This is a genomic window from Ruegeria arenilitoris (assembly GCF_013030265.1).
Lineage (GTDB): Bacteria > Pseudomonadota > Alphaproteobacteria > Rhodobacterales > Rhodobacteraceae > Ruegeria > Ruegeria arenilitoris_E.
Map to the genome: position 1 here is coordinate 1 of NZ_WPZQ01000013.1, position 54,840 is coordinate 54,840.

Consider the following 54,840-nt stretch of genomic DNA (forward strand, 5'->3'; position numbering starts at 1 on the left):
TCTTTGCGCTCACACCATCGCCGTTGCAAGCACTGTGGAAGGAATAAAGAATGCAAATGCCATCACAAATACGACCAAGTCTCATATATTAGTTGCGACACCAAGGCGCTTGGACGAAGTTCAGCCCAGAATTGATTTTAATACCTCAAATACAGGCTTAGGGTTCAGGACTATTGGTATCAAAGTGTTTAGTCTTGTCAGGCGTTCTGTGTGCTTTAGCCGTAACCGTGAAGGCGCAGTACCTACTTGAGGATGGCTCCGAAGTTTCCGATCTCGAGATGTTTCAGGAGTGCGATGTTTGTCCTGAAATGATTGTTCTCCCGCTGGGTGAGTTCACCATGGGAGGTCCGCCGGGTGAGTCGCGGGAGAATGTGCATTGGGGGGAAGGCGAGATTCGCTACGTCACTCCCGAAGATCCATATATTGCATATCATGAGGGTCCCTTACATCGGGTAGAGATCAATATCCCGGTAGCTATGGGGAAGAATGAAGTCACCTACGATCAGTGGATGGCTTGCGTTCAAGATGGTGGATGTGGTGGTTACATCCCCCAAGATTATGTACTTCAAGAAAATGCACCGCGAGCAATAATCAGGGGCAAACACCCTGTTATAACCGTTTCGTACGAGGATGCACTGACCTACACCGAATGGCTGAACAAAAAGGTTGGAGCAGATGTATATCGCTTACCAACCGAGGCAGAATGGGAATATGCGGCACGGTCTGGGACCCAAACACCCTTTGCGCAAGGTGAGGAAGTCACGACGGACCAGGTGAATTTTCTGGGCAGTGCGACAGAGATCATGCTGAACGAAAAACGCCCGGACCTCATATCACGAGGCAAGCCAGTGCCCGTAGACGAAATGGATGCAGCAAATGGGTGGGGTTTGAGACACATGTCGGGGAATGTTGTCGAACAGACAATGTCATGTTGGACCGAGCGGCATGAAGGTTGGCGAACGTCCAGTGAGCATCTTAAACACGCGCTCAACCCATTTTGTGAACGGCGTGTGGCGAAGGGCGGCGCGTATCCAGCAGGTATGGACTATTCGAGATTGGGCGCCCGAGCGGGCCCTGATCCAAGTAGCAGGTCGTCTGTAGCTGGTTTTCGAGTTTTGAGAGAACTGTCATCTGAGGAATAAAAGGAATAATCGACGCCTTATCATAGCTACCCAATACCTAGTTACTTGTAGTGCCCTTATCGTAAATTCATGACGATCAGAACCAGCCAGAAAATGGTAGGTGAGTAGCCGAAGCCGTCACTCAGGTCTGTGTATATTCTGCATGCTCCTGAGAAGGACTGCTATTGCAGCGTAACGATTCTTGAGATTAAAGCTGAAAAATTGTGTTGGAGTTCCAATAGTATACGATATTTATCAGAGTTTCCTACCGGCCTTATGCTGAAACGGCTCCCAACGTTCGTTGGAAGCCGCGCATCTTTAGGAGAGAGGCTGTTTATACGACTAAGCGTGCCCACCACCGATCAGGCCGATACCCGAGGTCAGACCGAACCAGGCTTTAACCCGAAGACCGACCGCCTTGATGATGCCCATTGCCTGGATCCCGTGAGCGACAATTGTTCCTTCCATGTCACCTTCGAAATTGGTGGTGTAGGATTGGACGATGCAACCACTACCTGGCACCAAAAGATCGCGATGCTCTGGGTGTACAAGGTCAAGATGTACAACGATCTGTCCCCGCTTTGCCTTTTCACTGGGTTCGATCAGGCGACCGCTGGGCGCAAGCTGACCGGAGGAAATCGAGTCTTGAATGCGTACAATCCTGGCCGGAAGAACGGTGTTGCGCATTGAGATGTTGAAATTGCTTTCACACGCCACTTCTGCCGCCATTCCTTCGTACAATTCCGTACGCGAAACCTGCGAGAAGCCAGCAACGATACGTCCCCGCTCGGCATCTTTCCGGTCGGGTACGATCAGCATAGCAGGGCTCATTGCGGCTTGTGCTGCGCGCGATCCGACATTCAGGGTGACTTGTTCAACTACACCATCGACCGAGCTGAGCGTCAGAGTTTTTGACAGCTCCACTTGAGCCTGCTTCAACGACGCGCGCGCCGATGCAAGTTGAGCAGGAAGAACAGCAGTCGCCTGGACTTGCGCTACGCCAAGTTGCGTTTCGGCAGCCTCAACCTCTGCTTCCCGAGTGCTCAAGGTTGCCTGCGCGCGCTCCAGCTGACTCACCTGAAATGCTGCAGAGCCCTTTGCTTGAAGCGACTTGTGATCCATAAGCACCAGCTCGGCCTGCTCTCTGGCAGTAGTTGCGGCATCCAGCACGGCTTGGGCAGTCTGGACTTGCAACTCAGCTGCGAGTTTTGCGCTTTCGATCTCCTCAACTTTGCGTGTCGCAAAATCTACAGCGGCCTGTTCAGACGCGTTCTCGACGGCAAACAGCGGATCGCCGGGTGCGACGTGATCACCGCCCTTTACATAGATATCTGTGACCGTTCCGCCATTTTCGGCGACGACCGGAACGGTTCTGAAGGGCACAAGGCCGGTGTAGGATTTGGGGTAATAGTAGAACACGGCAAAGAACACGATCAGGGCCAGGACGAACCACATGAAGAGCGCCCGGTGAACATTGTAGAGGGTGACCGGCAGCCCACGCCATTTCAGGTAGATCACGCGCAGGACAAACGGAAAAGATGTGACGAGCAGCTCAATCATTTTACCAATTCCTCTTTCGAAGGACGCCACCACAACATGAAGTCGCGGGCGATCGCGGTCAGGATCAACGCGCCTGGTAACAGAATGCTGAAGTGGCTGAGTGCGGGCATCAATTCGTACGCCAAGGCTATGGTAAGCATCACCGGAACAGTTGTGCGCAGCGGAGTGCCGATTGATTTGCGCTCGGTGTAGCGCTCAAAGCGCGCATAAAGGTGTACGACCAGTAGGATCGCCAGGAAGAGAACGATCAGGCCGACCCAGGCATAGGTGTCGGTTTGATTGGGTGAGACCCACCATCTGGGGTCGCCGCCAGCGGCGAGGGCAGGAGTTGAGATGACGCCGATTATGGGCGCCATCAGGAACGCGGGTGGTTTCATGATTCAGGTCCTTTTGTTCGCAGTCGGGCTGCGGAAGTTGATTTTGGATTTAGGAAACGTCAGTTCCCGGTAGGTTGTTGTGATGGTTCTGAAGGCTGTTCCGCTGGAGCGTAGGGGGGATCCCAGCGACGCCCGTTCGGTGTTTTCTCGCCAAGCGTCGAAGCCCGCAGGCCTTGACCTTTGCCGCCGGACCATTCCTGTCTGGCGCAGTCGTGGATTGTTTTGAAAACGCGGTAGTACCTTGCGAAGTAGATCATTGCCTTGTCCTTTCTGATGACCCGGACCTAACCGTCGTCGCGCCTCCGATCCTTAGGGTTCTGGACATTTGTTGTTGTCTTCTGGACAATTGCAGTGACTGCAAGGGGTTGCGTGCCAGTCAGGGGAGGATGCAAAAGTGCCACGCATCAGCGCTTACAGATTGCAAAGTGTTGGGCTGCGCTATGCGCAAGAACCCGGCGCACGCATTCCGTTTACAGAAATTCTGGAAATGGCAGGTGCACCTTCAGATGTCGTCGACGGCCCGGATGCCACTGTCGAACTGCTGCATGAAGCGGGCACCGTTGAAACTGTGTGCCGTGTTCTCGAAGACAAAACCTTTGCTGCGCGGGTAGGGCTTTCTGCGCAAGGCCCGGGAACGCTTTTGGCGTACATTGTACGGGCAGCTGAAACGGTCGAAGATGCGCTGGCATTGACACAGCGCTTTTATGCTATGCAAGACCCCGACCTGCGTCTGGACGTCGTAGGAGCGCCCGATGAGCCCAAGATTACGCTGGAAAGCAATGTGATCCCGGCACATCAATATCCTCGCCATCGCGAGATGCTGATATTTGGTCTTTATAAGCGCGTTCAACAGATCACCTCGGGCGGGCTTGCTCCGATCTCAATCGAGTTGGAAACGGACGACAGCGAGCATTGCAAAAAGCTCTCTGAATTGGCGGGATGCGAAGTCGTAGGGTTCAAAGCCGGATACGCGTTGGGCTTACCCACAAATGGCATGAGCTTTCGGATCCCGACCGCAGACCCAACTTTGCTGGGGCACTTGCGTCGGCATGGCGAAGAGCAACTGAAGGCGCAGCCAGATGCGGTCCGAAGCCTGTCCGACCGAATTGTGGATATGCTTGGAGAGCGTCTTCCCGGACCGATACCTAACGGCGACGATATAGCCGCAGAGCTGGGCCTGACGCGACGCACCATGACCCGGCACCTGTCGGCGGAAGGAACTAGCTATAAAGCACTCTTGGAAGGTGTGCTGTGCGACCTGTCCAAACGGATGCTTCGTAGTGGTGAGGGTGTGGCTCGTGTTGCCTTCATGCTTGGATTTGCGGATCAGGCCGCCTTTTCGGTGGCGTTCAAGCGGTGGACAGGTGAAACGCCTGCCAGGTTCCGTAGAACTGGCCGCTAGGCTTGAACCCTGCAGCGCGCGGGGTCGGAAGATGTCCAAGATCCACAAAACCTTGTCCCGTCTCCAAAAGAAAGCCGGCCATCGGGTCACCTAGTTCAATGGCACACAGCAGCCGAGGTGGTTGCTGACCCAGAACAAGGATGAACCCTATGAAGACCTCGAAGAAATTCTTTATCGCCCCGATCTCAGGCGCGCTTCTGATCACCATGGCGGCCACAGCTCACGCTGATTACGTCACCGATAAAGCCATCAAAGGCGCAGTTGTCGGCGCAACGGTCGCCGGTATTGCTGGCGAAAGCATCGTGGGCGGCGCTGCCGCTGGCGCCGCAGTCGGTGCCGTGGGCGGTGCGATCCAGAAGGACAATTTCGAAGACGCGCAGGACGAAGCACAAGAACGTCGCGACGATTTCAAAGAAGACCACAAGCACTGGAATGAAGACTGAGCTGTGCCTAGGGCACTACAGAAAAAGGAGGAAACACAGCCGAACACACTTAGATGGTCAGTATGAGGTCCGCGCTGTTAGCATCCAGATGCAGCCTGACTGACCACCCAACACAGAACTCGCACAGTTTCTGATAGGTTGCCACCCAGGTCCGATGGGACCGGGTGGCAATTTTGTTTTGGGCAAAGAACACCAAGAGTATCCAAAAGTCGCTGTCTAAATTTCCGGCACTCTATCCCCGATGGCGAGATTGGTGTTATGCACCTTGCTTGCCGCATGTGAGCTGAGTCTGTTTGGACGTAACAGCCACTCATCAATCCACGAGATTTCAGACTTGCGGGACAACTGGCGAATGTCTAAACACTGCTGCTGTTATTGCCTCAATAGCTCAGCTGGTAGAGCAGGTCCTTCGTAAGGACAAGGTCGGGGGTTCGAGTCCCTCTTGAGGCACCATATTTGACGGACAAGCAGCCAGTATCGCTGGTCTGGTCTACTGCAATCCCGTTTTACGCCCGCTTTTCGCCAATGGATGCAACGCCAAGAGTCGATAGCACTTTGGCCTCGATCTGTTCAGCGTTCATGCCTGCAACAGCGTACATATCTGCCGGGCTGGATTGGTCGATGAAGATATCCGGCAATACCATTGAGCGGTATTTCAGACCGTGATCAAAGACGCCCTCTTCCGCTAACAGCTGTGCGACATGACTGCCAAAGCCTCCCACGGCACCTTCTTCAATGGTGATCAGGGCTTCGTGGTTCTCGGCTAGTTCAAGGATCAAATCGCGATCCAAAGGTTTGGCGAACCGGGCATCCGCGATTGTTGGCGTGATGCCCTTGGCCGATAGCATTTCAGCTGCTGACTGGACCTCAGCCAGACGCGTGCCGAAGGACAGCAGGGCAACGCGAGAACCGGATTGAATCAACCGACCCTTGCCGATTTCAAGAACCTCACCTCGTTCAGGCAGATCCACTCCAACACCCTCACCACGCGGATAACGGAACGCGATGGGGCCATCGTTATGTGCGGCCGCCGTGGCCACCATATGCATCAGCTCGGCTTCATCTGCTGCGGCCATGACAACCATGCCCGGCAAATTCGCAAGGTACGCGATGTCAAACGATCCGGCGTGGGTAGCACCGTCGGCACCGACCAGACCGGCACGATCGATAGCAAATCGAACGGGCAGGCGCTGAATGGCCACGTCATGCACGACCTGGTCGTACCCGCGCTGCAGGAAAGTGGAATACATCGCGCAGAAAGGCTTCATTCCTCCGGCAGCCAATGCAGCTGAGAAGGTGACCCCATGCTGTTCGGCGATTGCCACATCAAAGCAACGTGACGGGTAGCGTTCCGCAAACAGGTTCAGCCCGGTGCCATCCGGCATGGCGGCGGTGACAGCTACGATTTTGTCGTCGCGTGCGGCTTCTTCAACCAGCGTTTTTCCAAAAACCGACGTGTAAGAGGGCGCATTCGAAGGGGTCTTTTTCTGCTTGCCGGTAACAACATCGAATTTTGCTGTTGCATGGCCTTTATCGCGTGCCTGCTCTGCCGGAGCGTAGCCTTTGCCCTTTTTCGTCAGCACATGGATCAAGATTGGACCGGTTGCCCGTGCTTTGACCGTACGCAGGACGGGCAGAAGCTGATCCAGATCGTGCCCGTCGATCGGACCGAGGTATGAGAAGCCCAGTTCTTCAAACAGGGTTCCGCCGACTGCCATACCCTTCAACATTTCCTTGGCGCGTTTTGCACCCTCGCGGAATGGTTCAGGCAACAAGGACACGGCACCTTTGGCCGCAGCCTTCAGGTCGTGGAACGGCTCTTCGGCATAGATGCGGGACAGATAGTTCGACAGTGCCCCAACCGGTGGAGCGATGCTCATCTCATTGTCGTTCAGAATGACGAACAGGCGCTTCTTCAAATGGCCGGCATTGTTCATGGCCTCAAATGCCATGCCCGCAGACAGCGATCCGTCGCCAATCACCGCAATTGCATCACCCAGCCCTTCGGGAGTGACACCACCAAGATCCCGCGCGACGGCAAATCCAAGCGCTGCGCTGATCGAAGTAGAACTATGCGCCGCGCCAAACGGGTCATAGGGGCTTTCGCTGCGTTTGGTGAAACCGCTTAACCCGTCCTTTTGGCGCAGCGTTCGAATCCGGTCGCGCCGTTCGGTCAGAATTTTATGCGGGTAGCACTGGTGGCCTACGTCCCAGATGATCTTGTCCCGGGGTGTGTCAAAAACAGCGTGCAGCGCAGTTGTTAGCTCCACAACACCCAGACCTGCGCCCAGATGTCCACCTGTAACAGATACGGCAGAAATCGTCTCGGCCCGCAATTCGCTGGCCAGTTGGTGCAGCTGCGCATCCGAGAACTGCTTGAGATCCGCCGGGCGGTTCACAAGGTCCAGCAGGGGCGTATTCGGGCGGTCAGACATTTGGCGCGTTCCTGGCTTAGCTGTCCCGGGCAATAACGAAGCGTGCGGCTTCCTTCAAGGTTTCGGCTTTGGGTCCGTAACCATCCAATGCCGCGCAGGCCTGATCAATCAGATCGGTTGCACGGGTCTTGGCTGCCTCCAGTCCCAACAGCGAAACAAAGGTTGCCTTGCCTGCATCGGCATCCTTTTGCAGACGTTTTCCGGCTTTCTTGGCATCGCCCTCTACATCAAGGATGTCATCGGCGATCTGAAAGGCAAGCCCCAATGCTTGGGCATATCGGCGCAATGGCGCAGGATCGGCCTGTGCCATCCGGGCCCCGGCGCAGGCGGACCACTCGATCAGGGCCCCGGTCTTTCCTGACTGCAGTTGCGTGATTTCCTCCAGCGTCAGAGGATCAGGGGCTGTTTCAGCGGCAATGTCCAGCGCTTGCCCCAGCACCATACCTTGTGCCCCGCTCGCCTTGGCCAGTGTCAGAGCCAATTCGGCGCGCACGTCAGCGCTTCCTATTTCCGCCCGGGTACAGAGTTCAAATGCAAGGGTCTGCAGCGCATCGCCGGCAAGAACGGCAATGCCATCGTTCCATTTCACGTGAACCGTCGGACGTCCGCGCCGCAAGTCATCGTCGTCCATGCACGGCAAGTCGTCATGTACCAGAGAATACGCGTGTAGCGCCTCAATACCCGTCGCAGGCCAGATCGCGTGTGATTCATCAATCCCATGCAGACGGGCGCTTTCCAGAACCAGAAAACCGCGCAGACGTTTTCCGCCCTGCGTGGCATAGGCCATCGCGCGGGTTACATCGAGATCGTCCAGTGCGCCAAGAACCAGATCGAACTGCGTCTGAATGCTGTCTGCATCCTGCGCAAGAATTTCACGAAACATTCAGAGCCCTTCGACAGGTGTCGTCCCGGTCGGCTGACCATTGGCGTCCAGCGTGATGGCAGCCACCTTTTCTTCGGCCCGCTTCAGCTCGTCCTCGCAGCGCTTTTTCAGCGCGGCGCCACGTTCATAAAGCGCGATGGACTGATCCAAAGCCACATCACCACGCTCCAGCTGGCCAACAACGGCTTCAAGCTCTTTCATCGCCTGTTCGAACGTCATTTGATCTACGGGAGTATCTGTCATGGGGCTGCCTTCATCAGTTCCTGCACATGGGCGCGTGTCGCCTCGGCCAGTGCGTTCAGATCATAACCACCTTCAAGAGTCGAGACGATACGACCATCGCAGAATTCTTTGGCGATCTTGCATAACTCGGCCGTGACCCACGCGAAATCACCGGTTGACCAATTCAGATTGGCCAGCGGATCGTCCTGATGAGCATCGAAACCCGCTGAAATGATGACCAGTTCAGGTTTGAAGTCGCGCAAACGCGGGAATGCCTGCGTCTCGTAGGCTGCGCGCATCTCGGCCCCACCAGATCCGGGTGCAAGTGGAATGTTCAATACGGTGTCATAGGCACCTGTCTCGTCGGGCCGCCCCGATCCAGGCCAAAGTGGCATCTGTTGGCTGGTGATCACCAGTGCGCGTGGTTCATCCCACAAAAGATCCTGTGTCCCATTACCGTGGTGTACATCGAAATCGACCACAGCCACGCGTTTTAGTCCGTGATGATCCAGTGCGTGCTTTGCAGCCAGTGCGGCATTCCCGAACAGGCAGAACCCCATGGCGGTTTCGCGTTCTGCGTGATGTCCGGGTGGGCGGATGGCGCAGAATGCGTTTGGGGCTTCACCTCCCAGAACCAGATCGACCGCCCGAACAACCGCCCCGGCCGCGCGATAGGCGGCATCGACTGACCCTGGCGACATGAACGTGTCTCCGTCGATCTGCTTAAATCCTTCGTTGGGCCGGTTGCTGCGGATATCCCGAATGTGGCTTTCCGGGTGAATGCGCAACAGATCATCATCTGCCGCGAGCGGCGCAGTAACCCGTTGCAGATCCAGCGGCTCGAGCGCATGAAGGATGTGTTTCAGCCGCTCCACGCGTTCGGGATGTCCCTGCGGCGTGACGTGGCCGAGGCAATCAGCATGAGTGATCAGGGCGGTTTTCATACTGTTTTCCTGTTTTCTTGTTATGGCCGAGGCTGCGAATTAATCGGGCGCCAGCATGTAGCCAGCACCGCGCACGGTCTGCAGATAACGCGGCTGTTTTGGATCCTGCTCGATCTTGCGGCGCAGGCGTGTGATCTGAACGTCCACGGCGCGTTCCTGGGCCTGGCCTTTGTCGCGGCCCAGATCCTCAACCAGTTTGGCACGGCTGATCGGCTCGCCGGGCTGGCCGGAAAAGATCTTCATCAACTGGCTTTCAGTGGCGGTCAGACGCACCGGATCCTCACCCTGCCACATCTCACCACGTTCGATGTCATAGCGGATCGGTCCTAGATGCAGAATTTTCGACACTGCATCCTGAGCGGGCGTTTCCGGCATCCGGCGCAGGATCGCATTTATGCGCAGCAACAGTTCCTTGGGTTCGAACGGCTTAGCCAAATAGTCATCCGCGCCAGCCTCAAGACCTGCAATTCGATGTTCGGTTTCACCGCGCGCGGTCAGCAACAGGATCGGTGTTGTATGTGTTTCCCGCAGGGCACGGGTTAAACTGACCCCATCCTCGCCGGGCATCATCACATCCAGAACGATCAGGTCGAAATCCAAACCGGACAGAACCCGGCGCGCATGGGCGGCATCGCGGGCTGCGGTGACAAGAAAGCCATTACGCATCAAAAACTTCTTGAGCAGATCGCGAATACGCTCGTCATCGTCGACGATCAGCAGATGGGCGTCCATATCGCTCATGAGGTTGTATCCCGCAGTTTCGTATATGCACGACGCATATCAGCATCCATCATCGCTTCAAGCACTTTGCGAAATCCTGCCACGGCCTCGGGGCCTGCATCCTTGTAGGCGGCGCGCATCCGGGCGCGCTGTGCATCCGATAGCTTGGATTCCAATGCCTTGCCTTTCTCCGTCAGAAACAAATGGCGTTCCCGCTTGTCTACGGTCCCGACGCGACTTTCGACCAGACCATCGTCAATCAGGGTTCTCAGTACCCTATTTAGCGATTGTTTCGTCACGCCAAGGATAGCTAACAGGTTGTTTACCGTTGTTCCGGGGGCGCGGTTGATAAAATGGATGGCCCGGTGATGGGCGCGCCCATAGGCCATCTGGGTCAAAATACGATCCGGATCCGCGGTAAACCCTCGATAAGCAAAGAACATCGCCTCGATTCCCTGCCGCAACTGCTCATCGGTCAGAAACAACAGGCTTTCTCCGCCAAAGACAGGCGCGGGGCGGATTTCGGACATATCATGCCTCATTCGTTACTCAGGCTGACTTTATGTCAGCGTTATTGACATTCCAAGTGCGTACAGGTATCGAATCGCAGTTTTTGCGCAACATTATGTCCGCTTCGGTCTTAAATGGCGCAACAATCGAAAATTCAGCCCGGTTCAGGAGGTTTCGCATGGCGGGGTATGACGATCGTGATGGTGTCATCTGGTTGGATGGCGAACTGGTGCCCTGGCGCGAGGCCAATGTGCATATTCTGTCCCACGCGATGCACTATGCCTCTTCGGTTTTTGAAGGTGAGCGGGCCTATAACGGCAAGATATTCAAAAGCCGGGAACATTCCGAGCGCCTGATTGCCTCGGCCGAGGCATTGGATATGCCGATGCCCTATTCGGTTGATGAAATCGAAGCGGCAAAGGAAGAGGCGCTGAAGGCAAGCGGCCTGCAGGATGCCTATGTACGGGCTCTGGTCTGGCGTGGTTCTGGCGAAGACATGGGCGTTGCATCGGCCAAGAACCCTGTGCGCATGGCCATCGCTGTCTGGCCATGGGGTGCGTATTACGGTGATGCCAAGATGCAGGGTGCCAAGCTGGACATCGCAGAATGGAAACGCCCCAGCCCGGAAACCATCCCGGTTCACGCCAAGGCGGCGGGGCTTTACATGATCTGCACCATTTCAAAGCACAAGGCCGAGGCCAAAGGTTGCTCGGATGCGCTCTTCATGGACTATCGCGGCTATGTGGCAGAGGCGACAGGCGCAAATGTCTTCTTCGTCAAGGATGGTGAGGTTCACACGCCGCTGGCGGACTGCTTCCTGAACGGGATTACCCGGCAGACGGTCATCCAGATGCTGAAAGACAAAGGCATCACCGTACATGAGCGTCACATCATGCCCGAAGAGATGTCTGATTTCGAACAGTGCTGGCTGACCGGAACTGCGGCCGAAGTCACTCCTGTCGGTCAAATCGGCGACTACACGTTTGAGGTAGGCGATCTGACGCGTGAGATTGCGGAAGACTACGAGAAGCTGGTTCGCTCCTGATCTCACGATAAGGATCCTTGAAACCCTCGCTTATGCGGGGGTTTTTTGTTGCGGTGCGTGCGGAATTCCATGCCAATCGTTCAGACAGGTGGACGAACGCTCTAATTGAGATAGGTTCGGGCCATGTTGGATTTGCTCAGCGATATTCTCACCCGTTTGTCTTTGCGGGGAACATTCTACTTTCGCACGTCTTTCACTCCGCCTTTCGGGATTCAGGTGCCGAGCTTTGAAAACGTGGCACGATTCCATTTTGTTCAGCGGGGTGAGCTGAAGGTCTACGTTTCTTCCACAGGCGAATCCATTCGTCTGCGCCAGGGTGATCTGATCCTGATCCCTCATGGTGCGGCGCACGCACTGCTGTGCAACGAGGTCAAGCCGATGGACGCGCTGCCGTTGGAACAGGTTCTGGAGGCTTCGGGTTACAAGGGCGACGGTGTTCTTGTGTATGGTGGCGCGGATGAGGACAGGGATACGCAGCTGATCTGCGGGCATTTCTCATTCACCGGACCCGCCGGTCGCCGTGGAACCGGCCATATGCTGATAGACCGGTTGCCGCCATATATTCTGATCGAAAACTATGGTGAGGACGCGGGTGCTTGGGTCGAGGCTACTTTGCGCATGATCGGTTCCGAAGTGGCCGGAGCGCGGATCGGGGGCGATCTGATCGCGCTGAAATTGTCAGAGGTTCTGTTCGCACAGGCCATCCGCGCATATCTGGAGCGTCAAAGCACAAGTGATGCAGCTTTGGCAGGTTTCGCCGATCAACGCATTTCCCGCGCTTTGACAGCTTTTCACCAATCCCCCGCTCAGGAGTGGAGCGTCGCCACTTTGGCCAAAGAGGCAGGCATGTCACGCACCGCTTTTGCGCAACTGTTTGCGGAAAAGATGCACACGACGCCAATGCAGTACCTGACGGATTGGCGCATGCAGATTGCCTGTCATGGATTGACAGAAAGCCGCTGGAACGTAGCGGATGCTGCGGCCGAGGTCGGATATGCCTCAGAGGCCGCGTTCTCACGGGTGTTCAAAAAGCAGGTTGGCCTGTCCCCGGCAGCTTACAGGGCGATGCACTGATAATCCTATACTTCTGAACGATCGGCAATGTTTCTGAGACGATCTGGGCTGCACCGTCCGACCCGCGCTTCCTATTCTTTGGTCATATCTCATCAAGGAAAGGAAATTCAGATGTCTCTTCGTTTCGTAACCCGTTCGGTCCACGCATATCTGGACTATCCGGTGGCCATTGCGTTGATGGTCCTGCCTTTTGTCCTGGGACTGGGGCAGTCGAACCCAATGGCGTTTTGGTTGTCTGTAGTTACCGGTGCCGCGGCTTTTGTTCTGACCGTTTTGACCGATCATCATCTGGGGATCTGGCGGGTTCTGCCTTACAAATTCCATCTCGCGGTCGATCTGATTGTGGGTATCACCTTTTTGTTTGCGCCCAGCCTGTTTGGCTTCTCGGGACTGGATGCGATCTACTACTGGCTGAACGGCGCTGCCGTCGTTGCTGTGATCTCACTCAGCGCTCCCGAACAGGGCGTAACCGCCTGACAGAGCATGAGCCTGTGTCACCACATCTGAGCGCTACGCTCGCAAATCTGAGCCGCCGGTATTAAATACCGGCGGCTCAGACCGTGGAAATGGTGATCACCTCTGTTTGAATTTTCGAAACAGCGAGAAAGAGCGGGCAGGTGTTGAGCCAAAAATTTTCGATTCAGGGCTTGATAAATCTGACTAAATTAATCAGATATAGCGCAACGCCAGATACGAGATGATCAAGCCTTAAGTTTCGAGGCGGTTTGCGCGCTTAGCGAATTCCATTGTGAGGGCGCGCCACCGTCTCGGAAACGAACCAAGGGGTGGCAATATGCGCGATCCGATCGACAAGTTGGTTTCATTGCAGGGCTCATCCGCGATTGGCGGATGTTCACTGGACGACGATATTGCCGCCTATCTGGATCAAAAGTGTTGTGAAAATCCTGAAGGTTGCTGTGATCCGTATCCCGAAGATCGCGAAGAACCACGCCAATCCGTTCGCAGGCTGTACGAAAACAGCGATCCCCGCCCGAAAACATAAGCTCGAACGGGGCTTAGAATATCAAAAGTCCACGCCGCGCTGAGCTTTGATGCCAGCCTGAAACGGGTGCTTCTCTTCGGTCATTTCGGTCACCAGATCCGCATATTCCCGCAGTTCCTGGGGTGCATCACGGCCTGTAAGGAAAACGCTGGTTTTGTCTGACCGGGCTTTGAGACCTTCGATAACGGTCTCGACCGAAAGATACTCATAGCGTAACGCAATGTTGATTTCGTCCAGCACGACCAGATCATAGTCTCCACTTGCCATCAGCGCACATGCTTTGTCGAAGGCAGCGGTTGCTGCGGCTATGTCGCGTTCGCGGTCTTGGGTATCCCAGGTAAAGCCCTCACCCATCGTGTGCCAGGTCACCAGATCCCGCTCTTCAAAGAAACGGCGTTCACCGGTTTTCCACTTGCCTTTGATGAATTGCACCACGGCAACCTTTTGGCCCCACCCCAGCGCGCGGATTACGACGCCAAAAGCGGCAGAGGATTTGCCTTTGCCCTTGCCGGTATTGATCAGAACCAGACCGCGCCCGGGGTCGACCGCCTCGGACACTTTCTTGCGGTGCTTGGCCTGCACCTCCTGCATCTTTTCTTTGTGATCCTGTGCGTCGCTCATGGAGATACCTCGTCAATTGTCGGGCCCAAACTAGGGGAAGTTGTGAAAAGGTAAAGTCACGCTTTCGGGTCTGTCACCGATCGGGCTTTGCCACGCTCCAACCCAAGCTGATGTTCGCGCCAGATCACCACCACATTGCCAGCAATGACGAGCGCTGCACCGATCAGGATGGCAAGTGTCGGCAGTTCGTCAAACCAGAGATATCCGATGATTATGGCAAACAGCATGCTGGTATAGTCATATGGCGCCAGCATCGAGGCCTGCCCGAACCTGTAAGACGAGGTGACAAGTATCTGGGCAACGCCACCTGTCAGACCCATCGCAATCAGGATAGCGGCCTGTTCCCATGTGGGCATGGTCCAGCCCCAGAAAACGGTCAGCCCGGACAACAGCGTCGCCGTCATCGAGAAATAGAATACGATCGCCGCAGGATGATCGACCTGAACCAGCTGCCGAATGTGAATCTGAACAAAGGCACGAGCGATGGTTGCACCAAGAACGCACAGAGCCCCGATGGTGGCCGCCACTTCCAGTTCGCTACTGCCGAGGCGAGGCCAGATCATGATCAGGACACCCAGCAGCCCGATGGCGACCGCGCCGATACGTATCATTCGGATGCGCTCACCCAGCATGACTGCGGCAAGAATCAGAGTGAAGATCGGAGTGGCGTAGCCAATTGCCGTGACTTCGGGCAGCGGCAGCAGGCTAAGCCCCGTAAAGGTCAGGCCCATCGCCATCGTGCCCAGCACTCCGCGCCAGAAGTGGCCCATTGGTTTCTTCACGACAAAACCCTGCGCCAATTCTCCGCGTGATATCAGCCAGATAATGATGACCGGGATGGCAAAAAGTGAGCGAAAGAACACCAGTTCTCCTGGCGGAAAGTCTTCTGACAGAGCTTTGACCAGTGCCGACATAGCCGTGAACAAGAACAGGGCGCTGAGCTTCAGCGTCACGGCAAGAACAGGTCGATGCGATGTTAAGGATTTTGCCATCGGCGCGACCCTGCGCCTTTGTTTGGCAAAGATCAATGTCTGCTGGTCGGGATTATCGATTCACCCAGCTTCGTGGCAGCCTGCTGCCAATCTCATCCGCGAAGTCTTCGAGAAACCGGATCATGCGCGCGGTTCTGGTACGTGCAATTTCTCTGCCGGCTTCCGTCAGCATATCGTCCGGCAAATTCAGGAGTTTGACCTTCCAGTGATCAATCGAGAATTGCAGATCGTTCAGGGGTCGCTGTTCTGCGAAAGGATCAGAAGGATCGTAAAGCGGGCGGTCCAACGCACCAGCAACTAAAAAAGTACGGGCTATACCGATGGCACCCAGAGCATCCAGACGGTCAGCGTCGCGCAGAATGCATGCTTCGTCCGTTTCTGGAGGGACCCCTGCAGAGTAGCTGTGGGCAACAATTGCATGTTGAGTGTTTTGAATTTCGCTCTCGCCAAAGCCCAGGTTCTCAAGAATAGACTCTGATTCCTCGGCGGATCGCCGTGAGGCCAGATGGCGGTTCGGATCGTCTTTTGCTAGATTGACCAGATCGTGAAGGTAACTCGCAGCAAGTAGCACGCGCATATCGTTCTGGTCATTCGCAATGGCCTGCACATTTACCCAGACCCGGTCCAGATGAGCCAGATCATGGGCCGGATCTGTTGCCATGCGGGCCCGTACGATGTCGCGCAGGCTGTCGCGAAGTTCAGCCAATCCGGCCACGATTCTCGCCGATTTGGCCGCGATGCAGCAGCAGATGGTCGAGGATCACGCAGGCCATCATTGCCTCACCCACAGGCACGGCGCGAATACCAACGCAGGGGTCGTGTCGGCCCTTGGTGATAATTTCGGTCTCTTCACCGGATTTGGTGATGGTTTTACGAGTCGTCAGGATCGACGAAGTCGGCTTAACTGCGAACCGTACGACGAGGTCCTGACCAGTCGAGATCCCGCCGAGAATACCGCCCGAGTGATTCGAGCTGTATTGGGGGCCATTCTGCCCCATGAAGATCTCATCCGCGTTAGCCTCACCCGTCAGTTCGGCGGCGGCCATACCTTCGCCGATCTCAACGCCTTTCACCGCGTTGATCGACATCATCGCAGCGGCCAGATCAGTGTCTAACTTGGCATAAACCGGCGCGCCGATCCCGGCAGGAACGCCGCGTGCCACAACCTCAACAATCGCCCCAACCGAATTACCGGATTTGCGCAGGCCGTCCAGGTAAGCAGCCCAGTCCTCAGCCGCTTGAGCATCGGGGGTCCAGAATGGGTTCTGTTCGATCTGGGACCAGTCGAAATTGTCCCGGTCGATCTTATGCGGCCCAATCTGAGTCATATAGCCGGTGATCTGCACGTTCGGAGCGATCTGTTTGATCGCCTCGCGCGCCAGACCGCCTGCCGCAACGCGAGATGCGGTTTCACGCGCCGAACTGCGCCCGCCGCCGCGATAGTCGCGGATGCCGTACTTTTGCCAGTAGGTGATGTCGGCGTGACCCGGACGGAACTTGTCCATAATGTCGCCGTAGTCTTTCGAGCGCTGATCGGTGTTTTCGATCATCAGCTGCACAGGCGTACCCGTGGTCTGGCCTTCGAACACGCCGGACAGGATTTTCACTTGATCAGGTTCACGCCGCTGGGTCGTGAACTTGTTCTGACCTGGTTTGCGCTTGTCCAGCCAATGCTGAATCATGCCCTCATCGATCGCAACGCCCGGAGGGCAGCCATCGACGGTCGCGCCCAACGCGGGTCCGTGACTTTCACCCCAGGTGGTGACACGGAAGAGGTGGCCATAACTGTTCATCGACATGGGGCATGCTCCTTTGAGCGTCGTGATTAGCGGGCAAGGCCCTTGGCCTCAAGCGGATTTGCGGTTGGGGCGTGTTTGCCCCAACCCAATGAGCTTACGCAGCAGTGGCCAGTTTTGTGCGCGTCGCGTTGATTTTCAGCGCAGCTTGTGCGGCTTCGCGGCCTTTTTCGACAAAATGCGCGCGGTAGATGGCGTTGTGGTGATCGGTCTCCTGATACTGATGCGGCGTCAGGGAAACGGACAAGACCGGTACGCCTGAATCCATACCAGCACGCATCAACCCATCGACAACGGCCTGAGCCACGAAATCGTGCCGGTAAATACCGCCATCCACGACAAACGCCGCGCAGGCGACCGCGGCATAGCGGCCGGTCTGGGCCAGATCGCGGGCCAGCAGCGGCATCTCAAACGCGCCGGGGACGTCGAACACGTCAACCTGATCGGCGGGGATGAGTTCCAGAAACCCTTCTAGGGCCTGATCAACAATATCGGAATGCCAGTTGGCTTTTACAAAAGCATAGCGGGTGTGTGTCATCATGATCTCCTTTCGCAACAGACACGTCACCCAAGGCGATCACGGGCAGGCACGCGGCAAGGCCGACGTGCTGCACGTTCTCTTTCATCCGGACTGTAACCGTCGGCTCTGGCTTCTCACCAGATCTGCTGACACCCCGTTAACCGGGGCCGCTCGCGGGCTTACGGGTCGCAGCCCGCATACCGCCGGTGGGGAATTTCGCCCCGCCCTGAGAACATCGCAGAGCTTGCCAAGGACTGCCCGGTTCTGCAAGTGCTGTTGGCAGGAGGACAGGTATGCACCCCAACCCAGCCTTTCGCGCCGAAGATCGCGCGCGCCATGTGGCCTTCGCCCGGGATCGCGCGTTTGGTATTCTTGCCCTGTCGACGCAGGATGCGCCGTTGCTAAGTCATGTCCCATTCGTTCTGGATGAAGATGGACAAGTGGCAGAGCTTCATCTTGTGCGTTCAAATCCCATTGTCCGGTTATTGAAGCAGCCTCAGGCTGTGCGGATCGCAGTTTCCGGGCCAGATGGCTACATTTCTCCGGATTGGTATGCAGTCGAAGATCAGGTGCCGACCTGGAATTATGTCGCGGTGCATTTGACCGGCCAACTTAAGCTGATGCCGCAGGACACATTGCCTGATCTTCTGGACCGCCAATCAGAATTTTATGAAACACGCCTGTTGCCAAAACCGCCTTGGGTCTCAGGTAAAATGTCCAAGGGCGCATTGGTGCGAATGATGCGGATGATCGTGCCGTGCCGCATGCAGGTCGAAGATGTTCAGGGCACTTGGAAACTGAACCAAAACAAGACAGAAGATGCTCGATTGGGCGCTGCTGATCAGGTTGAGGCTGCGGGCTTTGGTGTTGAAACCGGACGGCTGGCCGCGTTGATGCGGACGACGTGACCAGCGCCGGGAAACGGGAACTTTTTACTGATCGCTGAAGGTAGCAAGATAGGCCGCGACATCGTCGGCCCCTTTCTTCAGCTTAACGCTCATGTTGGGGCGGGCTGATTCGTCATCCAGATACTCCTGAATGAAAACGATTGGGTTTTCGGAGTAAGCCGCGATGTTTTCTTCGGTCCAGACCAGACCTTCATCACCCGCACGGATCATATCATCGGTGAACATACCGATGGGCAAACGCTCGCTACCATAGCGATAATCGTTTTCGGATCCGGCAACGCGCCCGACCACCCCATAGAGATTCGGTCCGGTGATGCCACCTTTAACCAGAACTTCGCCATCCTTGATGATCGCATGGCAGGATGAGCACCTATTGTAGAGTTTTTCACCTTTTTCCGGATCACCGGCAGCCGAGGCCTGAGTTGAAATCGCAATCGTTAACAACACCGTGGTCACAGTGACCTTTGACATGAGTTATCTCCTGTAAGGAGTTCGCGCGATTTGGCCTTTCGGACATTCTCGTTTGGGGTGCAATAGAAATCTGCCTCTCGGGGCGGATCTGGAAATATCTATTTTAAATTAATAATTTAAACTAAATACAATACCGCTATGGTTGCGCAATTCCGTTTCTTATTACTATCCAATCCAGCCGTTCGAAACGGCGTCTGAATGTTGGTCGGACCTTCAGCCGCTGCTCGCAGAGCAAACGGATTTCGCCGAATCAGCAAGTTTGTTGCCGAGTGCTCTAAGTGATGAAACAGATTTAATCCGCTTCATATCTTGAAATAATTGGCCTTCGTTGTGACATGAAAGCCCGGATGCGGCGTAATGCGCGCCTATGACCGCTGGACGAACCGATTTCTCCCCGATAGATACCCCGTTTAAGACACCGCATTCGTGCGGTGCGCGAGCTATATGCCCGTACGCGGGCGCCAGATAATCGGAGAAAACCTCGTGTCCCACGCAGAAGACCACGAAGGCACCCGCAGAGACTTCCTCTACTACGTCGCTGGCGGCGCAGGTGTCGTAGCAACGGGGGCTGTTGTTTGGCCCCTGGTCAACCAGATGAATCCTTCGGCAGATGTACAGGCTCTGTCCTCGATCCGCGTTGACGTAAGCGGGGTCGAGCCTGGAACGCAGCTGACCGTGAAATGGCTGGGTAAACCGGTCTTTATCCGTCACCGCACAGGTGCCGAGATCACCGAAGCCCAGGAACAGGATGCAGAAGGCGTTGACGCGCTGCCTGATCCGCTGGCCCGTAACTTCAACCTGAACCCTGATGCTCCTGCGACGGACGCCAACCGCGTGATGCCGTCGCCCGAAGGCGAAGCGCCGGGTGCATGGATTGTTCAGATGGGCGTTTGTACGCACCTCGGCTGTGTGCCGCTGGGCGACGCTGGCGACTTTGGTGGCTGGTTCTGCCCCTGCCACGGGTCGCACTATGACCTTGCCGGTCGTATCCGTAAGGGCCCCGCGCCCGAGAACCTTCCTGTCCCGCCCGCAGAATGGGTGGACAACAGCACAATCAAACTCGGCTAAGGGAGACCCAGAATGTCAGGAATTCCCCACGACCACTATGAGCCAAAGACCAAAGGCGAGAAGTGGCTGAACAGCCGTCTGCCGATCGTCGGCCTGCTTTATGACACCCTCATGATCCCAACCCCCAAGAACCTGAACTGGTGGTGGATCTGGGGCATCGTTCTGGCATTCTGCCTGGCGTTGCAAATCGTTACCGGCATTGTTCTGGTGATGCACTACACCCCGCATGTCGATCTGGCCTTCGCCAGCGTCGAGCACATCATGCGTAACGTGAATGGCGGCTACATGATCCGCTATCTGCACATGAACGGCGCGTCGCTGTTCTTTGTTGCGGTCTACATTCACATGTTCCGCGGCCTGTTCTACGGCTCGTACAAAGCCCCGCGCGAGATCACGTGGATCATCGGTATGCTCATCTACCTGATGATGATGGGTACTGCGTTCATGGGCTACGTTCTGCCTTGGGGTCAGATGTCCTTCTGGGGTGCAACCGTGATCACCGGCCTGTTTGGCGCGATCCCGTTTGTTGGCGACGCAATCCAGACCTGGCTGCTGGGCGGACCCGCAGTGGACAACGCTACGCTGAACCGCTTCTTCTCGCTGCACTACCTGCTGCCGTTCATCATTGCGGCGCTGGTTATCGTGCACATCTGGGCCTTCCACACCACCGGTAACAACAACCCCACAGGTGTTGAAGTGCGTCGCGGCTCAAAGGCCGAGGCCGAGAAAGACACCCTGCCGTTCTGGCCCTACTTCGTGATCAAGGATCTGTTCGCACTGGCCGTCATTCTGGTCGTGTTCTGGGCCATTGTTGGCTACATGCCGAACTACTTGGGTCACCCGGACAACTACATCGAAGCCAACCCGTTGGTCACACCTGCACATATCGTCCCTGAATGGTACTTCCTGCCGTTCTACGCGATCCTGCGGGCCTTCACCGGTGAGGTATGGGTCGTTCAGTTCGCCAGCTTCATCACCGGCGGCATCATCGACGCCAAGTTCTTTGGTGTGATCGCGATGTTCGGTGCGATCCTGGCCATGGCTCTGGCGCCCTGGCTGGACACTTCGACCGTGCGTTCGGGCAAGTATCGTCCGATGTTCAAATGGTGGTTCTACCTGCTGATCGTCGACTTCTTTGCCCTGATGTGGCTGGGTGCGATGCCCGCGGAAGAGCCTTATGCAACCTGGTCGTTGATCGCGTCCGCCTACTGGTTCGCCTATTTCTTCGTGATCCTGCCGATCCTGGGTGTGATCGAGAAACCTCTGGCGCAGCCTGAGACTATCGAAGAAGACTTCAACGCGCATTATGGCAAGGCTAACGCCGATGCCACGCCGGCCGAGTAAGAAGAGGGACCGGAAACATGTTCAAGAAACTTGCAATCGGTGCCGCGTTTGCTCTGGCCCTTGCGCCCGCCTCGACCTTTGCGGCAGGTGGCGGTGAGCAGCACATCGAGGACTTTGACTTTTCATTCGAAGGTCCGTTCGGCACCTATGATGAACATCAGCTTCAGCGCGGCCTTCAGGTTTACACCGAAGTCTGCGCGGCCTGCCACGGCCTGAGATACGTACCTCTTCGTACCCTTGAGGATCTGGGGTACACCGAAGAGCAGGTCATCACTTATTCGGCTGACAACTTTGAAGTGTTCGATCCCGAGCTGGACGATTTTCGTCCGGCCATCCCGACCGACCACTTCCCGGCCAACGACGCCGTTGGCGCACCTGACCTGAGCCTGATGGCCAAGGCCCGCGCTGGCTTCCATGGCCCGAAAGGCACTGGCATCAACCAGTTGATCAAAGGCATGGGTGGCGCGGAATACATCGCCTCTCTGCTGGATGGCTATACCGGTAAGGAAAAGGAAGAAGCGGGTACGATCCTGTACGAAAACACCGCATTCCCCGGTGGCTGGATCTCTATGGCCCCACCGCTGGCTGAAGATCAGGTCGAGTTTGCCGATGGTCACCCGGCCAGTGTTGAAGCGATGTCCGAAGATGTTTCTGCGTTCCTGATGTGGGCGGCTGAGCCCAAGATGATGGACCGCAAGAATGCAGGCTTTGTTGGTGTAATCTTCCTGACGATTATGTCGGTATTGCTTTATCTTGTGAACAAGCGCCTTTGGGCACCTCACAAAGGCAAGATCCGTAAGGACTAAGGTCTTAAGTGATCGCAATTTCAAAACCCCCGCACCAGATGGTTGCGGGGGTTTTCTTTGGTGATACCTAAATTCGTAGGATGGTTTTCCGGATGGCGAATGCGAAAGGGACCACCGCCTGATCCATCAAGCGTTCAGAGGCCGATCCTGCTGATGCTGCTGCGTAGCTATGCCCGCAATTGCGAAGCAGATTTGCCGGTAATCACACCGCTCACAATCGTACCTTCGATTTGCGCTTGGTCGAACGTCACTTCGGTAAACTGTTCTGTGCGGCCCATATGCGCGTTTTCCATGAGGATCTGATGGGTCTTGCCAATCTGAGCCTCAAGATGGCGGGCAACCTGCTGCTCGCCAGCCTGACGAAGTCTGGCCGCGCGTTCCCTGATCGTGTTTCCGTTCACTTGTTGCGGAATGCGTGCGGCGGGTGTGCCTTCGCGTTTGGAATACGGGAAGACATGCAACCAGGTCAGATCGCACTCTGTCACCAGCTTTAGCGAGTTTTCGAAATGGGCATCCGTCTCGGTCGGGAAACCGGCGATGATGTCTGCGCCAAAGGTCATTTCAGGGCGCAACCTGCGCGCCTCTTCCGTAAAGCGGATTGCATCATCACGCAGGTGACGGCGCTTCATCCGTTTCAGGATCAGGTCATCGCCATGCTGCAGGGACAGATGCAGATGCGGCATCAGGCGCGGCTCGGTCGCGATGGCCTGCATCAGGTTCTCATCAACCTCAATCGAATCAATCGAGCTGATCCGCAGGCGTGGGAGGTCAGGCACCAGCTTCAGGATGCGCATGACCAGATCGCCCAGCTTGGGCTGCGCGGGCAGATCTGCCCCCCATGAGGTCAGGTCGACGCCGGTCAGAACAACCTCGTTATAACCTTTGTCCACCAGCCGCTTGATCTGATCCACCACAACGCCCGCTGGGACGCTGCGTGAGTTGCCGCGGCCATAGGGAATGATGCAGAAGGTACAGCGATGGTCACAGCCATTCTGGACCTGTACATAAGCGCGGGATCGGGTCCCAAAACCGTCAATCAGATGGCCAGCTGTTTCAGTCACCGACATGATGTCATCGACCTGCACCGCTTCGGTCTCACCTATGAAATCAGCGGCCATACCTTTCCAAGTGTCGGGCTGCATTTTCTCGGTGTTGCCGATGACCGCATCGACCTCATCCATCTGTACAAATGTCTCAGGCTCGGTCTGCGCAGCGCAGCCCGTTACGATCAGGCGCGCATCTGGGTTTTCACGCCGCAGCTTGCGAATCTCCTGCCGGGCTTTGCGCACGGCTTCGGCGGTCACGGCACAGGTGTTTATGATCACCGCATCCTGCAACCCGGCTTGCTGCGACAGCTCTTTCATCGCCTCGGTTTCATAGGCGTTGAGCCGACAGCCCAGTGTTGTGAATTTTGGTGCGCTCATCCCAGCGACTCCAGAAACTCTGGCGTCAAAGTGCCAGAGAAGACATGGCGAGTGGGTCCGGTCATCCAGACGCCGTCGTCGCGCCAGTCAATCCAGATGGTGCCACCGTCCAGTTCTATTTGCACTTTACGCCCTGTCAGGCCACGCCGAGTCGCCGCAACCGCAGTCGCGCAGGAAGAAGAGCCTGAGGCGAGCGTGATTCCGACACCCCGTTCCCAGACGCGCATCCGGATATGGTCGGTCCCGATGATCTGGGCGACCTGTACATTGGTGCGTTCGGGATAAAGTGGGTGGTACTCATATCGCGCGCCAAATTCCTCAAGCGGTATTGCCTCGGCATTCTCAACGAAAAACGTGCAATGCGGATTGCCCATACCGGTCGCGGTCGGTGCGCCTTCGATCGGCAGTTCCAATGTATCCATCTCCTCGGACAACGGAATTTCCTGCCAGTTCAGCTGAGGCTGCCCCATGTTAACGGATGTCAGACCGTTTCCGGCATCGCGGGCGAAGAGTGTCCCGCGTTCAGTCGTCAGCGAAAGTTCGGATTTCCCGGTTTCCTCCATCAGAAACCGTGCAATACAGCGGGTGGCGTTCCCGCAGGCCGCCGATGTAGAGCCGTCCGCATTATAGAACACCAGGTGCGCGTCCGATTCGCCGTTTTCGATGACGGCTAGCTGATCGAAACCAACACCAATCTGTCGATGTCCGATTCCTTTGGCCAGAGCCGGAGTAATGGCTGCAGAATGAGCGCGCGCATCGACAATGACAAAGTCATTGCCCAGCCCGTGCATCTTCATAAAGGGCAAACCGGTATCGTGTAAGTGTTGCATGGCGGGCATATAGCGATGGTCACAAAATGAATCCACCCTGTCACGCAGATTCCTGAAAAAAGGGGTTGACCCCCCTGCGCCACCTGCCTAATTAGGCCGCCTATCGGGACGCCGGAAACAAGTTAAACACCGGCGAAACGAGGCGCAAAATAAGGGCTTGAACCTGATCGGTAAAATGCCTTAGAGAGCGCCACGGATCGACAAGATCCAACAAAAGAGTGGGCCGTTAGCTCAGTTGGTAGAGCAACTGACTTTTAATCAGTGGGTCGCAGGTTCGAATCCTGCACGGCTCACCACTTTTTAAATAAAAACAAGTATTTGCGTAGACGCCAGTAGTGGCGTTGAAGTTCGGTCGCTCCGTGCCCACCTAGCGCCCGCAAATTCAACATCCTAATTTATAGCATCTCGGTGAGGCAGGTTTCGTACTTATTAGTTCGCCTATCAACCATGCGCTGCAAACTTTGTGGCGACTATTCAAAGCAGACGGGTCGCCATGCCGCCATCCACGGCTAGTGGTGAACCGGTCACAAATTTTGACCTGTCTGACAACAAGAACAACGCAGCTTGCGCAATCTCCTCTGGCTCTGCCATGCGTTTCACAGGGTGCAGACCAGCAATAAAGTCATGTGTGGCGGGGTCATCTCCGGCCATGTCGGTTTTTGTACCACCCGGCAAAATAGTGTTTACACGAACACCGTTCGCTGCGTGATCAGATGCCAAAGATTGTGTGAGCCCGATCAACCCGGCCTTGGATGCGGCATAGGCCCCCATGCCAGGCATTCCCCCGTTGCTGAAGCCAACAAAAGTTCCGGTGAATACGATGGACCCACCGCCGCGCTGCTCAATCGCCGGCAGCTGTGCTTTTGCTGCAAAAAAAGCGCTGGTCAGGTTTGTCGCAAGAACTGATTGCCAGTTGTCTGATGCCATCTCCGGAACCGGCCCCATCTCACCCATCAAGCCCGCGTTGTTAAATGCGCCATCAAGGCCGCCAAATTGACGTTCGGCAAGATCGACAAGCTCTTTGGAGTAGGCTTCGTCAGTCACGTCACCCGCTAGACAAATGGCAGGCCCATTGCTCTGTGCGATCTGCTCTGCAATTGTGTTCAAGCGGAGTTCACGGCGCGCACCCAACACGACATTTGCTCCCTCTGAGGCAAACAAAAGTGCGGCGGCAGCACCTATTCCACTGCTCGCCCCCGTTACGATGATGGTTTTGTCTCTCAGTTCCATGGCTATGCCTTTCCGTAGTTGCATGCCAATCAACTAGGGAATGTCGTGAGCAACGTGCGACCCGTATCTTGCGGGTCTTGAGAAACTTGAAGTGGATGCGCAAGAAACGGGTCGGTTCACAACTTACGGCTGTAAGCGGGCATTTGTGTCCATTGTAGCATCGGTTCATTTGTACTCAGGGCTAGCTTGCACAAGCATGATGAGCTGAGATCGAGGCAACGAGGGCGGCACTGCAGGCAAGGTCGGCGAGTGCGCGAGAGACCGCAGTCGAGTAAAAATCGACCAAAAACCGTTTAGGTTGTTGAGTCAGAGATATCACTCTGATAGTTGGAGGCAATGGAAACCCTGATTTAGGAGAGAATAGATATGCTGAATCGTCAGACCTCAATGCTTTGCGCGCCAGGCGCAGTAGCCCGTTAAAGCGGTCTGACAGGTTTCCAATCTGAAGGCCGCCCCGTGAGCGGCCTTTTTTATGTTTTCCTCACGTGGCGGCTTTCCATCAATTTATGGAGAGTACAATGCCAAGTTTATCACTTTACATCCCCCTCAGCCGGTCGCGCAGTCTCTTACTGCAGCTAGTGGCCGTTTTCGCCCGGCGGCCCAGCGGAGATCAGTCCGTTCTGCTCAGGAGAGCCGATCTGCCGGAATATCTGAGGAAAGACGTGGGCCTCCCGCCCGAGGTTGAACACCCACCTCCTTCGCACCATCGGTTCCCGTTTTGAGCAGGCGATCCAGCAAGGGCAGATCTATGCCCTTGCTTTCCTAATCGCACATTGTTCGGCGTACAGGACAATGCTGGCTTACGACTTATGGCGAGATAGTTGTCTTGACCATTACTGCTGTCTCTTCATCCCCAAAGAACTTACGGCCTTGCTCAATGTAGCCTAGTGACGAGTAGAATTTTAGCGCGATGAGGAAGACGAAACTGTGAGTTCTCGCAAACCTCGTTCGAAAGCAACCTTTTCAAGCTTTCCCACCAAGTTACTTCCAATCCTTTTGCGGCGCAGGTCAGATGCGACAAATACAGTTTTTGATTTAGAGCCTTGCGGAGAGTCTGTGCTAATGACCTCTTCATCAGACAAAACGAAGATGATCAGCCTGTTTTTGAAGGATCCAGGATCATGAGACGTCGAGAAGTTGCGGACATAGCGCCAATTCGCTGCGTTTGCTCGGATGTCGGCAATTTGGCCATGCTTGGGTTGGAACTGCATCTTCAGCGAGGCCTCCGAATTTTACCTGTCATTCGTAAACCATCACGAATGTTCAGTCCCATCATCGTGAGGTTGGCCGCCCCGGCGATCAGTTCAATCACCTGAACTGCATAAAATGTGCTGTCGAATTCGCCAGCGGAAGCTTTGCCAGCCAGAAACCAAGCCGCTGGTATAAGGATCAGCAAACCATTCAGCGCAATGATCGGCATACGGGTCTTCTTTGCCCTCGTCAGTGCATCTTTGCGTTTCCGGCCCATTGCCATGCCCGATCCGCCAGCAATGGCCATTGCCGGAATGAGAATGAACATGCCCTTCAGGATCAACGCTTTGACAGCTGCGACTGTTTCATGGCTCGCAAAGAGTTCGCTGGTGACCGTTGATGTCCAGAAGAGGAGGATTATCACAAAGCCGATGCCGCCCGCTATGGCGTGAATCTTTGTTTTCATTGCGGTTCCCTCAAATTGGCTTTTTCAAAGGGTTTCGTCATGCCGTGCAGCAATTTGGCACCGCAACCTTCTCGAACAGGTGGGGTGCTGTCACAGCGCTTGAGGGATAGTGGCTGAGCTGCTGCTGAAACTCGGGGTTTGAAAACGCCGCGCGGAAGTCCGCAACGGAATCCCAGACCGCGTAGTTCAGGTACATGCTGCCATCACCAATGGCTTTATGCAGTTGCGTGCTGATGTAACCCGGTTGCTTTTTCATCCATTGGGCATCGCTCTTCCAGGCTTCAACCAAGGCGTCTTGGTCAACGGGATCGACTGTGAAGAGGTTGACGAGAACGACGGGTCCAGCGTCGATGCTCAATTGTTGTTCAATGGGAAACTCAGGGTCGAGGGGTTTGAAACTCACCATTCGGTACTCCTTGAAAGTCATTTCAATTTGGTGCCATGTTGTCATATTTAGGAAGTATCAAGCAAAATGACAATATGTTGTCAAATAAAACGAGGAATCGACATGTCGGATGAACGAAGGACCGAAGAAGGAGAAGCCGTGACGGCGCTGATACTGGATGTGTTTCGGTTGAACGGTCGATTGCAGCTTGCCGGTGACCGCCTCGTATCAGAACTCGGTCTGACAAGTGCCCGGTGGCAGATCCTTGGCGCCATTGCCTATGCTGAACAGCCGGAATCCGTCGCCTGGCATGCACGGACGATGGGTGTTCACCGGCAAGGCGTTCAACGGATCGTCAACGAGTTGAATAAAGAGGGAGTCGTCGAGTTTCAGCCAAACCCACACCACAAGCGCGCGCATCTTGTTGTTTTGACCCAAAGGGGAAGGAAGCTGTACGAAGCCGCGATTGCGAGGCAAATCCCTTGGGTGAATGAACTCTCGGAAGGCTTGTCGCCAGATGATATTGCGACAGCGCAAAACATTGTAGGCCGTCTCAAGACGCGTCTCGAAGAAGCCTCATCGCAACAAGACCAGAGCCAGAACCAAAGCTGACGCTCGTACAGGGTTCAGCATCGGACTTTCTGGGCTCCCTGCCACCGTTCTCTGCGGTCAGTTTGCATTGGCTGTAAGAGCTCAGAGTTGCCGGTGCTTCCACTTCCATCTTTCGTTCCTTCTGCAGCTTGTGAGGGTAACCTCAGCACGCGAAACGTCGACAGCTTTGGCAGCGCCCAATATCTGGCCAACATACCGCTCCCAACACGTGGTTCTATTTCTTCTCGAAAAACAAAATCACCTCACCAAGACGAATACCGAAGCGTGAGACGTAGGCGCGGTTGAGTAGTCTGTCGTCTTCCAATAGCCACATCCAATCGTCAAAATTCACGCGCATCGTGCCATCTTTGACAGGCAAATCTATCTTGTAATTCCAGTTAAAGGTATCACCCCGTTCGACCCCGCTGGCTGTTCCCAGAACACCCGGCGCGGTCCCGGTCCACGTGTCCTCGCCAGTTTTTGTCAGTGTCCAGACCCGCTGCTCGGTTGCGTCGTCATCATAGATGAAATCCTCTACCAGAGTCAGCGTCTTACCATCCCAGGTACCGTCGATATCGACCGTGAACCGGCGCGGGACGTTGCCCAGAACGTCCTGGAACTGGCCATAGGCCACAGTTTTACCTTCAAAGAATTCCTCAAGGTTAAGTTGTCGGTCCGATAGAAATGTCTTTGGAACGCGTGGTTTGGCTGAACAGGCGGCGAGTATTGCCAACCCTGCAAGGGCGACGATTGCTACAAGGGTGCGGCGGGCGATCATTGCAACGGCCTCAGTTCAGAGTCTGTATCATGACCATTAGCGCCATGCAGATGGGCCGATTTTATCTCGGGCGACGGGCGCATCGTGGCAACCAACTCGGCCACCTTGATGCCGAATTTTCGCATCTCAGAGCGATTCATGATCGCGCCGTTCTCGGTCAGGTACATCCAGTCGGTCACATCCAACGTATGCCCACCGGCGTCCTTGGGCAGGATGATCCGATATGTCAACTTGACGGTTGCGCCGGAAATCACACCCTTGCCCTCGCCCACGATGTCATCGGCCGTTGCGGTGAATGTGTTGCCGGTGCCCAGCGTCAGGTACCATTTTCGGGTCATCTGTTTACCGTTGGAATAGGTGAAATACTCGGACAATGTCCCGGTATTGCCTTCCCATTCGCCCACCATACGCGCGACGAAGCTGTTCGACATCTTACCATTGGGACCATAGATCAAACCCTCTGACAGGATTTCTCCGTTTAGATGCTTTTTAAGTGAAAACTGGGGGCCTGTGTTTTCGTAGTCGGCAGGTGCCTGAGCGCGAAAACTGAGAAATCTGCCCTTTGCCACGATCAGGGCGAGGGTGGCAAACAGGATGACTGCGATGAGTTTCATTTGGCTGATACCTCTGACGGCAGCGTCAAAACCATCCCGAACGCGCCGAGTTTGAGAATGCAGGGAAGGACAGCATAGGCAAAGTTGAGCGTTTCCAATGCCTGAGCCGAGTTAGGTTGCCCCGGGAAAAAACCGCTGCGTTCAAGCAGTGGCAGTGTGAAAAAGGCGGCCAATGCGAGGCCTAGTTTGCCTGCGAATGACCAGATGCCGAATGCGGCTGATGCGTTTAGTCCCGCGCGGGTCAGTACGACCGAGAACATGGCGGGCAAAACGACCATATCGGCCCCAAGTGCCGCACCGGATGCGATGCAGATGACGGCGAAACCGGACAGGTTGCCCGCCGACAGAGTCGCCGCGCCAATGAACCCGGCGATCGACAGCGGCATTGCAATAATCAGTGTCTGTTTCGGGCCAATCCGGTTGCTTAGGCGAGCCCAAAGAGGAACACTTGCTCCTGCGCTCAGAAAGAAAAGGATCAGCAAAGGGCCAGCCTTGCCCGGCAGTTGCAGCCGATCTTCTACAAAAAACAGAAACAAGGTTGAGGTGATCGCAACCGGTAGGCTGTTGACCAGCGCAAGGGCAAGGAGCCTGAGCCCGCCAGATTTGCCAAGGCCCGCGAAAGACAGCCCCTCTCCGGTGATCGGTGGACGCTGCCAGATTGGAAAAGTCAGTACGATAGTGATGACTGACAGCACGCCCAAGAACAGACCAAACGCAGGGTAACCCTGTGCACTGGCGCCCAAAGTCACGAACAGGGCAGGTGCGCTGGCTGCAAGAATAACTCCGGTCAACTGACCACCTTCGCGGTAGGCGGCGAGTGTCATCAGCTCTTTGGGATCCGGGCGTTTCGCCAGAGTGGCGCTGCGTCCATAAAGCAGGATGGTGCCAAGGCTGTAGGCCGAAAAGAGTAGAACGAGAATGGCAATCAGCGTGCCGAGAGCGGCGCCGTCAGAGAGCATGAACAACAGTGGAAAACCGACGGCTAACCCGATCGCGGCAGCTGCAGCAAACAGAATTTGTGCATCCGGCCATCGGTCAATTGCCCAGCCGATCAAAGGATCCTGTACCAGATCAACCAGCCGGATAATCAAAAGGACTGTTCCGATAACACCCAGGCCGATACCCAAGTTTACCGCTGCAAATCGTGGCAGGTGGATGTAAAGCGGGATGCCTGCAGCAGCGAGCATCAGAGCATACAAGCTGACCCTGGGATACAGCATCACTGCCCCTTGAGCTGGCTTGTAAACGATGCAGATCGGGTGTTTGAGCCCAGAAAGATCGACATAAATCCGCGTTTGGCACCCGAATAGGACAATGTGCAGGTCTTGCGCCCATTCCGCCAGAACCCAATGGCATTGGGCCCTTGCGAGATCGCCAGATAGGTATCGCCTTTACTGACCGCTTGAAAACACTGCTCCAACTGAGCGCGCGTGGGCGCGTTGTTACCCTGGCGCGCAATCTCTTCCAGTGTGGAATTAACCAGTGCTTTCTGGGTCAGGTTTTTCCGGTAGGTCAATTCCAGCCCGAAGTCTTCATTCCAACTGAAGGGCGCACCGCCAGTTGTGTATAGTTTTGCATCATACAGGGGCAGCCCGAGAAATCGGAACGTGCCGCTACCAAGCAGCTGCGCATTGTTCAGTTCCTTTGATACGACCGAAGCTGCCAGACCCGACGGGACCAGTAGCGCAATCACCAGAAGCGCTGCGCGAATGCTATCAAAGATCAGCCGCAACGGGTATGGCCGGGTCTCTTTCAAGAATGCCATTTTCAGCTCCGATGGTCTGCGGGATACCTTCGATGCGCTCAACAACATGCATGGCGCTGGCGATCCCGTCTTCGTGAAAACCGTGCCGGTTATACGCCCCGGCAAACCAGGTCCTGTTTTGTCCCTGCATTTCGCGGATATTGCCTTGTGCCCTCAGGGCAGCTTTGTCGAATACAGGGTGGGCGAATTCGACCTCGTCATAAATCTTGTCTTCATGGATTTCTGACGAAGCGTTCAGGGTCACAAACAGCGGATCGCTGTCGGGGATGTTTTGAAGGCGGTTCATCCAATAGGTGACACCCACATTTCCTGCCTGCGAGCGATAGGTCCAACTGGACCAGCAAGCACGTCGGCGCGGCATCTGGCTTGGATCGCAGTGCAGAACTGCCTTGTTGGGTTGATAGCGAATGGCACCTAGCGCGTCTGTTTCATCCCGGGTCGCGTTGTCTCCAAGTATGGCCAGCGACTGATCTGAATGTGTAGCCAGGATGATCTCATCAAACAAATCTGCCTGCCCATGGCTGTGCACACTCACACCCAGGGAATCCCTTTGGATGCCCTCAACCGGGGTGGCCACGCGGATATCGCAGCCACGGGCGCGCAAGGCGGTTTCAATTCGGCGAACATATTCGACACTGCCGCCTTTGACAGTCCACCATTGGTGCTGTTTGGCACGGCCACTGGCGAGCAATGCGTGATTGCGGAAAAACTGAACCAATGAGCGTGCGGGGAAGCGGTCAACGAATTCGACCGGTGTAGACCAGATCGCGCCGCACATTGGCATCAGGTAGTTGTGTCGGAACCAGTGGCCCAACCGCAGTTGATCAACAAGCTCACCGATTGTGGTGTCATCATCCTGCGCGGCAGCCGGGGCCTCTTTGCTAAAACGCAGGATGTCGGCGATCATTTTATAGTAGGCGGGCCGGGCAAGATTACGTTTTTGGGCCGTCAGGGTACGGAGATTGTTCAGCCCGTACTCGATACGACCGTTATCGATCGTGGCACCAAAGCTCATTTCGCTTTTGGTGACCGGGACATTCAGTTCTTCGAACAGACGGGTCAGATAAGGGTAGGTCGCGTAGTTGAACACGATGAATCCGGTATCGACGGGCTGATCTCCGTTTCGTCCGGCAAGCACGGTGCGGGCGTGACCGCCCAGTCGGGGCTCAGCTTCGTACAGTGTTACATCATGAGATTTGGATAGATAATAGGCTGCGGATAGACCTGAAATGCCTGCACCAACAATCGCGATCTTTTTGCGTACGCCCCGAGTTTCGTCGAACATGTCATCCTCTTTGTGTGACATTTTACAAGGGGATACGCTGGGTGATCGTTTGCGGATCATTCATGCTAGAAAAATATTTTTGACGCGCTAAATCATGTCGCTTGGCTATGAGCGGCCGATTTGGTGTGATCCGACGGTATCGCGGGTTCGTATTCTCTCTAAAATGACCAGAATGGCGCCCTTTTCCCTCTAAAGCCACGCGTTTTCGTGCGAATAGAAAGACCCGATCATGAGTAAGTTCGAAGGTAAAACCTATTGGATCATCGGCGCGAGCGAAGGATTGGGTCTTGCTCTGGCCAAGGCGCTGAGCCGTCAGGGTGCACGCCTGATACTGTCGGCGCGCAACGCCGATCGTCTGTCCGAGATTTGCGATACGCTGCCCGACGCGCGTGCCGTGCCAGTTGATGTAACCGACCTGAATGCAGTTCGGGATGCGGTTTCTGAGGCCGGGGATATCGATGGTCTGGTCTATAACGCCGGAGCTTATGAGCCTATGAAGACGGCGGACTGGGATACCGAAGCCGCGCTGGCAATGAGCGACGTCAACTTCACCGGGGCACTCAGGGTGTTGGGCGAGACCGTGCCCGGTTTTGTCCGCGCTACACGCGGAGATATTACGCTGATCGGATCGCTTGCGGGATATCACGGGTTACCGGCCGCGATTGGATATGGTTCCAGCAAGGCTGCGCTGATCTCTCTGGCAGAAACGATGCGGCACGATCTGGCAGGCACCGGCGTTACGGTTCGGATCGTCAATCCCGGCTTTATCAAGACGCGGCTGACCGAAAAGAACAACTTTAAGATGCCGATGCTGATGACGCCCGAAGACGCGGCGGATCGGGTTCTGCGCGCCATGTCCCGGCGTCGTTTTCGTACCGATTTCCCTGCTCCGTTTTCCTGGGCCATCAGGTTTTTGGACTATGTGCCGGACTTTCTGGTTTACCGTGGAAAATAGACCAGTGTTGCGGGTGAAAGTCGGGAAACTCAGCCAAATCTACCCACAGGTCAGCCGCTGAATTACCCCTGCGCCGTTGACATAAACGTTCAGCCGATCAATGCGATAATCCTGCGTTGCGATGTCATCAGGCCCCAATACACGTGATCTTTCAGGCAAACTGGCCTGAATCGTTGATACCGGCTGGCCCACAGAATCGGCAAAGGGCTCACCCTTACAGAACGCCAGATCAACGGCTGCAGCCTCGGATGTAGAAGCGCTTTCCTCAGTCACAGTTGTTTCCGCACAGGCGGCCAGAACGAACAGGATCGGGATAAAACGGTGCATTGGCGCTCCTTTTTCTGGCAATGTCGTTTCTGTAATATCAATTATTTAGCTAACCTGTCACGAAAGCGCAGTTGAAAACACCCTGTATTTGACGCAGGGTCGGGTCAAATTTGACAGGGAGAATAGCAACATGCGTACCCGTGCAGCGGTTGCCCTTCAGGCGGGCAAACCTTTGGAAGTGATGGACGTGAACCTTGAAGGGCCCAAAGCGGGCGAGGTTCTGGTCGAGATCAAGGCCACCGGCATCTGCCACACTGATGAATTTACCCTGTCGGGTGCTGATCCCGAAGGCCTGTTCCCTGCCATTCTGGGCCACGAAGGTGCTGGCGTTGTGGTTGAAGTCGGCCCGGGTGTCACCAGCCTGAAGCCAGGCGATCACGTGATCCCGCTTTACACCCCGGAATGTCGCGAATGTGAGTACTGTCTGCACCCCAAAACCAACCTGTGTCAGGCAATCCGTTCGACTCAGGGCCAGGGTCTGATGCCCGATGGCACATCGCGCTTCTCGACGTTGGATGGTGACCCGATCCTGCACTACATGGGCTGCTCTACCTTCTCGAACCACACAGTTCTGCCCGAGATTGCGCTGGCCAAAGTGCGTGAAGACGCGCCTTTCGACAAGATCTGCTACATCGGTTGCGGTGTGACCACCGGTATTGGCGCGGTGATCAACACCGCCAAGGTGGAAATCGGCAGCCGTGCTATCGTCTTCGGTCTGGGCGGTATCGGTTTGAACGTGATTCAGGGCCTGCGTCTGGCCGGGGCCGATCAAATCGTCGGCGTTGACCTGAACCCGTCGAAAGTTGAGATGGCGACCAAGTTCGGCATGACCGATTTCGTGAACCCGAACGAAGTCGAAGGCGATCTGGTACCCTATCTGGTTGATCTGACCAAAGGCGGCGGCGACTATACCTTTGATGCCACCGGCAATGTCGGCGTGATGCGCGCGGCACTGGAATCGGCGCATAAGGGCTGGGGTGAATCGATTATCATCGGCGTCGCGCCCGCAGGTGCCGAGATTTCGACCCGTCCGTTCCAGCTGGTCACCGGTCGTTCGTGGCGCGGCACCGCCTTTGGTGGCGCGCGTGGCCGGACCGATGTGCCGAAGATCGTTGACTGGTATATGGAAGGTAAGATCGAGATCGATCCGATGATCACCCACACCATGGGTCTGGATGACATCAACAAAGGGTTTGATCTGATGCACAAAGGCGAGAGCATCCGGTCGGTGGTTGTTTACTAAGGCAACAACAACCTAACTGATTCAAAGTTTTGACGGCGTGCTCAAAAGGCGCGCCGTTTTTCTTTGTGTGCACAAGGTCAGGCTATTCCTTGCTGGTTTAGTCAAACATTTCGGCGACTTACTGGCGCCGACAAAACGCATAAATGATCGTCATAATGACGAAATTATCCGCTATTTCGTCAACACGCATGCTGTGTGCCGGACAACCTCCGCTCCATAATTCTTATTAATCAATGAATGGAGGAGGCAAATCTTGGGCTGGAATGTTTGCATTGTCGGGGCAGGGAAGATCGGTCAGATGATCGCAACCTTGCTGAAAGGCTCACCACATTATTCAGTGACGGTTGCGGATCACGATCTGAACGCACTCTCGGCATTGAACAAGCTTGGTATTGCCACAAGGCAAATAGATGCGGGTGATGAACAGGCACTGGCCAAAGGTCTTGAGGAGTTTGATGCGGTTATCTCTGCAGCGCCTTTCTTTCTGACACCCGTGATTGCCAAGGCTGCCAAGGCAGCAGGCGCACATTACTTTGATCTGACCGAAGATGTTGCGGCAACCAATGCAGTGCGTGAACTGGCAAAGGCCAGCGAAACCGCATTCATGCCGCAATGCGGTCTGGCCCCGGGATTTGTAGGTATCGCCGGTTCCGCACTTGCATCAGAGTTTGATGAAATCGACAGTCTTCATATGCGGGTCGGTGCGTTGCCGCTCTATCCGACCAATGCGTTGAAGTACAATCTGACATGGTCAACTGACGGCCTGATCAATGAATACTGCAATCCCTGCGATGCCATCGTGAACGGTAAGTTGGTCAAGACCGCACCCCTTGAGGACTATGAAATCCTTGGTCATGACGGCGTCGAGTATGAGTGCTTCAACACGTCCGGAGGCCTTGGTACCCTGCCTGAGACACTGGAAGGCAAGGCGCGAGCGGTGTCCTATCGTTCCATCCGCTACCCGGGTCATCGCGATATCCTCAAGCTTTTGCTGTCAGACCTTGGTCTGGAGCGTCGCCGGGATTTGCTGAAGGAAATATTTGAGGCGGCTCTGCCACGCACTGATCAGGATGTGGTTCTTGTCTATTGCACGGCAAAGGGCATGATCGATGGTCAGTTGCGGGAGAAATCCCTTATCAACAAGTCCTTTGCGCGTGTCATCGATGGACAAGTTTGGAGCGCAATTCAGATCACCACGGCTGCAGGTGTGCTTGGCGTCGTCGATCTGATGCGAACCGGGGCGCTGCCTTCCAAAGGCTTCATCCGACAAGAGCAAGTAAATCTGCAGGATTTCCTGAACACCGAATTCGGCCGGCTGTATCGCGCTGGCGACGTAACCGAACAACACAAGGCGGCTTGAGACATGAAAGACGTTGTCATGACAGCAGAAACCACACTCGCAAATCTGGATCTGACCGCAGCAGACCTGACCGGGGGCACGCTAACAGTAACATCCCCGATTGACGGCAGAGTTTTGGCTGAGGTTCATGAAACATCGGCCTCTGAAATGAACGCGATCTTTGCCCGAGCAAAAACAGCGTTCCGGGAATGGCGTGTTGTGCCAGCCCCGCGACGGGGCGAGTTAATCCGCCTGCTGGGCGAAGAACTGCGTGCAGCCAAGGATGATCTGGGGGCATTGGTCAGCTGGGAGGCGGGCAAGATCACTTCTGAAGGTCTGGGTGAAGTGCAGGAGATGATCGACATCTGCGACTTTGCCGTTGGACTGTCGCGCCAGCTCTATGGTCTGACCATCGCATCCGAACGCCCCGGGCATCGGATGATGGAAACCTGGCATCCGGCCGGTCCTGTTGGCGTGATCTCAGCCTTCAATTTCCCGGTCGCAGTATGGTCATGGAACGCAGCGCTCGCCTTGGTTTGCGGCGATCCGGTAATCTGGAAGCCATCCGAAAAGACCCCACTTACCGCGATGGCCTGTCAGAAAATCTTTGAACGCGCACTGGCCCGGTTTGGTGATTCACCTGAAGGCCTGTTGCAAACACTGATCGGTGGTGCCGATCTTGGGGAGGCTTTGGTGGCCAGTGAAGACGTGCCAGTCATCTCAGCCACGGGTTCAACCCGCATGGGTCGGGCGGTAGCTCCGATCGTGGCGCAGCGTTTTGGAAAGTGCATTCTGGAGCTTGGCGGCAACAACGCCATGATCGTTGGCCCATCTGCCGATCTGGAAATGGCAGTTCGTGCAATCGTGTTCTCTGCGGTTGGTACCGCCGGACAGCGGTGCACCACGCTCCGTCGTTTGATCGTGCACAACTCGATCAAGGATGAACTGGTTGCGCGGTTGAAGAAAGCCTATGCCGGGCTGCCTATCGGTGATCCGCTGACGGATGGCACACTGGTTGGTCCTCTGGTGGACGAGGCATCCGGCAAGGCGATGACCGCAGCGCTGGAGTCTGCAAAATCCGAGGGCGGAACGGTCTTTGGTGGCAATCGCGTAACCGAAGGCGTGCCCGCAGGTGTCTACATGGAACCGGCCATTGTTGAGATGCCCGGTCAGACAGCGACGGTTAAGACCGAGACCTTTGCGCCGATCCTCTATGTCATGGGTTATGAGAATTTTGAGGATGCGCTGGAGATCCAGAACGATGTTCCTCAGGGTCTATCGTCGTGCGTATTCACGCTGAACATGCGTGAGGCCGAGCAATTCCTGACGGCAGCTGGTTCGGACTGTGGCATCGCAAACGTCAATATCGGTCCATCAGGAGCCGAAATTGGCGGTGCGTTCGGCGGTGAAAAGGAAACCGGCGGCGGTCGTGAAAGCGGCTCGGATGCGTGGAAGGCCTATATGCGCCGTCAAACCAACACGGTGAACTATTCTGCCGAATTGCCGCTGGCCCAGGGCGTCAAGTTTGACATCTGAACAATTATCCGGCGGCGCTTATCTGCGCCGCCGGGTTTTATGGGAATTCAATCCACAAACAGGTAATCAAGCCGCATAACGGCCTGAGCTTTTTCTTCCGATACATCCAGAAATTCAGCGATTGTGGCTTCGTTCTCAGTACGATCCGCTGTTTCCCGAATGCGCAGGTACTGTTCGGTACCGGCATTACGGATTTGTTCGGATTCGTAGGCCATATCGTTGCGTATAGTCGGCAATAGCCGCTCGACCGTTTCGGCTGGTGTGCTCTCTCCGGCCAGTCCGACACGGCGCGCATGTCCAACCAGATACTCGTCAGAATATTCGCACTCGATCTCCAGCACGTGGGTTTTGGACTGGTCCGCGCAGAAATCCTGAACGATGTCTGCGTTCGAGGGATCAACACACACCACCAATTGGTCTGTCTCAAAGTGATCGAACAGCATCTGAATTACAGCGCGCCTGTGCCGTGATCGCTTGAGCAACGTGGTTTCGATACCCCCCAGATCGGGCAGCGGTGTATCCTGCTCATTGAACAGATACTCGACACATGGAATATCCGTCTCGGATGCAATCTGATCAACCAGACGCTTGGCCACGTGCCATTTCTTGCAGACAATCAGAAACAGTTCACGCTCGGCCCCCAATGTGTTCCCGGTTTCCCAGAACCGTTGCCCAAACCTTCGGCCAACACGCCCACGTCCGGCAAGAAAGCTGTAAAGGTTACGCCCTTCGTCCGAGATCTGAAAATCGACCCCTTCACTTGAGTACAGCTGGCCCAGCTTTTCTTTCAGATCATGAGCCTCGGGGCTGATCTTGCGCGCGAACAGGTAATCCTGTCCCAGCAGCAGATCGTAGTGATCGTTGTAGAACGTCACGGGCATTCCGTAGTCCGAGAACATCAGGAATGTCAGTGTGCGATTGTCGATCTCATGCTTTGGGATCAAGTGGCGGACAAGGGTTTGAAAAAAGGTCTCATCCGGTATCCAGGTGGTCGAGAAGAACTTGATGACATCACGGCGTTGACGCAGGAAATCAAGGATCATTTCAACGGTGCGCCTGCGCAGACACCACCATTGGCTGCCGATCATGACTTGAATGTCATGCGGAATATCCCGCGTCAGGCCAAAGCGTTTTTGCAATTCGAACGAGGCATAGAACCGCCCGCTTTGCGTGCGTTCATTGAAGTAGTGTCTGTAGATCAGCCGGTCTTCTTTCATACCGGTTTTGATCCAGTCGCTTTCGAAGAAATCGTGACTTTCGATGAAATCCCTGTCGTTTTGATCAAGAAAACGGTGGGCATACTCGGCTGTCTTGATCGCCATGCAGTCGCCTGACAGCATGTAGAAATGCGTCGCGCGAGGGAAAGCATCGACCGCGGCCTGCAAAGCATACAAGGTCGCCTGGACCAGTGACCATTCCCCCCAACCGCATTTGATGCGCCGGGTCGCGAAGGTCACGTTTGGATTGTCCTTCAGGGCGGTGCGGATGCGGTCGTAATCAGCATCACGGGAGCGCGCATCGAAGTGGATGGCCATGCAATCGCCAGCTGCGGTCAGCTGCTCGGCCTGCGAGATGATCGCATCAGGGTCTTTATGACACAGCAAAATGTAGGCAATCTTTGCCATAAGTCGAACGTAATTCCTGTTTCTGCCCGTTTCCAACCGTGATACTGAGGATGAGCGATTGAATAAACAGAATAATTTTGCTTGTTTAGGGCCAAACGCTGACGCGTCAACTTGAGACCCGGACAGCTCAGGAGGCATTGCAGATGGGTTTTCCCGGTACATGGATGACCGAGAGTGAGAGCATGGTCTACCGTGTTGTGCCTAAATGCGCCTGCTCAACCATCGGCCAGATCATGTATTACTCTGATCATGGTCAGTTTTTTGACGGTGATATCCACGACGCCAAGGACGGGATGCACAAATGGGCGTTCGACTCCAGTCAGGATTCGATTTCCAGCAACGTGCGATCCCATACCTCATATGCCTTCACCTGCGTACGCAATCCCTATACCCGTATTCTGAGTTCGTTTTTTGACAAGATTTGCGGCATTCAGCGTAACGGTAAGCGGTATCGCGGGAATCTGGTTCCAACGCTGATCTACAACTATGGGATCGAAGTCGGCGGGGACGACGGTAAAGGTAAATTCGATCAGATCGCCAGCTTTCGCCGTTTTTTGCTGTTTGCGCGTGATACCATCCGCTGGCGTCGTCCGATGGACCCGGACATTCACTGGTCAGCCATGTCCGGGCACGTATCGACCTTCATCGTGAATGGCGGGCGATATGACCGAATTTTCTGGACCGAGAAATTCAACGATGGGATGCAGGACGTGCTAAGCCATGTCGAGACGCCCAACGCCGTGACCTTGTCGGAAATTCCGCGCTTTAACGAATCCGAAGGTCACGGGCCAAAACGTGCACACCCGGTCGAAGACTATTTTGACGACCTGTCGATGCACCTGGTGTACGAAATCTACAAAAATGATTTCGAGCTGTTCAAATACGATTTCGAAAACCCTGCCAACAAGATGCCGATTGGCGAGATTGATCTGGATGAGGTTCACGCCAAACTTGGCGACTGAGTTAACGGAGCAGGTGATCTTTCAGGCCTGTGGGGTAAAGTTCCGGACCGCCGATATCCAAGGTATCCAGACTGAACCAGCCTGCCGTCCAGCTCTGACCATCGTCTTCCGAGAATGAAATCGAGGTATCGGGCAAATTCAAAAGTTCCGGGCACTGGATCTCGGCCACAAAGATAATCTCATGCCCCTGATGACCTTCGTGCTGGTAGAGATTCTCGATCACCAGCGGTTGTCCACTGATTTCAATTGCCACATCAAGCTCTTCTCTGAACTCACGTTTCAGCGCGTCGTGCCAAGTTTCACCGAATTCGACCGATCCACCTAAAGGACGCACGCCCTTGATACGGCCGGTGTCATCCGGAACTTCGGCAGCGAGGAGTTTACCATCCCGCCAATGCAAGCCTATGGCTTTGACGCGGATACCATTATGCGGGCGCCAGAATGTCATGGTTTTCACCGAGCTTTCTATGGATATCATTGAATGCAAAAGAGAAAGGCCTCGCTATTCTTGTTAGCGAGGCCTTTCAAGCTATTGTAGTTTTGGTGGTTTGGAAACCGCTTCGTTACACTTGACGCACAGCACCTTTTGCAGCGCTTGTTGTCAGCTTGGCGTATGCTTTGAGCGCGGTGGACACTTTGCGCTTGCGTGGTTCAGTGGGCACCCAGCCCTTTTCATCCTGCTCTTCGCGTCGCGCGGCCAGTTCTTCGTCTGACACGGCCAGATGGATTGTGCGGTTTGGGATGTCGATCTCGATCTTGTCGCCGTTCTTGACCAGTCCGATCTCACCACCTTCTGCCGCTTCGGGCGAAACGTGACCAATCGAAAGGCCCGATGTACCGCCTGAGAAGCGACCGTCTGTCAGCAGCGCACAGGCTTTGCCCAGACCTTTGGATTTCAGGTAGGACGTCGGATATAGCATTTCCTGCATACCCGGTCCGCCACGCGGGCCTTCATAGCGGATCACCACCACGTCTCCTTCTTTGACCTTGCCCGTCAGGATGTCGTTAACCGCCTGATCCTGACTTTCGCAGACATAGGCCGAGCCGGTGAACTGCAGGATATTTGCATCCACACCCGCAGTTTTCACAATGCAGCCGTCGCGCGCGATGTTGCCGAACAGAACCGCCAGACCGCCGTCTTGGCTGAACGCGTGCTCCTTGGACCGGATCACGCCGCCTTCACGGTCGGTGTCCAGTTCTTTGTACCGGTTCGACTGGCTGAAGGCCTGTGTCGTGCGCACGCCACCCGGCGCGGCCTTGAACAAGTCCTGCGCCGCCGGGTTGTTGGCAATCTTGATGTCCCAATTGGCAATTGCCTCACCCATCGTGGCCGAATGCACGGTGCTGCAATGTTCATGCAGCAGTCCGGCCCGGCTAAGCTCGCCGAGGATCGAGAAGATACCACCGGCGCGGTGCACGTCCTCCATGTGAACGTTCTCGGTATTGGGTGCGACCTTACACAGGCATGGCACCTTGCGGCTGAGGCGATCCATGTCGGACATGGTGAAGTGCACCTCACCCTCATGCGCGATGGCCAGCAGGTGCAGAACCGTATTGGTCGATCCGCCCATGGCGATATCAAGGCTCATTGCGTTTTCAAACGCGTCGAACGTGGCGATTTCGCGGGGAAGGAAGCCTTTTTCATCCAGATCGTAGTGCCGTTTGGTGATTTCGACGATCCGGCGCCCGGCTTCAAGGAACAGGTTCTTGCGGTCAGCATGCGTGGCCAGGGTCGAGCCGTTGCCCGGCAACGCCAGACCCAGAGCTTCGGCCAGACAATTCATCGAGTTGGCGGTGAACATGCCCGAGCACGAACCACAGGTCGGGCAGGCGTTTTCTTCGATGTGCTGGACCTGCTCATCGGTGTAGTTTTCGTTGGCCGCCGCAACCATCGCATCTACGAGGTCGATTTTTTTGACGTCCAGATCGGCGATGTCGATCTTGCCGGCTTCCATCGGGCCGCCTGAAACGAAGATCGCCGGGATGTTCAGGCGCATGGCGGCCATCAGCATGCCGGGGGTGATCTTGTCGCAGTTCGAGATGCACACCATCGCATCGGCGCAGTGTGCGTTGACCATGTATTCAACCGAATCCGCGATGACCTCTCGCGAAGGCAGCGAATACAGCATCCCGTCATGGCCCATGGCGATACCGTCATCCACCGCGATGGTGTTGAACTCTTTCGCAACACCGCCTGCGGCCTCAACTTCGCGCGCGACCATCTGGCCCAGATCCTTCAGGTGCACGTGGCCGGGCACAAACTGGGTGAACGAGTTGACGATGGCGATGATCGGTTTGCCGAAATCGTCATCTTGCATACCGGTGGCGCGCCACAGGCCGCGGGCACCGGCCATATTGCGGCCATGGGTTGAGGTTCTGGATCGGTACATTGGCATGATGCTGTTTCCCTTTTGCCCCGGTTGCGATATTCGGGATGCGTACGTTATAGCGCACGTACCACATGTGCGCTATAACGCACAAGAGGATTCGAGAGACGACAAGATGGCACCGGATGAAATTACGCTGAAACTACGGGATGTGCGGGCGGCCTCGGGGCTGAGCCTGTCCAAGGTCGCTGACATGACCGGGGTCAGCAAGGCCATGTTGGGCCAGATCGAACGCGGCGAATCGAGCCCGACGATTGCGACACTTTGGAAGATCGCAAAAGGGTTCCAGATGCCGCTGAGCGCCCTGATCGGGCCTGCTGCGATGCGCGATCCGGCTGATGCCGATGTTTTCCGCACGGTGACCTTCCCGGGCAGTATCGAAGTCAAGATCGTCTTTCCCTATGATCCCGCGCTCGGAGCCGAAACCTTTCATGTCGAGCTTTCCCCAAACCAGAGCCATGAATCGGCTGCCCATGCGACGGGGGTAACCGAAGAAGTGTTTGTTCTGAACGGAACGCTGGACGTTCTGCGCGACGGTGATTGGGTTCCGCTACAGGCTGGGCAGGGATTGCGGTTTGCCGCTGATTTGCCACACGGCTACCGGGCCGGGGCCACCGGTGCAGCCTTTCTGAACATGCACCATTATGGGCAACCAGCTACAGCAGCGCCGGTCGCCTGATCCCATAAAACACCAATTCCATCCGGAGGCAGGCGATGGCCGCTTTTCTTGACAGTCTGACTTTGGCCGACGCTGTCGGCTCATTTGGCGCCATGGTCGTTGTGGCCGCTTACTTTGCGACACAGATGCGGATGATGAATTCCGATGATCTGGCCTTTCCGATCCTCAATCTAGCCGGGTCCGTTCTGATCGTTTACTCGCTGTTGCAGAACTTCAATCTGGCTTCGATGCTTATCGAATGCTTTTGGATCGTGATCAGCATCATCGGGATAGTTCAGTTCATCAGATTGCGCCGCGCCAATTGAATGCGACATGATCTGGATTGGTAGCGCCATCCAGTCTTGAACCCGCACCAACGCGCGTATAGGGACAACTCAAGCTCGCTTAGGGGAGGCTTTGATGCTGGACGATCCGAAAACCCTCGTTTCTACCGAATGGCTTGCCGCTCATCTCAAGGACCCGGATCTGCGGATTCTGGACGGGTCTTGGTATTTGCCGCAGCAGGGGCGAGACGCAAAGGCCGAGTATGAGGCCGGTCACATCCCCGGTGCACGGTTTTTCGATATCGATGACATTTCCGATCACCGCTCGGACCTGCCGCACATGGCGCCTCCGGTCGAGAAATTCATGTCGCGCCTGCGGGCCATGGGTGTGGGCGACGGACATCAGGTGGTGGTCTATGACGGCGCCGGGCTGATGTCTGCTGCACGGGTCTGGTGGCTGTTTCGCCTCATGGGGCAAGAGAACATTGCAGTATTGGACGGGGGCATGCCCAAGTGGCAGGCCGAAGGTCGTGAGATCGAGGATTTGCCTCCGGTAATCCGGGATCGCCACATGACCGTTCGGGTTCAAAACCATCTGGTACGTGATGTGACTCAGGTATCGGCTGCAGCCAAGCTGGCAGATCATGAAATCATCGACGCGCGTTCTGCCGACCGCTTTGCCGGAACCGGGGTTGAGCCGCGCGAAGGTCTGCGTTCGGGTCACATCCCGGGATCGCGCAATGTACCCTTTGGCAATTTGCTGAACAAGAACGGTACGATGAAATCGCCCGAGGATTGCCGTGCAGTGTTCGAAGCCGCGGGCGTAGACCTGACCAAACCGGCTATCACGTCCTGCGGATCAGGCGTGACTGCTGCCATCCTCAGCCTTGCGCTTGAGCGCATCGGCAAAAAAGACCATTCGCTTTATGACGGCTCCTGGGCCGAATGGGGTGCCTTCCCGACCCTGCCCGTCGCAACCGGAGAGAACTGATGTTCGAATTTCTCAAGCCGCAGCCAGCTGACAAGATTCTGGCGCTGATGCAAATGTATCGCGAGGATCCGCGCGACCAGAAGATCGACCTGGGTGTCGGTGTTTACAAGAACGCCGATGGCCTGACACCGATCAAACGTGCGGTGAAGGCAGCCGAGAAGCGCATTTGGGAAGAACAGGAAACAAAGGCCTATACCGGGCTTGCAGGCGATCCGGCTTTTGCCGACGTGATGATTGGCCTGATTTTGGGTACTTCCGTTGCACGCGGCAATATCGCTGCTGTGGCAACACCGGGTGGGACAGGCGCATGCCGTCAGGCATTTGAACTGATCCGTATGGCCAATCCTTCGGCACGTGTTTTCGTTTCGAACCCAACATGGCCAAACCACCTGTCGATCCTGAACTATCTGGGCATCGAAACAGTGCAGTATCGCTATTTTGATGGCGAAACTCGCGGTGTTGATTTCGATGGCATGATCGAAGACCTCAAAACCGCCAATGCAGGTGACGTGGTCCTGCTGCATGGATGCTGCCACAACCCGACAGGTGCAAACCTGAACATGGTGCAATGGCAGGAAGTGGTGAACCTGATCAACGAGCGCGGCCTCGTTGCAATGATCGACATTGCCTATCAAGGCTTTGGTGATGGTCTGACTGAAGACGCTCAAGCCACGCGACTGGTGGCCTCGTCGGTCAAGGAATGCCTGATCGCCGCCTCATGCTCTAAAAACTTTGGTGTCTATCGTGAACGGACCGGTCTGCTGATGGCTGTCAGTGCGGATGCAGGACAAACAGCTCTGAATCAGGGAGCGCTGGCTTTCCTGAACCGGCAGAACTATTCGTTCCCACCGGATCACGGCGCGCGTGTTGTCACCACGATCCTGATGGACGAGGCACTGCGCGAAGATTGGGCGACCGAGCTGGAAGAGGTGCGCTTGTCAATGCTGGGTCTGCGCCAGCAACTGGCCGATGAGCTGCAGCGGCTGAGCGGCTCGGACCGTTTCGGATTTCTTGCACAGCATCGCGGCATGTTCTCGCGTCTTGGTGCGTCGCCTGAACTGGTCGAGAAGCTGCGCGTTGAGCACGGTATTTACATGGTCGGTGACAGCCGCATGAACATTGCCGGGCTGAACGCGACGACGGTCCCTATTCTGGCTCAGGCGATTGTTGATGTTGGAGCATAACAACTCCGTCACGGTGGAACAAAAGCGCACATAAAGGCAGACGGTCCTGTCCGGAAGCCGTTGTCACAAACTCCGGATAGGATCTCTGTCTTGCAGTCGCTCCGTTCTATATGTCTGGTCGCCTCAATACTTGCCGTTGCGGCCTGTGAAGCTTCATATCCAAGGGATGAGATTGCTCCGCCTGCTGACCGGTACGAGCAATTCTATCCCGCCGGCGCAGATCAGGACGTCCGAGAATACGAAGATGAATTCTCGCAATCCAACCCGGCCCGCATCGCCAGCTATCGCGCTGCTCTGACACAGGTTCCCCGAACCCGCGGCGTGAACATTCTTGCCCTATCTGGTGGGGGGCAGCACGGGGCGTATGGGGCCGGTGTGCTGAACGGTTGGACCGCTTCGGGAAACAGACCAAAATTTGATATTGTCACGGGAATTTCTACGGGTGCTTTGATTGCACCATTTGCCTTTCTCGGACCTGAGTACGACGATCGGATCGAACGGTTCTATACGCAATCCACGACGCGGGATGTTGTGCGCCTTGACCTTGGTGGTGCCTTGTTCGGCAAGGGGTTCCTTGCGAAAACGACCCCTCTGCGGGCGGCAATCGAGCGTGAGCTTTCAGATGACGTGATCAACAAGATTGCGCAGGAACATGACAAAGGTCGCCGTCTTTTTGTCGGAACGACAAACATCGACGCCGAACGTCCGGTAACCTGGGACATCGGCGCTATCGCGATGATCGGTACCGAAAAATCGCGCCAGCTAATTCGTCAGGTCGTGCTGGCTTCTGCCTCTATCCCTGTTGTGTTCGAGCCCGTTTCCATCTCGGTCACCGATGGTGACATCTTGCGCGAAGAACTGCATGTCGATGGCGGGCTCACGCGCGAGGTGTTTGCCTATCCACATGGGATAGAAATGCGTAAACTGCTCAAGCGTTCTGGACTGAGCGGGCGTCAGAATCGCATTTGGGTAATTCACAACAAAAAGCTTGAGGCGCACTACGCGCCGCAGGCCGAAAACGCCACTGCCGTTGCTCAGCGCGCGTTCGAATTGCTGATCAGGGCGCAGAGCATTGGAGATATCGAGCGGATCGTTGAACAGGGCGCGAGGGACGGTTTGGTGACAAACCTGACGTGGATACCGGTCGAGTTTGATGTTCAGCCCGAAGAAGCCTTCGATAAGGACTATATGACGAAACTGTTTGCTCTGGGCCGGTTCGCCGGGCAGCAAAAAGACGCCTGGCTGTATGACGTGAGTTCGCTTTACTGAAAACGCCGGACCATCAGGCCCGGCGTATTCATTTGCTCAAATTGAGATGGTTTTAGCTTCTCGAGAACTCAGGGTACGCCTCCATACCCAACTCGCCCATATCCAGACCATTAATCTCTTCTTCCTCGCCAACCCGCAGGCCAACGGTTGCCTTGAGGATCGAGAACAGGATGAAGCTGACCACGAAGACGAAGACACCGATGGCAGCGAAGCCGATGATCTGAGTCACAAAGGATGCATCTCCATTGGTCCACGCCACGATGAAAGTGCCCCAGAAGCCCGCAATCAGGTGAACGGGGATTGCGCCAACGACGTCGTCGATCTTCATGCGATCCAGCATTGGAACGGTCAGGACAACGATCACGCCACCGACGGCACCGATGATCAGCGCCTGGAACAGCGACGGAGCCAGAGGTTCGGCGGTGATCGAGACCAGACCGGCCAGTGCGCCGTTCAGAACCATGGTGAGGTCGACCTTGCCATACATCAGCTGTGTCAGGATCAGCGCTGCAACGGCACCCGCTGCAGCGGCCATGTTGGTATTGGCAAAGATGCGGCTGATGTCGGCCATGTCACCAATGGTGCCCATCGCAAGCTGCGAGCCGCCGTTAAAGCCGAACCAGCCCAGCCACAGGATAAATGTACCCAGGGTTGCCAGCGCGAGGTTCGAGCCGGGGATCGGAACCACTTTGCCATCCTTGTTGTACTTGCCGATACGAGGGCCCAGCACAATGGCACCTGCCAGCGCTGCGAAGCCACCTGCGGCATGCACCAGGGTTGAGCCTGCGAAATCGCTAAAGCCCATCTCGGACAGCCAGCCACCGCCCCACTGCCAGGACGCTTCGATCGGGTAGATGATGCCCGTCAGGACGATCACGAAGATGAAGAAGGGCCACAGTTTGATCCGCTCGGCCACGGTGCCCGAAACGATCGATGCGGTGGTGGCGCAGAACATCAGCTGAAAGAAGAAATCCGAGCCTACCGAAGCGTAGGACAGATCGGTCTCGACACCATCAAGGCCAACAGGTTCCAGAGATGTTGGTGAAAACGCGCCAAGAACGCCTGTGATGGTCCAGCCATCGCCCGGATACATCAGGTTGAAGCCAACCAGCCAGTACATGATAGCGGCAAACGAAAACAGACCCATGTTCTTGATCAGCTGCATGGCCACGTTCTTGGAGCGTACCAGACCGGCTTCAAGCATGGCGAAGCCTGCGGCCATCCAGAACACCAGGAAGCCGCCGACCAAAAACAGCAGCGAGGTCAGGATGTATTGCGTATGCTGCGCGGTCTCGCCAGCGGCGGCCTCTTGCGCAAGGCCCATCTGCGGCAACGCGACGATCGCGGCGGCAGGGATGAGAGATTTCATCAGGTTCATGTGACTTCCTCGAATGATTTGAGTGGCGGCGCTTACAGCGCCTCTTCGTTCGTTTCCCCGGTCCGCACGCGCAGGGCCTGCTCGACATCAAGGACGAAAATCTTGCCGTCACCGATCTTGCCGGTTTTGGCGGTTTTGGTGATGGTCTCGACGATCTGGTCGGCCATGGTGGCGGGCACCACGATCTCGAGCTTGATCTTAGGTACGAAATTCACGGCGTATTCAGCCCCGCGATAGATTTCCGTGTGTCCCGATTGCGAGCCAAAGCCCTTGATCTCGGTCACCATCATGCCGCGCACCCCTGCATCGGTCAGTGCCTCGCGCACCTCCTCCAGCTTGAACGGCTTGATTGTCGCAATGATCAGTTTCACGTCTTTCCCCTCTGCTTTCCGGGCAGGCCGGTTTGTTTGCACCTGCAGAAAAAGAGCGCGACCTGACGTCGTAAGGAACGGACTCAGTCGTTCGACGCCGGGTAAAACAGCGTGAAGTTGCACAATTTTTGCACAAAACGTGTGATATGTTCAAAAATTAGGCGCATGTGAGAGGGGAAATACCGGAAAATCACACCTCTACATGCCCGCGCAGCCACGGTATGGTGGCGCAAAAGCATAATCGGGCAGAGTTGAGCATGACTGAGTCCAAGCGCCGCAAAGCGACACTGGTCGCGGATAAAAGATACCCGTCGAAAGGGCGCAAGCCCACGGCGACCAAACGTGCTGCAAAACCGGCGGGCAAGAAAGCGACTGCGCGCAAAACGACAACGCTCAAGACCGCACGCAAGAAAACCAGTAAGGGCTCTGGTGGGAATGGCGGAGGGATCTTCCGCCGTCTGTTCCGCTGGATCTGGCGACTGATCTGGGGCCTGACCTGGCGTGTCGGGGCGATTGCGGCACTGCTCATCGCACTCGCAGTGGGGATCGTTTACTCATCTCTGCCGGATGTGGATGCCTTGTTGGATGGACGTGCGCGCGGATCGGTTACGTTGCTGGATCGCGATGGCAAGGTCTTTGCATGGCGCGGGGACCAGTTCGGCGGTGTAATTACTGCGGATACGGTTTCGCCCCACTTAAAGAACGCGGTGATCGCGACCGAGGATAAGCGCTTCTATCGGCATTTTGGCGTCAGTCCGCGCGGCGTAGCCAGCGCCGTTCGCATCAACCTGAGCGAAGGGCGTGGACCGCTGTCAGGGCATGGCGGCTCGACCATCACGCAACAGACCGCCAAGTTGCTGTGCCTAGGTGTGCCATATGAGCCGGATCAATGGGAATCCGAGGCAGCCTATGAGGCAGACTGCCGTCAGGGATCGCTGTGGCGTAAAGCCAAAGAAGCCATCTATGCGATGGCGATGGAGGTCAAATACTCCAAGGATGAGGTTCTGACTGTTTATCTGAACCGCGCATTCCTTGGTGCGGGCGCCCGTGGCTTCGAAGCTGCAAGCCAGCGTTACTTTGGTAAATCGGCGGCCGAGGTTAATCCGTCTGAGGCTGCGATGCTGGCAGGTCTTCTTGTTGCGCCGACGCGCTACGCCCCAACCAATAACCTGCAGCGGTCGCAGGATCGCGCACGCCTTGTGATTGGGCTGATGGAGGATCAGGGATATCTGACCGCCTCTCAGGCCAGCACAGCGCGCAGTAACCCGGCGCAGTTGTCAGAGGCTGCAGCTGCAAGGGCTGGCGGCTACTTTGCCGACTGGGTCATGGCCAGCGGGCCCGAGTTCTTTACCCGCAATACAACCGAAGATGTGGTGATCCGGACCACTCTGGACCAGCGCCTGCAGAAATCTGCTGAAGAGGCCCTGCAGTTCATATTTCAGGAGAAGGTACGCGAAGGGTCCAAGGCGCAGGCTGCAATTGTTGTAATGTCGGCCGACGGTGCCGTGCGCGCCATGGTTGGCGGTCGAAAGACCCGCGTCTCAGGCGCATTCAACCGGGCCACGCAGGCTTTGCGCCAGACCGGATCTTCCTTCAAACCATTTGTCTACGCGACAGCACTGGAACTGGGGTATTCGCCATTGGATACTGTGGTGGATGAGCCCACTTGCTGGAACATTCCCGGATCGGGTCAGTGGTGCCCAAAAAACTACACCAACAAATATTATGGGCGTGTGACGCTGGCCGATGCGTTGAAGAACTCATTGAATATTCCAGCGGTGAAGGTGGCCGATATCTCGGGTCTGGACAATGTCCGGACTGTCGCCAGTCAGTTCGGAATTGCCAGCGATCTGGCCGAGGGGCCGGCGTTGGCGCTGGGCGCGTCAGAAAGCACTCTGATCGAGATGACGGGGGCGTATGCCGGTATCCTGAATGGTGGCTCATCGGTGGAACCCTACGGCCTGACCGAGCTGAAATTGCTGGGAGATGAGACACCGGTCATGGTGACCACGACCGGGATCGGAGAGCGTGTGATCCGGGATGATGCCGCCAAACAACTGACATGGATGATGGAGCGCGTCGTGTCCCAAGGCACCGGGCAACGGGCGAAGCTGCCTGGATGGCAAGTGGCAGGTAAAACCGGGACAACACAGGCTGCACGGGACGCCTGGTTTATCGGCTTTACGGCGGATTACGTGGCCGGTGTCTGGATGGGTTATGACGATAACACACCCTTGTCGGGCGTGACTGGTGGCGGATTACCAGCTGAAATCTGGAGAGAGACTATGCTGCGCGTGACCGAAGGGATGACCCCGACACCACTGCCCATGCTGGCTCCAGAGCCGCCGGTTCAGGTGGCACAACCAACACAGCAACGGCGCCGACAGGGTGGCGGCGGGTTTGCCAAGGCAGTCGATAATCTGTTGAAGGATATTTTCGGCAAGAACTGATGTTCAGGCCTGAAAGGCAGGCAGCGCGTGTCGCGCTGCCTGATTATTGTGTCAGAGACTTTCGTTCAGCGCAGCAACAATGGCGTCGCCCATCTCTGTGGTTGAAACGGGCTCGACACCCTCATCCGCCAGCAGGTCACCGGTGCGAACGCCATCGGCCAGAACTTTCTCGACAGCGGCTTCGAGGCGATCTGCTTCTTCACCCTGATCAAAGCTGTAGCGCAGCGCCATCGCAAAGCTGAGGATACAGGCGATTGGGTTCGCCTTGCCTTGACCAGCAATGTCCGGAGCGGAACCGTGTACGGGCTCATACAGCGCCTTTGGCCGACCATTGGCCATCGGTGCGCCCAGCGAGGCGGATGGCAGCATGCCCAGCGATCCGGTCAGCATCGCGGCGCAGTCAGACAGGATGTCACCGAACAAGTTGTCGGTCAGGATCACGTCGAACTGCTTGGGTGCGCGAACCAGCTGCATCGCGCCGTTGTCGGCATACATGTGAGACAGCTCGACCTCAGGATAATCAGCCGCGACACGATTCACGACTTCGCGCCACAGGATACCTGATTCCATCACATTGGCTTTTTCCATCGAGCAGAGCTTTTTGCCCCGGCGCATGGCCAGTTCGAAAGCCGAACGTGCTGCGCGCTCGATCTCGGATTCGGTGTAACGCTGGGTATTGATGCCCACTCGCTCGTTGCCTTCTTCGAAGATGCCACGCGGCTCGCCGAAATAGACACCCGAAGTCAGTTCGCGCACGATCATGATGTCCAGACCGGCCACCACATCCTTTTTCAGCGACGAGAAATCGGCCAGCGCGTCAAAGCACTGGGCCGGACGCAGGTTCGAATACAGGTCCATTTCCTTGCGCAGGCGCAGCAATCCGCGCTCGGGCTTGAGGCTGAAGTCCAGATCGTCATACTTCGGTCCACCTACGGCACCCAGCAGAACAGCATCTGCTTCTTGCGCCTTGGCCATGGTCTCGTCTGATAGTGGCTTGCCATGGGCATCATAGGCTGCACCGCCTACGAGGTCCTCGCTCACGTCAAATTGAAGTCCGCGATTGGCGCCGAACCAATCGATGATTTTGCGCACTTCGGCCATAACTTCCGGGCCAATTCCGTCTCCGGGCAGGATGAGGAGCGAGGGGTTGGACATGAAGGGTCTCCTTGCGTTTTACAGCAAAGGCCCTAGCGTCTGCGCCGCATCGGGTCAATGAGACGATCCGGCCAAAACACGAGGAAAACACATGTTGATACCGGGAAATCCCGTTCCTGAACTGAAAATCGAAACCGTGGCACATGGCAGCTTTGATCTGGATGCGGACAAAGGTGAAAACGGGACGCTGGTGATTCAGTATCGCGGCCTGCATTGCCCGATCTGTATCCGCCAGATGGGCGAGGTCGAAGCAGCGTTGGATGACTTCGCGGATCTGGGCATCGAAGTGATCGTGCTGAGCACCGACACTGCCGAGCGCGCGGCTGAAACGGTCGAGAAGGCGGGCACTTCGCGTTTGCGTGTCGGGCACAGCCTGCCATTGGCGGCGGCGCGAGATGACTGGGGCCTGTACATGTCCAAGGGTCGTGAGGGTACGGCTGAGGCGCCATTCTTTGCGGAGCCGGGGCATTTCTATATCGCACCGGACCGGTCGCTTTATTTTGCTTGGCAGCAATCGACCCCGTTTGGCCGCCCATCCATCGCCGACATCAAGGGTGGAATTAAATACGCGCTGGACAACAAGTATCCCCCGCGTGGCACGTACACAGGCGCGCTCTGAATACGTTCAGAGGCCGGCCTTCAACCCTTCGGCCAGTAGATCCCAGACCCTGCGTATGCGTGGGGTCTGTCGCATCGCCTGAGGCGCAGCAAGCCAAACGGGTAGAATAGGGATATCGACATCCAGTTGCAGGATTTCTACGTCCGGATCAGCCTGGGCGACCTTTACCTGACTGAAGCCAATACCGCAGCCTGCCCTGACCAATTCCCAATATGCGCTTTGCAGATCGCATCGCGTGGCAAAGCTGTCCTTTCCAACAGGCCATCCCTTTTCGCGCATCTTTGAAATGATCTCTTCGTTGGCGTCGAACCCGACAAGATCATGGTCGAATAGTTCCTGAGGTGTCGTCGGGCGCCCGGCGCGGTCCAAATAGGATGTAGCGGCGCAAAAACACAAAGGAACATCCCCGAGATAGCGAGAGATGATATCCATCTGTTCCGGACGATACATACGCACGGCGATGTCCGCTTCGCGATAAAGCAGGTTCTCTGTCACATCTGTCGCGACAAGTTCTAACTGTATCGCGGGTTCCTGTTTCCGAATCTCGGCCAGAATCGGGGGAAGCAAATGATGCGAGGCGAAAACCGAAGCCGTGATCCTGACAGACCCTTCGAGTTGTTGGGATTGCCCAGCGGCGGTGAGGCTGAAAGCGCTCATTGCTTCGTGCATTTGCTGCGCCATTGGCAATAGCTGCGTACCCACCTGGCTGAGTTTCAGGCCCCGGGCATGGCGGTCAAAGAGAGAAACACCCAACTCGCTTTCAAGGATTTGAATCTGGCGACCCAGTGTGGGCTGGCTGCGCCCAAGCTCTCGAGCAGCGGCTGACAGCGATCCGGAATCTGCAACCGCAAGAAAACTTTGGATCAATGACCAGTCTGAGAGAGTAAGTGTTCTGTCCATACACAGATGAATACATGATCTGCGAATTTCGACAATTCCCCAAACCTGATGAATGCCTAAGTTCGGGGCAAAAGGAGGGCGTCATGACTCGATCAGTTCTTATTCTGGGGGCCTCTGGTCGGTTTGGCCGGAATACCGAAGACGCATTTCGCAGCGCCGGCTGGGACGTACGCCGATTTGATCGCAAGACCGACAATCTGATGACGTCCGCGCAGGGTGTGGATGTGATCGTGAATGGCTGGAACCCGCTTTACCCCGATTGGGCCAAAATGGTGCCGGACCTGCACCGGCGGGTGATCGAGGCTGCCTCAGCCAGTGGCTCTACAGTGATCGTTCCGGGGAATGTGTATGTCTTCGGGGCTGAGACGCCCGGACCATGGTCG

At 55.9% G+C, this 54,840-nt stretch carries 59 protein-coding genes, 2 tRNA genes and 1 riboswitch (1 of these 62 only partly in view); of the genes, 28 read left to right on the plus strand and 33 right to left on the minus strand.

Features of this window, described 5'->3' with window-relative positions; translation table 11 throughout:
- Both GOX61_RS22390 and GOX61_RS19715 read left to right on the plus strand, forming a co-directional pair.
- The coding region (locus GOX61_RS22390; RefSeq protein ID WP_217353943.1) for a hypothetical protein at nt 1–250 on the plus strand (250 nt) is incomplete at its 5' end.
- On the plus strand, nt 228–1,142 hold the full coding sequence (locus GOX61_RS19715; protein ID WP_170336508.1) for a formylglycine-generating enzyme family protein: 915 nt from the start codon (nt 228–230) through the stop codon (nt 1,140–1,142). The genes GOX61_RS22390 and GOX61_RS19715, both read left to right, overlap by 23 nt.
- A gap of 321 nt (nt 1,143–1,463) precedes the next feature.
- On the opposite strand, the gene GOX61_RS19720 is transcribed toward GOX61_RS19715, so the two are convergent.
- On the minus strand, nt 1,464–2,681 hold the full coding sequence (locus GOX61_RS19720; protein WP_155146872.1) for an HlyD family secretion protein: 1,218 nt from the start codon (nt 2,679–2,681) through the stop codon (nt 1,464–1,466).
- Complete coding sequence (locus tag GOX61_RS19725) at nt 2,678–3,058, minus strand: hypothetical protein (RefSeq protein WP_155146870.1); 381 nt, start codon at nt 3,056–3,058, stop codon at nt 2,678–2,680. The genes GOX61_RS19720 and GOX61_RS19725 overlap by 4 nt, the downstream gene beginning before the upstream one ends.
- A gap of 394 nt (nt 3,059–3,452) precedes the next feature.
- Between GOX61_RS19725 and GOX61_RS19730 the strand changes: the two genes are divergently transcribed.
- The 3 genes from GOX61_RS19730 (at nt 3,453) to GOX61_RS19740 (ending at nt 5,356) form a co-directional block, all read left to right on the plus strand.
- Nucleotides 3,453–4,460, plus strand: a complete 1,008-nt coding sequence (locus tag GOX61_RS19730; RefSeq protein ID WP_155146868.1) for a helix-turn-helix domain-containing protein — start codon at nt 3,453–3,455, stop codon at nt 4,458–4,460.
- Between the two features lie 149 nt (nt 4,461–4,609).
- Nucleotides 4,610–4,903 carry a glycine zipper domain-containing protein gene (locus tag GOX61_RS19735; RefSeq protein ID WP_170336510.1) on the plus strand — a complete coding sequence of 98 codons (294 nt, stop codon included), beginning with the start codon at nt 4,610–4,612 and terminating at the stop codon, nt 4,901–4,903.
- Nucleotides 4,904–5,280: 377 nt separating this feature from the next.
- Nucleotides 5,281–5,356 (plus strand) — tRNA-Thr (locus GOX61_RS19740).
- Nucleotides 5,357–5,409: 53 nt separating this feature from the next.
- On the opposite strand, the gene dxs is transcribed toward GOX61_RS19740, so the two are convergent.
- The 6 genes from dxs to GOX61_RS19770 are packed head-to-tail and all read right to left on the minus strand — an operon-like array spanning nt 5,410 to nt 10,637.
- Nucleotides 5,410–7,338, minus strand: a complete 1,929-nt coding sequence (dxs, locus tag GOX61_RS19745; protein WP_170336512.1) for a 1-deoxy-D-xylulose-5-phosphate synthase — start codon at nt 7,336–7,338, stop codon at nt 5,410–5,412.
- Nucleotides 7,339–7,354: 16 nt separating this feature from the next.
- On the minus strand, nt 7,355–8,221 hold the full coding sequence (locus tag GOX61_RS19750) for a polyprenyl synthetase family protein (protein ID WP_170336514.1): 867 nt from the start codon (nt 8,219–8,221) through the stop codon (nt 7,355–7,357).
- Nucleotides 8,222–8,464 (minus strand): exodeoxyribonuclease VII small subunit, encoded by a 243-nt coding sequence (locus tag GOX61_RS19755; RefSeq protein WP_155146860.1) that lies wholly within the window; start codon nt 8,462–8,464, stop codon nt 8,222–8,224. It abuts the gene before it with no gap.
- Nucleotides 8,461–9,387: a histone deacetylase family protein gene (locus GOX61_RS19760; RefSeq protein ID WP_170336516.1), complete on the minus strand. Its 927-nt coding sequence runs from the start codon at nt 9,385–9,387 to the stop codon at nt 8,461–8,463. Before GOX61_RS19760 ends, GOX61_RS19755 begins: the two co-directional genes overlap by 4 nt.
- A 39-nt stretch (nt 9,388–9,426) precedes the next feature.
- Nucleotides 9,427–10,128 (minus strand): response regulator, encoded by a 702-nt coding sequence (locus tag GOX61_RS19765; RefSeq protein ID WP_155146856.1) that lies wholly within the window; start codon nt 10,126–10,128, stop codon nt 9,427–9,429.
- Entirely contained in the window at nt 10,125–10,637 is a 513-nt protein-coding gene (locus GOX61_RS19770) for a MarR family winged helix-turn-helix transcriptional regulator (protein WP_155146855.1), read from the minus strand. The genes GOX61_RS19765 and GOX61_RS19770 overlap by 4 nt, the downstream gene beginning before the upstream one ends.
- Before the next feature lie 158 nt (nt 10,638–10,795).
- Here GOX61_RS19770 and GOX61_RS19775 point away from each other — a divergent pair, with 158 nt between their 5' ends.
- The 4 genes from GOX61_RS19775 (at nt 10,796) to GOX61_RS19790 (ending at nt 13,739) form a co-directional block, all read left to right on the plus strand.
- On the plus strand, nt 10,796–11,662 hold the full coding sequence (locus GOX61_RS19775; RefSeq protein ID WP_155146853.1) for a branched-chain amino acid aminotransferase: 867 nt from the start codon (nt 10,796–10,798) through the stop codon (nt 11,660–11,662).
- A gap of 123 nt (nt 11,663–11,785) precedes the next feature.
- Nucleotides 11,786–12,736, plus strand: coding sequence for an AraC family transcriptional regulator (locus tag GOX61_RS19780; RefSeq protein WP_170336518.1), 951 nt, complete (start codon nt 11,786–11,788; stop codon nt 12,734–12,736).
- A 111-nt stretch (nt 12,737–12,847) separates the two neighbouring features.
- Nucleotides 12,848–13,213: an SPW repeat domain-containing protein gene (locus GOX61_RS19785; protein ID WP_170336520.1), complete on the plus strand. Its 366-nt coding sequence runs from the start codon at nt 12,848–12,850 to the stop codon at nt 13,211–13,213.
- Nucleotides 13,214–13,529: 316 nt separating this feature from the next.
- On the plus strand, nt 13,530–13,739 hold the full coding sequence (locus GOX61_RS19790) for a hypothetical protein (protein WP_170336522.1): 210 nt from the start codon (nt 13,530–13,532) through the stop codon (nt 13,737–13,739).
- Nucleotides 13,740–13,760: 21 nt separating this feature from the next.
- Here the strand turns inward: GOX61_RS19790 and cobO are convergent, their stop codons facing one another.
- From cobO to GOX61_RS19815, 5 genes are all read right to left on the minus strand, one after another.
- Nucleotides 13,761–14,360: a cob(I)yrinic acid a,c-diamide adenosyltransferase gene (gene cobO, locus GOX61_RS19795; protein WP_155146846.1), complete on the minus strand. Its 600-nt coding sequence runs from the start codon at nt 14,358–14,360 to the stop codon at nt 13,761–13,763.
- Between the two features lie 56 nt (nt 14,361–14,416).
- Complete coding sequence (locus GOX61_RS19800; protein ID WP_155146844.1) at nt 14,417–15,352, minus strand: DMT family transporter; 936 nt, start codon at nt 15,350–15,352, stop codon at nt 14,417–14,419.
- A gap of 52 nt (nt 15,353–15,404) precedes the next feature.
- Entirely contained in the window at nt 15,405–16,067 is a 663-nt protein-coding gene (locus GOX61_RS19805; RefSeq protein WP_367646986.1) for an HD domain-containing protein, read from the minus strand.
- Nucleotides 16,051–17,151 carry a chorismate synthase gene (gene aroC, locus GOX61_RS19810; protein ID WP_170336524.1) on the minus strand — a complete coding sequence of 367 codons (1,101 nt, stop codon included), beginning with the start codon at nt 17,149–17,151 and terminating at the stop codon, nt 16,051–16,053. The genes GOX61_RS19805 and aroC overlap by 17 nt, the downstream gene beginning before the upstream one ends.
- A 94-nt stretch (nt 17,152–17,245) precedes the next feature.
- Entirely contained in the window at nt 17,246–17,686 is a 441-nt protein-coding gene (locus tag GOX61_RS19815; RefSeq protein WP_170336526.1) for a 6,7-dimethyl-8-ribityllumazine synthase, read from the minus strand.
- 72 nt (nt 17,687–17,758) lie between these two features.
- A riboswitch (FMN riboswitch) is annotated at nt 17,759–17,906 on the minus strand.
- A 55-nt stretch (nt 17,907–17,961) separates the two neighbouring features.
- Between GOX61_RS19815 and GOX61_RS19820 the strand changes: the two genes are divergently transcribed.
- Entirely contained in the window at nt 17,962–18,576 is a 615-nt protein-coding gene (locus tag GOX61_RS19820; RefSeq protein ID WP_170336528.1) for an FMN-binding negative transcriptional regulator, read from the plus strand.
- Between the two features lie 24 nt (nt 18,577–18,600).
- Here GOX61_RS19820 and GOX61_RS19825 read toward each other — a convergent pair whose 3' ends face one another.
- Nucleotides 18,601–19,047, minus strand: a complete 447-nt coding sequence (locus tag GOX61_RS19825; RefSeq protein WP_155146838.1) for a c-type cytochrome — start codon at nt 19,045–19,047, stop codon at nt 18,601–18,603.
- A gap of 483 nt (nt 19,048–19,530) precedes the next feature.
- Here GOX61_RS19825 and petA point away from each other — a divergent pair, with 483 nt between their 5' ends.
- Genes petA through GOX61_RS19840 form a run of 3 tightly spaced genes read left to right on the plus strand, consistent with a single transcriptional unit; the run spans nt 19,531 to nt 22,265 of the window.
- The gene (petA, locus tag GOX61_RS19830; protein WP_170336531.1) at nt 19,531–20,115 is read left to right on the plus strand and encodes a ubiquinol-cytochrome c reductase iron-sulfur subunit; all 585 of its coding nucleotides are present in this window, start codon (nt 19,531–19,533) and stop codon (nt 20,113–20,115) included.
- A gap of 12 nt (nt 20,116–20,127) precedes the next feature.
- Entirely contained in the window at nt 20,128–21,459 is a 1,332-nt protein-coding gene (petB, locus tag GOX61_RS19835; protein WP_170336533.1) for a cytochrome b, read from the plus strand.
- A 17-nt stretch (nt 21,460–21,476) separates the two neighbouring features.
- A complete protein-coding gene (locus GOX61_RS19840) occupies nt 21,477–22,265 on the plus strand; it encodes a cytochrome c1 (RefSeq protein WP_170336535.1) in 789 nt (262 codons plus the stop codon).
- Nucleotides 22,266–22,432: 167 nt separating this feature from the next.
- Here GOX61_RS19840 and mtaB read toward each other — a convergent pair whose 3' ends face one another.
- Both mtaB and dapF read right to left on the minus strand, forming a co-directional pair.
- Nucleotides 22,433–23,689 carry a tRNA (N(6)-L-threonylcarbamoyladenosine(37)-C(2))-methylthiotransferase MtaB gene (mtaB, locus tag GOX61_RS19845; protein ID WP_170336537.1) on the minus strand — a complete coding sequence of 419 codons (1,257 nt, stop codon included), beginning with the start codon at nt 23,687–23,689 and terminating at the stop codon, nt 22,433–22,435.
- Nucleotides 23,686–24,528, minus strand: coding sequence for a diaminopimelate epimerase (gene dapF, locus GOX61_RS19850; RefSeq protein ID WP_170336539.1), 843 nt, complete (start codon nt 24,526–24,528; stop codon nt 23,686–23,688). Before dapF ends, mtaB begins: the two co-directional genes overlap by 4 nt.
- Before the next feature lie 211 nt (nt 24,529–24,739).
- Between dapF and GOX61_RS19855 the strand changes: the two genes are divergently transcribed.
- A tRNA-Lys gene (locus GOX61_RS19855) sits at nt 24,740–24,815 on the plus strand.
- 178 nt (nt 24,816–24,993) lie between these two features.
- Here the strand turns inward: GOX61_RS19855 and GOX61_RS19860 are convergent.
- The 4 genes from GOX61_RS19860 to GOX61_RS19875 all read right to left on the minus strand — a co-directional run bounded on the left by GOX61_RS19860 (nt 24,994) and on the right by GOX61_RS19875 (nt 27,857).
- Nucleotides 24,994–25,749, minus strand: a complete 756-nt coding sequence (locus tag GOX61_RS19860; RefSeq protein WP_170336541.1) for an SDR family oxidoreductase — start codon at nt 25,747–25,749, stop codon at nt 24,994–24,996.
- Between the two features lie 902 nt (nt 25,750–26,651).
- Nucleotides 26,652–26,960 carry a GNAT family N-acetyltransferase gene (locus tag GOX61_RS22645; RefSeq protein WP_367646987.1) on the minus strand — a complete coding sequence of 103 codons (309 nt, stop codon included), beginning with the start codon at nt 26,958–26,960 and terminating at the stop codon, nt 26,652–26,654.
- 2 nt (nt 26,961–26,962) lie between these two features.
- Nucleotides 26,963–27,406, minus strand: coding sequence for a hypothetical protein (locus GOX61_RS19870; protein WP_170336544.1), 444 nt, complete (start codon nt 27,404–27,406; stop codon nt 26,963–26,965).
- A 37-nt stretch (nt 27,407–27,443) separates the two neighbouring features.
- Nucleotides 27,444–27,857, minus strand: coding sequence for an antibiotic biosynthesis monooxygenase family protein (locus GOX61_RS19875; RefSeq protein WP_254436930.1), 414 nt, complete (start codon nt 27,855–27,857; stop codon nt 27,444–27,446).
- A 57-nt stretch (nt 27,858–27,914) separates the two neighbouring features.
- Here GOX61_RS19875 and GOX61_RS19880 point away from each other — a divergent pair, with 57 nt between their 5' ends.
- Complete coding sequence (locus tag GOX61_RS19880) at nt 27,915–28,403, plus strand: MarR family winged helix-turn-helix transcriptional regulator (RefSeq protein WP_170336546.1); 489 nt, start codon at nt 27,915–27,917, stop codon at nt 28,401–28,403.
- A 214-nt stretch (nt 28,404–28,617) separates the two neighbouring features.
- Here the strand turns inward: GOX61_RS19880 and GOX61_RS19885 are convergent, their stop codons facing one another.
- The 5 genes from GOX61_RS19885 to GOX61_RS19905 are packed head-to-tail and all read right to left on the minus strand — an operon-like array spanning nt 28,618 to nt 32,824.
- Nucleotides 28,618–29,160 (minus strand): DUF3833 domain-containing protein, encoded by a 543-nt coding sequence (locus GOX61_RS19885; protein ID WP_170336548.1) that lies wholly within the window; start codon nt 29,158–29,160, stop codon nt 28,618–28,620.
- Complete coding sequence (locus GOX61_RS19890; RefSeq protein ID WP_170336550.1) at nt 29,157–29,774, minus strand: DUF3833 domain-containing protein; 618 nt, start codon at nt 29,772–29,774, stop codon at nt 29,157–29,159. The genes GOX61_RS19885 and GOX61_RS19890 overlap by 4 nt, the downstream gene beginning before the upstream one ends.
- A complete protein-coding gene (locus tag GOX61_RS19895; RefSeq protein ID WP_170336552.1) occupies nt 29,771–30,994 on the minus strand; it encodes an MFS transporter in 1,224 nt (407 codons plus the stop codon). The genes GOX61_RS19890 and GOX61_RS19895 overlap by 4 nt, the downstream gene beginning before the upstream one ends.
- The gene (locus GOX61_RS19900) at nt 30,994–31,539 is read right to left on the minus strand and encodes a hypothetical protein (protein WP_170336554.1); all 546 of its coding nucleotides are present in this window, start codon (nt 31,537–31,539) and stop codon (nt 30,994–30,996) included. The genes GOX61_RS19895 and GOX61_RS19900 overlap by 1 nt, the downstream gene beginning before the upstream one ends.
- On the minus strand, nt 31,490–32,824 hold the full coding sequence (locus tag GOX61_RS19905; RefSeq protein WP_170336556.1) for an NAD(P)/FAD-dependent oxidoreductase: 1,335 nt from the start codon (nt 32,822–32,824) through the stop codon (nt 31,490–31,492). Before GOX61_RS19905 ends, GOX61_RS19900 begins: the two co-directional genes overlap by 50 nt.
- Before the next feature lie 229 nt (nt 32,825–33,053).
- Between GOX61_RS19905 and GOX61_RS19910 the strand changes: the two genes are divergently transcribed.
- Complete coding sequence (locus GOX61_RS19910) at nt 33,054–33,779, plus strand: SDR family NAD(P)-dependent oxidoreductase (RefSeq protein WP_170336557.1); 726 nt, start codon at nt 33,054–33,056, stop codon at nt 33,777–33,779.
- 39 nt (nt 33,780–33,818) lie between these two features.
- On the opposite strand, the gene GOX61_RS19915 is transcribed toward GOX61_RS19910, so the two are convergent.
- Complete coding sequence (locus GOX61_RS19915; RefSeq protein WP_155146808.1) at nt 33,819–34,106, minus strand: I78 family peptidase inhibitor; 288 nt, start codon at nt 34,104–34,106, stop codon at nt 33,819–33,821.
- Between the two features lie 130 nt (nt 34,107–34,236).
- On the opposite strand from GOX61_RS19915, the gene GOX61_RS19920 reads away from it, so the two are divergent.
- The 3 genes from GOX61_RS19920 (at nt 34,237) to amaB (ending at nt 38,224) form a co-directional block, all read left to right on the plus strand.
- Nucleotides 34,237–35,349, plus strand: a complete 1,113-nt coding sequence (locus GOX61_RS19920; RefSeq protein ID WP_170336559.1) for an S-(hydroxymethyl)glutathione dehydrogenase/class III alcohol dehydrogenase — start codon at nt 34,237–34,239, stop codon at nt 35,347–35,349.
- 253 nt (nt 35,350–35,602) lie between these two features.
- Nucleotides 35,603–36,709 carry a saccharopine dehydrogenase family protein gene (locus GOX61_RS19925; RefSeq protein WP_170336561.1) on the plus strand — a complete coding sequence of 369 codons (1,107 nt, stop codon included), beginning with the start codon at nt 35,603–35,605 and terminating at the stop codon, nt 36,707–36,709.
- Nucleotides 36,710–36,727: 18 nt separating this feature from the next.
- Nucleotides 36,728–38,224: an L-piperidine-6-carboxylate dehydrogenase gene (gene amaB, locus GOX61_RS19930; protein ID WP_170336751.1), complete on the plus strand. Its 1,497-nt coding sequence runs from the start codon at nt 36,728–36,730 to the stop codon at nt 38,222–38,224.
- A gap of 47 nt (nt 38,225–38,271) precedes the next feature.
- On the opposite strand, the gene GOX61_RS19935 is transcribed toward amaB, so the two are convergent.
- A complete protein-coding gene (locus GOX61_RS19935; protein WP_170336563.1) occupies nt 38,272–39,849 on the minus strand; it encodes a DUF5928 domain-containing protein in 1,578 nt (525 codons plus the stop codon).
- Between the two features lie 143 nt (nt 39,850–39,992).
- Here GOX61_RS19935 and GOX61_RS19940 point away from each other — a divergent pair, with 143 nt between their 5' ends.
- The gene (locus tag GOX61_RS19940) at nt 39,993–40,811 is read left to right on the plus strand and encodes a sulfotransferase family protein (RefSeq protein WP_170336565.1); all 819 of its coding nucleotides are present in this window, start codon (nt 39,993–39,995) and stop codon (nt 40,809–40,811) included.
- Nucleotide 40,812: 1 nt separating this feature from the next.
- Here GOX61_RS19940 and GOX61_RS19945 read toward each other — a convergent pair whose 3' ends face one another.
- Together GOX61_RS19945 and ilvD are read right to left on the minus strand one after the other, a co-directional pair.
- The gene (locus tag GOX61_RS19945; protein WP_170336567.1) at nt 40,813–41,259 is read right to left on the minus strand and encodes an NUDIX hydrolase; all 447 of its coding nucleotides are present in this window, start codon (nt 41,257–41,259) and stop codon (nt 40,813–40,815) included.
- Between the two features lie 115 nt (nt 41,260–41,374).
- The gene (gene ilvD, locus GOX61_RS19950; protein WP_155146796.1) at nt 41,375–43,207 is read right to left on the minus strand and encodes a dihydroxy-acid dehydratase; all 1,833 of its coding nucleotides are present in this window, start codon (nt 43,205–43,207) and stop codon (nt 41,375–41,377) included.
- Between the two features lie 106 nt (nt 43,208–43,313).
- On the opposite strand from ilvD, the gene GOX61_RS19955 reads away from it, so the two are divergent.
- The 5 genes from GOX61_RS19955 (at nt 43,314) to GOX61_RS19975 (ending at nt 47,584) form a co-directional block, all read left to right on the plus strand.
- Nucleotides 43,314–43,877 carry a helix-turn-helix domain-containing protein gene (locus GOX61_RS19955; RefSeq protein WP_155146794.1) on the plus strand — a complete coding sequence of 188 codons (564 nt, stop codon included), beginning with the start codon at nt 43,314–43,316 and terminating at the stop codon, nt 43,875–43,877.
- Nucleotides 43,878–43,912: 35 nt separating this feature from the next.
- Nucleotides 43,913–44,182: a CBU_0592 family membrane protein gene (locus GOX61_RS19960; protein ID WP_170336569.1), complete on the plus strand. Its 270-nt coding sequence runs from the start codon at nt 43,913–43,915 to the stop codon at nt 44,180–44,182.
- Between the two features lie 94 nt (nt 44,183–44,276).
- Nucleotides 44,277–45,131: a 3-mercaptopyruvate sulfurtransferase gene (sseA, locus tag GOX61_RS19965; protein ID WP_170336571.1), complete on the plus strand. Its 855-nt coding sequence runs from the start codon at nt 44,277–44,279 to the stop codon at nt 45,129–45,131.
- Complete coding sequence (locus tag GOX61_RS19970; protein ID WP_170336573.1) at nt 45,131–46,315, plus strand: aromatic amino acid transaminase; 1,185 nt, start codon at nt 45,131–45,133, stop codon at nt 46,313–46,315. Before sseA ends, GOX61_RS19970 begins: the two co-directional genes overlap by 1 nt.
- Before the next feature lie 90 nt (nt 46,316–46,405).
- Nucleotides 46,406–47,584, plus strand: a complete 1,179-nt coding sequence (locus tag GOX61_RS19975) for a patatin-like phospholipase family protein (RefSeq protein ID WP_170336575.1) — start codon at nt 46,406–46,408, stop codon at nt 47,582–47,584.
- Between the two features lie 52 nt (nt 47,585–47,636).
- On the opposite strand, the gene GOX61_RS19980 is transcribed toward GOX61_RS19975, so the two are convergent.
- Together GOX61_RS19980 and GOX61_RS19985 are read right to left on the minus strand one after the other, a co-directional pair.
- The gene (locus GOX61_RS19980; protein WP_170336577.1) at nt 47,637–48,962 is read right to left on the minus strand and encodes an ammonium transporter; all 1,326 of its coding nucleotides are present in this window, start codon (nt 48,960–48,962) and stop codon (nt 47,637–47,639) included.
- A 32-nt stretch (nt 48,963–48,994) separates the two neighbouring features.
- Nucleotides 48,995–49,333, minus strand: a complete 339-nt coding sequence (locus tag GOX61_RS19985; RefSeq protein WP_170336579.1) for a P-II family nitrogen regulator — start codon at nt 49,331–49,333, stop codon at nt 48,995–48,997.
- Between the two features lie 257 nt (nt 49,334–49,590).
- Here GOX61_RS19985 and GOX61_RS19990 point away from each other — a divergent pair, with 257 nt between their 5' ends.
- Nucleotides 49,591–51,783 (plus strand): transglycosylase domain-containing protein, encoded by a 2,193-nt coding sequence (locus GOX61_RS19990; protein ID WP_170336581.1) that lies wholly within the window; start codon nt 49,591–49,593, stop codon nt 51,781–51,783.
- A 51-nt stretch (nt 51,784–51,834) separates the two neighbouring features.
- Here the strand turns inward: GOX61_RS19990 and leuB are convergent, their stop codons facing one another.
- On the minus strand, nt 51,835–52,938 hold the full coding sequence (leuB, locus tag GOX61_RS19995; protein ID WP_155146780.1) for a 3-isopropylmalate dehydrogenase: 1,104 nt from the start codon (nt 52,936–52,938) through the stop codon (nt 51,835–51,837).
- A gap of 91 nt (nt 52,939–53,029) precedes the next feature.
- Between leuB and GOX61_RS20000 the strand changes: the two genes are divergently transcribed.
- The gene (locus GOX61_RS20000; protein WP_170336583.1) at nt 53,030–53,557 is read left to right on the plus strand and encodes a redoxin domain-containing protein; all 528 of its coding nucleotides are present in this window, start codon (nt 53,030–53,032) and stop codon (nt 53,555–53,557) included.
- A 6-nt stretch (nt 53,558–53,563) separates the two neighbouring features.
- On the opposite strand, the gene GOX61_RS20005 is transcribed toward GOX61_RS20000, so the two are convergent.
- Nucleotides 53,564–54,457, minus strand: a complete 894-nt coding sequence (locus GOX61_RS20005; protein WP_170336584.1) for a LysR family transcriptional regulator — start codon at nt 54,455–54,457, stop codon at nt 53,564–53,566.
- An 83-nt stretch (nt 54,458–54,540) separates the two neighbouring features.
- On the opposite strand from GOX61_RS20005, the gene GOX61_RS20010 reads away from it, so the two are divergent.
- Nucleotides 54,541–54,840 carry the 5' end (the start) of an epimerase gene (locus tag GOX61_RS20010; RefSeq protein ID WP_170336585.1) on the plus strand. It continues 627 nt past the right edge of the window, so the window shows 300 of its 927 coding nt (coding positions 1–300); it begins with the start codon at nt 54,541–54,543; its stop codon lies beyond the right edge, outside the window.

What these genes read in the sequence shown, in the direction of transcription:
- GOX61_RS19720 (WP_155146872.1), bottom strand. Translation starts at nt 2,681, where the DNA reads ATGATTGAGCTGCTCGTCACATCTTTTCCGTTTGTCCTGCGCGTGATC.
- GOX61_RS19725 (WP_155146870.1), bottom strand. Translation starts at nt 3,058, where the DNA reads ATGAAACCACCCGCGTTCCTGATGGCGCCCATAATCGGCGTCATCTCA.
- GOX61_RS19735 (WP_170336510.1), top strand. Translation starts at nt 4,610, where the DNA reads ATGAAGACCTCGAAGAAATTCTTTATCGCCCCGATCTCAGGCGCGCTT.
- dxs (WP_170336512.1), bottom strand. Translation starts at nt 7,338, where the DNA reads ATGTCTGACCGCCCGAATACGCCCCTGCTGGACCTTGTGAACCGCCCG.
- GOX61_RS19750 (WP_170336514.1), bottom strand. Translation starts at nt 8,221, where the DNA reads ATGTTTCGTGAAATTCTTGCGCAGGATGCAGACAGCATTCAGACGCAG.
- GOX61_RS19755 (WP_155146860.1), bottom strand. Translation starts at nt 8,464, where the DNA reads ATGACAGATACTCCCGTAGATCAAATGACGTTCGAACAGGCGATGAAA.
- GOX61_RS19760 (WP_170336516.1), bottom strand. Translation starts at nt 9,387, where the DNA reads ATGAAAACCGCCCTGATCACTCATGCTGATTGCCTCGGCCACGTCACG.
- GOX61_RS19765 (WP_155146856.1), bottom strand. Translation starts at nt 10,128, where the DNA reads ATGAGCGATATGGACGCCCATCTGCTGATCGTCGACGATGACGAGCGT.
- GOX61_RS19770 (WP_155146855.1), bottom strand. Translation starts at nt 10,637, where the DNA reads ATGTCCGAAATCCGCCCCGCGCCTGTCTTTGGCGGAGAAAGCCTGTTG.
- GOX61_RS19775 (WP_155146853.1), top strand. Translation starts at nt 10,796, where the DNA reads ATGGCGGGGTATGACGATCGTGATGGTGTCATCTGGTTGGATGGCGAA.
- GOX61_RS19780 (WP_170336518.1), top strand. Translation starts at nt 11,786, where the DNA reads ATGTTGGATTTGCTCAGCGATATTCTCACCCGTTTGTCTTTGCGGGGA.
- GOX61_RS19785 (WP_170336520.1), top strand. Translation starts at nt 12,848, where the DNA reads ATGTCTCTTCGTTTCGTAACCCGTTCGGTCCACGCATATCTGGACTAT.
- GOX61_RS19790 (WP_170336522.1), top strand. Translation starts at nt 13,530, where the DNA reads ATGCGCGATCCGATCGACAAGTTGGTTTCATTGCAGGGCTCATCCGCG.
- cobO (WP_155146846.1), bottom strand. Translation starts at nt 14,360, where the DNA reads ATGAGCGACGCACAGGATCACAAAGAAAAGATGCAGGAGGTGCAGGCC.
- GOX61_RS19800 (WP_155146844.1), bottom strand. Translation starts at nt 15,352, where the DNA reads ATGGCAAAATCCTTAACATCGCATCGACCTGTTCTTGCCGTGACGCTG.
- aroC (WP_170336524.1), bottom strand. Translation starts at nt 17,151, where the DNA reads ATGTCGATGAACAGTTATGGCCACCTCTTCCGTGTCACCACCTGGGGT.
- GOX61_RS19815 (WP_170336526.1), bottom strand. Translation starts at nt 17,686, where the DNA reads ATGACACACACCCGCTATGCTTTTGTAAAAGCCAACTGGCATTCCGAT.
- GOX61_RS19820 (WP_170336528.1), top strand. Translation starts at nt 17,962, where the DNA reads ATGCACCCCAACCCAGCCTTTCGCGCCGAAGATCGCGCGCGCCATGTG.
- GOX61_RS19825 (WP_155146838.1), bottom strand. Translation starts at nt 19,047, where the DNA reads ATGTCAAAGGTCACTGTGACCACGGTGTTGTTAACGATTGCGATTTCA.
- petB (WP_170336533.1), top strand. Translation starts at nt 20,128, where the DNA reads ATGTCAGGAATTCCCCACGACCACTATGAGCCAAAGACCAAAGGCGAG.
- GOX61_RS19840 (WP_170336535.1), top strand. Translation starts at nt 21,477, where the DNA reads ATGTTCAAGAAACTTGCAATCGGTGCCGCGTTTGCTCTGGCCCTTGCG.
- mtaB (WP_170336537.1), bottom strand. Translation starts at nt 23,689, where the DNA reads ATGAGCGCACCAAAATTCACAACACTGGGCTGTCGGCTCAACGCCTAT.
- dapF (WP_170336539.1), bottom strand. Translation starts at nt 24,528, where the DNA reads ATGCCCGCCATGCAACACTTACACGATACCGGTTTGCCCTTTATGAAG.
- GOX61_RS19860 (WP_170336541.1), bottom strand. Translation starts at nt 25,749, where the DNA reads ATGGAACTGAGAGACAAAACCATCATCGTAACGGGGGCGAGCAGTGGA.
- GOX61_RS22645 (WP_367646987.1), bottom strand. Translation starts at nt 26,960, where the DNA reads ATGCAGTTCCAACCCAAGCATGGCCAAATTGCCGACATCCGAGCAAAC.
- GOX61_RS19870 (WP_170336544.1), bottom strand. Translation starts at nt 27,406, where the DNA reads ATGAAAACAAAGATTCACGCCATAGCGGGCGGCATCGGCTTTGTGATA.
- GOX61_RS19875 (WP_254436930.1), bottom strand. Translation starts at nt 27,857, where the DNA reads ATGACAACATGGCACCAAATTGAAATGACTTTCAAGGAGTACCGAATG.
- GOX61_RS19880 (WP_170336546.1), top strand. Translation starts at nt 27,915, where the DNA reads ATGTCGGATGAACGAAGGACCGAAGAAGGAGAAGCCGTGACGGCGCTG.
- GOX61_RS19885 (WP_170336548.1), bottom strand. Translation starts at nt 29,160, where the DNA reads ATGATCGCCCGCCGCACCCTTGTAGCAATCGTCGCCCTTGCAGGGTTG.
- GOX61_RS19890 (WP_170336550.1), bottom strand. Translation starts at nt 29,774, where the DNA reads ATGAAACTCATCGCAGTCATCCTGTTTGCCACCCTCGCCCTGATCGTG.
- GOX61_RS19895 (WP_170336552.1), bottom strand. Translation starts at nt 30,994, where the DNA reads ATGCTGTATCCCAGGGTCAGCTTGTATGCTCTGATGCTCGCTGCTGCA.
- GOX61_RS19900 (WP_170336554.1), bottom strand. Translation starts at nt 31,539, where the DNA reads ATGGCATTCTTGAAAGAGACCCGGCCATACCCGTTGCGGCTGATCTTT.
- GOX61_RS19905 (WP_170336556.1), bottom strand. Translation starts at nt 32,824, where the DNA reads ATGTTCGACGAAACTCGGGGCGTACGCAAAAAGATCGCGATTGTTGGT.
- GOX61_RS19910 (WP_170336557.1), top strand. Translation starts at nt 33,054, where the DNA reads ATGAGTAAGTTCGAAGGTAAAACCTATTGGATCATCGGCGCGAGCGAA.
- GOX61_RS19915 (WP_155146808.1), bottom strand. Translation starts at nt 34,106, where the DNA reads ATGCACCGTTTTATCCCGATCCTGTTCGTTCTGGCCGCCTGTGCGGAA.
- GOX61_RS19920 (WP_170336559.1), top strand. Translation starts at nt 34,237, where the DNA reads ATGCGTACCCGTGCAGCGGTTGCCCTTCAGGCGGGCAAACCTTTGGAA.
- amaB (WP_170336751.1), top strand. Translation starts at nt 36,728, where the DNA reads ATGACAGCAGAAACCACACTCGCAAATCTGGATCTGACCGCAGCAGAC.
- GOX61_RS19935 (WP_170336563.1), bottom strand. Translation starts at nt 39,849, where the DNA reads ATGGCAAAGATTGCCTACATTTTGCTGTGTCATAAAGACCCTGATGCG.
- GOX61_RS19940 (WP_170336565.1), top strand. Translation starts at nt 39,993, where the DNA reads ATGGGTTTTCCCGGTACATGGATGACCGAGAGTGAGAGCATGGTCTAC.
- GOX61_RS19945 (WP_170336567.1), bottom strand. Translation starts at nt 41,259, where the DNA reads ATGACATTCTGGCGCCCGCATAATGGTATCCGCGTCAAAGCCATAGGC.
- ilvD (WP_155146796.1), bottom strand. Translation starts at nt 43,207, where the DNA reads ATGCCAATGTACCGATCCAGAACCTCAACCCATGGCCGCAATATGGCC.
- GOX61_RS19955 (WP_155146794.1), top strand. Translation starts at nt 43,314, where the DNA reads ATGGCACCGGATGAAATTACGCTGAAACTACGGGATGTGCGGGCGGCC.
- GOX61_RS19960 (WP_170336569.1), top strand. Translation starts at nt 43,913, where the DNA reads ATGGCCGCTTTTCTTGACAGTCTGACTTTGGCCGACGCTGTCGGCTCA.
- sseA (WP_170336571.1), top strand. Translation starts at nt 44,277, where the DNA reads ATGCTGGACGATCCGAAAACCCTCGTTTCTACCGAATGGCTTGCCGCT.
- GOX61_RS19970 (WP_170336573.1), top strand. Translation starts at nt 45,131, where the DNA reads ATGTTCGAATTTCTCAAGCCGCAGCCAGCTGACAAGATTCTGGCGCTG.
- GOX61_RS19980 (WP_170336577.1), bottom strand. Translation starts at nt 48,962, where the DNA reads ATGAACCTGATGAAATCTCTCATCCCTGCCGCCGCGATCGTCGCGTTG.
- GOX61_RS19990 (WP_170336581.1), top strand. Translation starts at nt 49,591, where the DNA reads ATGACTGAGTCCAAGCGCCGCAAAGCGACACTGGTCGCGGATAAAAGA.
- leuB (WP_155146780.1), bottom strand. Translation starts at nt 52,938, where the DNA reads ATGTCCAACCCCTCGCTCCTCATCCTGCCCGGAGACGGAATTGGCCCG.
- GOX61_RS20000 (WP_170336583.1), top strand. Translation starts at nt 53,030, where the DNA reads ATGTTGATACCGGGAAATCCCGTTCCTGAACTGAAAATCGAAACCGTG.
- GOX61_RS20005 (WP_170336584.1), bottom strand. Translation starts at nt 54,457, where the DNA reads ATGGACAGAACACTTACTCTCTCAGACTGGTCATTGATCCAAAGTTTT.